The 55,157-nt window shown below is 74.0% G+C and carries 57 protein-coding genes (2 of these 57 cut by a window edge); 23 read left to right on the top strand and 34 right to left on the bottom strand.

Going from position 1 to position 55,157, the window contains the following annotated elements; translation table 11 throughout:
* The 5 genes in view from ITJ44_RS13070 to ITJ44_RS13050 are tightly spaced (at most 60 nt apart) and all read right to left on the bottom strand, a layout consistent with a single transcriptional unit that may run on beyond the window.
* On the bottom strand, positions 1-314 hold the 5' portion of the coding sequence (locus ITJ44_RS13070) for an aldo/keto reductase (RefSeq protein ID WP_194635987.1). 520 nt of this gene lie to the left of the window's left edge; only the first 314 of its 834 coding nucleotides appear in the window; its start codon is at positions 312-314; its stop codon lies beyond the left edge, outside the window.
* Between the two features lie 22 nt (positions 315-336).
* Positions 337-951, bottom strand: coding sequence for a signal peptidase II (locus ITJ44_RS13065; RefSeq protein WP_194635986.1), 615 nt, complete (start codon positions 949-951; stop codon positions 337-339).
* 9 nt (positions 952-960) lie between these two features.
* Positions 961-1,479 carry a hypothetical protein gene (locus ITJ44_RS13060; RefSeq protein WP_194635985.1) on the bottom strand — a complete coding sequence of 173 codons (519 nt, stop codon included), beginning with the start codon at positions 1,477-1,479 and terminating at the stop codon, positions 961-963.
* Positions 1,480-1,539: 60 nt separating this feature from the next.
* Entirely contained in the window at positions 1,540-2,106 is a 567-nt protein-coding gene (locus ITJ44_RS13055; RefSeq protein ID WP_194635984.1) for a type 1 glutamine amidotransferase domain-containing protein, read from the bottom strand.
* Between the two features lie 53 nt (positions 2,107-2,159).
* Positions 2,160-3,062, bottom strand: coding sequence for an SMP-30/gluconolactonase/LRE family protein (locus ITJ44_RS13050; RefSeq protein ID WP_194635983.1), 903 nt, complete (start codon positions 3,060-3,062; stop codon positions 2,160-2,162).
* 251 nt (positions 3,063-3,313) lie between these two features.
* Here ITJ44_RS13050 and ITJ44_RS13045 point away from each other — a divergent pair, with 251 nt between their 5' ends.
* The 5 genes from ITJ44_RS13045 (at position 3,314) to ITJ44_RS13025 (ending at position 6,975) form a co-directional block, all read left to right on the top strand.
* Complete coding sequence (locus ITJ44_RS13045) at positions 3,314-3,871, top strand: Dps family protein (RefSeq protein ID WP_194635982.1); 558 nt, start codon at positions 3,314-3,316, stop codon at positions 3,869-3,871.
* Positions 3,872-3,980: 109 nt separating this feature from the next.
* On the top strand, positions 3,981-4,778 hold the full coding sequence (locus ITJ44_RS13040) for an SDR family NAD(P)-dependent oxidoreductase (protein ID WP_194635981.1): 798 nt from the start codon (positions 3,981-3,983) through the stop codon (positions 4,776-4,778).
* Positions 4,778-4,987, top strand: coding sequence for a DUF2945 domain-containing protein (locus ITJ44_RS13035; protein WP_194635980.1), 210 nt, complete (start codon positions 4,778-4,780; stop codon positions 4,985-4,987). The genes ITJ44_RS13040 and ITJ44_RS13035 overlap by 1 nt, the downstream gene beginning before the upstream one ends.
* A gap of 81 nt (positions 4,988-5,068) precedes the next feature.
* On the top strand, positions 5,069-6,316 hold the full coding sequence (locus tag ITJ44_RS13030; RefSeq protein WP_194635979.1) for a sensor histidine kinase: 1,248 nt from the start codon (positions 5,069-5,071) through the stop codon (positions 6,314-6,316).
* Entirely contained in the window at positions 6,313-6,975 is a 663-nt protein-coding gene (locus ITJ44_RS13025) for a response regulator transcription factor (protein WP_194635978.1), read from the top strand. The genes ITJ44_RS13030 and ITJ44_RS13025 overlap by 4 nt, the downstream gene beginning before the upstream one ends.
* A 31-nt stretch (positions 6,976-7,006) precedes the next feature.
* Here ITJ44_RS13025 and ITJ44_RS13020 read toward each other — a convergent pair whose 3' ends face one another.
* The 5 genes from ITJ44_RS13020 to ITJ44_RS13000 all read right to left on the bottom strand — a co-directional run bounded on the left by ITJ44_RS13020 (position 7,007) and on the right by ITJ44_RS13000 (position 12,342).
* Positions 7,007-8,392 (bottom strand): D-alanyl-D-alanine carboxypeptidase/D-alanyl-D-alanine-endopeptidase, encoded by a 1,386-nt coding sequence (locus ITJ44_RS13020; protein WP_194635977.1) that lies wholly within the window; start codon positions 8,390-8,392, stop codon positions 7,007-7,009.
* 126 nt (positions 8,393-8,518) lie between these two features.
* Positions 8,519-9,130 (bottom strand): recombinase family protein, encoded by a 612-nt coding sequence (locus ITJ44_RS13015; protein ID WP_194635976.1) that lies wholly within the window; start codon positions 9,128-9,130, stop codon positions 8,519-8,521.
* Positions 9,131-9,229: 99 nt separating this feature from the next.
* Entirely contained in the window at positions 9,230-9,508 is a 279-nt protein-coding gene (locus ITJ44_RS13010; protein WP_194635975.1) for a DUF3072 domain-containing protein, read from the bottom strand.
* 87 nt (positions 9,509-9,595) lie between these two features.
* Positions 9,596-10,801, bottom strand: a complete 1,206-nt coding sequence (locus tag ITJ44_RS13005; protein WP_194635974.1) for a PrsW family intramembrane metalloprotease — start codon at positions 10,799-10,801, stop codon at positions 9,596-9,598.
* A gap of 113 nt (positions 10,802-10,914) precedes the next feature.
* Positions 10,915-12,342 (bottom strand): FAD-binding oxidoreductase, encoded by a 1,428-nt coding sequence (locus ITJ44_RS13000; RefSeq protein WP_194635973.1) that lies wholly within the window; start codon positions 12,340-12,342, stop codon positions 10,915-10,917.
* A 58-nt stretch (positions 12,343-12,400) separates the two neighbouring features.
* Between ITJ44_RS13000 and ITJ44_RS12995 the strand changes: the two genes are divergently transcribed.
* The gene (locus ITJ44_RS12995) at positions 12,401-13,336 is read left to right on the top strand and encodes a DNA-3-methyladenine glycosylase (RefSeq protein ID WP_194635972.1); all 936 of its coding nucleotides are present in this window, start codon (positions 12,401-12,403) and stop codon (positions 13,334-13,336) included.
* A gap of 3 nt (positions 13,337-13,339) precedes the next feature.
* On the opposite strand, the gene ITJ44_RS12990 is transcribed toward ITJ44_RS12995, so the two are convergent.
* On the bottom strand, positions 13,340-14,410 hold the full coding sequence (locus ITJ44_RS12990) for a Ku protein (RefSeq protein ID WP_194635971.1): 1,071 nt from the start codon (positions 14,408-14,410) through the stop codon (positions 13,340-13,342).
* A 36-nt stretch (positions 14,411-14,446) separates the two neighbouring features.
* Here ITJ44_RS12990 and ITJ44_RS12985 point away from each other — a divergent pair, with 36 nt between their 5' ends.
* The 4 genes from ITJ44_RS12985 (at position 14,447) to ITJ44_RS12970 (ending at position 19,041) form a co-directional block, all read left to right on the top strand.
* On the top strand, positions 14,447-16,966 hold the full coding sequence (locus ITJ44_RS12985) for an ATP-dependent DNA ligase (RefSeq protein WP_194635970.1): 2,520 nt from the start codon (positions 14,447-14,449) through the stop codon (positions 16,964-16,966).
* 88 nt (positions 16,967-17,054) lie between these two features.
* On the top strand, positions 17,055-17,933 hold the full coding sequence (locus ITJ44_RS12980; protein ID WP_194635969.1) for a fumarylacetoacetate hydrolase family protein: 879 nt from the start codon (positions 17,055-17,057) through the stop codon (positions 17,931-17,933).
* Positions 17,934-17,975: 42 nt separating this feature from the next.
* Positions 17,976-18,113: a hypothetical protein gene (locus tag ITJ44_RS12975; protein WP_194635968.1), complete on the top strand. Its 138-nt coding sequence runs from the start codon at positions 17,976-17,978 to the stop codon at positions 18,111-18,113.
* Positions 18,114-18,156: 43 nt separating this feature from the next.
* Complete coding sequence (locus ITJ44_RS12970; RefSeq protein WP_194635967.1) at positions 18,157-19,041, top strand: apolipoprotein A1/A4/E family protein; 885 nt, start codon at positions 18,157-18,159, stop codon at positions 19,039-19,041.
* Between the two features lie 97 nt (positions 19,042-19,138).
* Here the strand turns inward: ITJ44_RS12970 and ITJ44_RS12965 are convergent, their stop codons facing one another.
* Positions 19,139-20,656, bottom strand: coding sequence for an aspartate ammonia-lyase (locus ITJ44_RS12965; RefSeq protein WP_194635966.1), 1,518 nt, complete (start codon positions 20,654-20,656; stop codon positions 19,139-19,141).
* Between the two features lie 106 nt (positions 20,657-20,762).
* Here ITJ44_RS12965 and ITJ44_RS12960 point away from each other — a divergent pair, with 106 nt between their 5' ends.
* Complete coding sequence (locus tag ITJ44_RS12960) at positions 20,763-21,614, top strand: DUF429 domain-containing protein (protein WP_194635965.1); 852 nt, start codon at positions 20,763-20,765, stop codon at positions 21,612-21,614.
* A 35-nt stretch (positions 21,615-21,649) separates the two neighbouring features.
* On the opposite strand, the gene ITJ44_RS12955 is transcribed toward ITJ44_RS12960, so the two are convergent.
* Entirely contained in the window at positions 21,650-22,396 is a 747-nt protein-coding gene (locus tag ITJ44_RS12955; RefSeq protein WP_194635964.1) for a polyprenol monophosphomannose synthase, read from the bottom strand.
* Between the two features lie 197 nt (positions 22,397-22,593).
* On the opposite strand from ITJ44_RS12955, the gene ITJ44_RS12950 reads away from it, so the two are divergent.
* On the top strand, positions 22,594-23,118 hold the full coding sequence (locus ITJ44_RS12950) for a GtrA family protein (protein ID WP_194635963.1): 525 nt from the start codon (positions 22,594-22,596) through the stop codon (positions 23,116-23,118).
* Between the two features lie 47 nt (positions 23,119-23,165).
* Here ITJ44_RS12950 and ITJ44_RS12945 read toward each other — a convergent pair whose 3' ends face one another.
* The 6 genes from ITJ44_RS12945 to ITJ44_RS12920 all read right to left on the bottom strand — a co-directional run bounded on the left by ITJ44_RS12945 (position 23,166) and on the right by ITJ44_RS12920 (position 30,340).
* The gene (locus ITJ44_RS12945) at positions 23,166-23,837 is read right to left on the bottom strand and encodes a hypothetical protein (RefSeq protein ID WP_194635962.1); all 672 of its coding nucleotides are present in this window, start codon (positions 23,835-23,837) and stop codon (positions 23,166-23,168) included.
* A 104-nt stretch (positions 23,838-23,941) separates the two neighbouring features.
* Positions 23,942-25,423, bottom strand: coding sequence for an NCS2 family permease (locus ITJ44_RS12940; RefSeq protein ID WP_194635961.1), 1,482 nt, complete (start codon positions 25,421-25,423; stop codon positions 23,942-23,944).
* Positions 25,424-25,548: 125 nt separating this feature from the next.
* On the bottom strand, positions 25,549-25,800 hold the full coding sequence (locus ITJ44_RS12935; protein WP_194635960.1) for a hypothetical protein: 252 nt from the start codon (positions 25,798-25,800) through the stop codon (positions 25,549-25,551).
* Positions 25,797-26,978 carry an inorganic phosphate transporter gene (locus ITJ44_RS12930; protein WP_194635959.1) on the bottom strand — a complete coding sequence of 394 codons (1,182 nt, stop codon included), beginning with the start codon at positions 26,976-26,978 and terminating at the stop codon, positions 25,797-25,799. The genes ITJ44_RS12935 and ITJ44_RS12930 overlap by 4 nt, the downstream gene beginning before the upstream one ends.
* 123 nt (positions 26,979-27,101) lie before the next feature.
* On the bottom strand, positions 27,102-28,733 hold the full coding sequence (locus tag ITJ44_RS12925; protein WP_370551696.1) for a carboxylesterase/lipase family protein: 1,632 nt from the start codon (positions 28,731-28,733) through the stop codon (positions 27,102-27,104).
* Between the two features lie 23 nt (positions 28,734-28,756).
* Positions 28,757-30,340, bottom strand: coding sequence for a CYTH and CHAD domain-containing protein (locus tag ITJ44_RS12920; RefSeq protein WP_194635957.1), 1,584 nt, complete (start codon positions 30,338-30,340; stop codon positions 28,757-28,759).
* A 91-nt stretch (positions 30,341-30,431) separates the two neighbouring features.
* Here ITJ44_RS12920 and ITJ44_RS12915 point away from each other — a divergent pair, with 91 nt between their 5' ends.
* The gene (locus ITJ44_RS12915; protein WP_194635956.1) at positions 30,432-31,619 is read left to right on the top strand and encodes a YihY/virulence factor BrkB family protein; all 1,188 of its coding nucleotides are present in this window, start codon (positions 30,432-30,434) and stop codon (positions 31,617-31,619) included.
* On the opposite strand, the gene ITJ44_RS12910 is transcribed toward ITJ44_RS12915, so the two are convergent.
* From ITJ44_RS12910 to ITJ44_RS12890, 5 genes are all read right to left on the bottom strand, one after another.
* Positions 31,564-32,583, bottom strand: coding sequence for an NADP-dependent oxidoreductase (locus ITJ44_RS12910; RefSeq protein ID WP_194635955.1), 1,020 nt, complete (start codon positions 32,581-32,583; stop codon positions 31,564-31,566). The two genes, ITJ44_RS12915 and ITJ44_RS12910, sit on opposite strands and share 56 nt — an antisense overlap.
* Before the next feature lie 186 nt (positions 32,584-32,769).
* Positions 32,770-33,708: an NmrA family NAD(P)-binding protein gene (locus ITJ44_RS12905; protein WP_194635954.1), complete on the bottom strand. Its 939-nt coding sequence runs from the start codon at positions 33,706-33,708 to the stop codon at positions 32,770-32,772.
* The gene (locus ITJ44_RS12900) at positions 33,705-34,319 is read right to left on the bottom strand and encodes a MarR family winged helix-turn-helix transcriptional regulator (protein ID WP_194635953.1); all 615 of its coding nucleotides are present in this window, start codon (positions 34,317-34,319) and stop codon (positions 33,705-33,707) included. The genes ITJ44_RS12905 and ITJ44_RS12900 overlap by 4 nt, the downstream gene beginning before the upstream one ends.
* Before the next feature lie 73 nt (positions 34,320-34,392).
* Positions 34,393-35,781 carry a CoA transferase gene (locus ITJ44_RS12895; protein ID WP_194635952.1) on the bottom strand — a complete coding sequence of 463 codons (1,389 nt, stop codon included), beginning with the start codon at positions 35,779-35,781 and terminating at the stop codon, positions 34,393-34,395.
* Positions 35,782-35,813: 32 nt separating this feature from the next.
* Positions 35,814-36,506, bottom strand: coding sequence for an SDR family oxidoreductase (locus tag ITJ44_RS12890; protein ID WP_194635951.1), 693 nt, complete (start codon positions 36,504-36,506; stop codon positions 35,814-35,816).
* Positions 36,507-36,635: 129 nt separating this feature from the next.
* Between ITJ44_RS12890 and ITJ44_RS12885 the strand changes: the two genes are divergently transcribed.
* Together ITJ44_RS12885 and ITJ44_RS12880 are read left to right on the top strand one after the other, a co-directional pair.
* Positions 36,636-36,986, top strand: coding sequence for a hypothetical protein (locus ITJ44_RS12885; RefSeq protein WP_194635950.1), 351 nt, complete (start codon positions 36,636-36,638; stop codon positions 36,984-36,986).
* 135 nt (positions 36,987-37,121) lie between these two features.
* Positions 37,122-37,580 carry an Hsp20/alpha crystallin family protein gene (locus tag ITJ44_RS12880; protein ID WP_194635949.1) on the top strand — a complete coding sequence of 153 codons (459 nt, stop codon included), beginning with the start codon at positions 37,122-37,124 and terminating at the stop codon, positions 37,578-37,580.
* 132 nt (positions 37,581-37,712) lie between these two features.
* On the opposite strand, the gene ITJ44_RS15925 is transcribed toward ITJ44_RS12880, so the two are convergent.
* From ITJ44_RS15925 to ITJ44_RS12850, 6 genes are all read right to left on the bottom strand, one after another.
* Positions 37,713-38,243, bottom strand: a complete 531-nt coding sequence (locus ITJ44_RS15925; RefSeq protein WP_228495048.1) for a DUF2188 domain-containing protein — start codon at positions 38,241-38,243, stop codon at positions 37,713-37,715.
* Positions 38,240-38,473 carry a BrnT family toxin gene (locus ITJ44_RS12870; RefSeq protein WP_194635948.1) on the bottom strand — a complete coding sequence of 78 codons (234 nt, stop codon included), beginning with the start codon at positions 38,471-38,473 and terminating at the stop codon, positions 38,240-38,242. The genes ITJ44_RS15925 and ITJ44_RS12870 overlap by 4 nt, the downstream gene beginning before the upstream one ends.
* Before the next feature lie 59 nt (positions 38,474-38,532).
* Positions 38,533-41,019 carry a GNAT family N-acetyltransferase gene (locus tag ITJ44_RS12865; RefSeq protein ID WP_194635947.1) on the bottom strand — a complete coding sequence of 829 codons (2,487 nt, stop codon included), beginning with the start codon at positions 41,017-41,019 and terminating at the stop codon, positions 38,533-38,535.
* Positions 41,016-42,416 carry a lysine N(6)-hydroxylase/L-ornithine N(5)-oxygenase family protein gene (locus ITJ44_RS12860; protein WP_194635946.1) on the bottom strand — a complete coding sequence of 467 codons (1,401 nt, stop codon included), beginning with the start codon at positions 42,414-42,416 and terminating at the stop codon, positions 41,016-41,018. Before ITJ44_RS12860 ends, ITJ44_RS12865 begins: the two co-directional genes overlap by 4 nt.
* The gene (locus tag ITJ44_RS12855) at positions 42,413-44,026 is read right to left on the bottom strand and encodes an aspartate aminotransferase family protein (RefSeq protein ID WP_194635945.1); all 1,614 of its coding nucleotides are present in this window, start codon (positions 44,024-44,026) and stop codon (positions 42,413-42,415) included. The genes ITJ44_RS12860 and ITJ44_RS12855 overlap by 4 nt, the downstream gene beginning before the upstream one ends.
* A 203-nt stretch (positions 44,027-44,229) precedes the next feature.
* Positions 44,230-45,492: a phosphoribosylaminoimidazolecarboxamide formyltransferase gene (locus ITJ44_RS12850; protein ID WP_255524433.1), complete on the bottom strand. Its 1,263-nt coding sequence runs from the start codon at positions 45,490-45,492 to the stop codon at positions 44,230-44,232.
* Between the two features lie 68 nt (positions 45,493-45,560).
* On the opposite strand from ITJ44_RS12850, the gene ITJ44_RS12845 reads away from it, so the two are divergent.
* The 5 genes from ITJ44_RS12845 to ITJ44_RS12825 all read left to right on the top strand — a co-directional run bounded on the left by ITJ44_RS12845 (position 45,561) and on the right by ITJ44_RS12825 (position 47,651).
* Positions 45,561-45,872, top strand: a complete 312-nt coding sequence (locus tag ITJ44_RS12845) for a hypothetical protein (RefSeq protein WP_194635943.1) — start codon at positions 45,561-45,563, stop codon at positions 45,870-45,872.
* 1 nt (position 45,873) lies between these two features.
* Entirely contained in the window at positions 45,874-46,026 is a 153-nt protein-coding gene (locus ITJ44_RS12840; RefSeq protein ID WP_194635942.1) for a hypothetical protein, read from the top strand.
* Between the two features lie 101 nt (positions 46,027-46,127).
* The gene (locus tag ITJ44_RS12835; RefSeq protein ID WP_194635941.1) at positions 46,128-46,412 is read left to right on the top strand and encodes a hypothetical protein; all 285 of its coding nucleotides are present in this window, start codon (positions 46,128-46,130) and stop codon (positions 46,410-46,412) included.
* Between the two features lie 2 nt (positions 46,413-46,414).
* Entirely contained in the window at positions 46,415-46,708 is a 294-nt protein-coding gene (locus ITJ44_RS12830) for a hypothetical protein (protein ID WP_370551695.1), read from the top strand.
* Positions 46,709-46,754: 46 nt separating this feature from the next.
* Positions 46,755-47,651 carry a glucose 1-dehydrogenase gene (locus tag ITJ44_RS12825; protein WP_304519895.1) on the top strand — a complete coding sequence of 299 codons (897 nt, stop codon included), beginning with the start codon at positions 46,755-46,757 and terminating at the stop codon, positions 47,649-47,651.
* 90 nt (positions 47,652-47,741) lie between these two features.
* Here the strand turns inward: ITJ44_RS12825 and ITJ44_RS12820 are convergent, their stop codons facing one another.
* Positions 47,742-49,022, bottom strand: coding sequence for an MFS transporter (locus ITJ44_RS12820; protein WP_228495047.1), 1,281 nt, complete (start codon positions 49,020-49,022; stop codon positions 47,742-47,744).
* Positions 49,023-49,161: 139 nt separating this feature from the next.
* Here ITJ44_RS12820 and ITJ44_RS12815 point away from each other — a divergent pair, with 139 nt between their 5' ends.
* Positions 49,162-50,043, top strand: coding sequence for a Rieske 2Fe-2S domain-containing protein (locus ITJ44_RS12815; RefSeq protein ID WP_194635939.1), 882 nt, complete (start codon positions 49,162-49,164; stop codon positions 50,041-50,043).
* On the opposite strand, the gene ITJ44_RS12810 is transcribed toward ITJ44_RS12815, so the two are convergent.
* Genes ITJ44_RS12810 through ITJ44_RS12800 form a run of 3 tightly spaced genes read right to left on the bottom strand, consistent with a single transcriptional unit; the run spans position 50,040 to position 53,266 of the window.
* Entirely contained in the window at positions 50,040-51,245 is a 1,206-nt protein-coding gene (locus tag ITJ44_RS12810) for an MFS transporter (protein ID WP_194635938.1), read from the bottom strand. The genes ITJ44_RS12815 and ITJ44_RS12810 overlap by 4 nt on opposite strands.
* A gap of 49 nt (positions 51,246-51,294) precedes the next feature.
* Positions 51,295-52,746 (bottom strand): SPFH domain-containing protein, encoded by a 1,452-nt coding sequence (locus tag ITJ44_RS12805; protein WP_194635937.1) that lies wholly within the window; start codon positions 52,744-52,746, stop codon positions 51,295-51,297.
* Positions 52,747-52,777: 31 nt separating this feature from the next.
* Entirely contained in the window at positions 52,778-53,266 is a 489-nt protein-coding gene (locus tag ITJ44_RS12800; protein WP_194635936.1) for an NfeD family protein, read from the bottom strand.
* Positions 53,267-53,447: 181 nt separating this feature from the next.
* On the opposite strand from ITJ44_RS12800, the gene ITJ44_RS12795 reads away from it, so the two are divergent.
* Positions 53,448-53,708, top strand: coding sequence for a zinc-ribbon domain-containing protein (locus ITJ44_RS12795; protein WP_194635935.1), 261 nt, complete (start codon positions 53,448-53,450; stop codon positions 53,706-53,708).
* A gap of 120 nt (positions 53,709-53,828) precedes the next feature.
* A protein-coding gene (locus tag ITJ44_RS12790) for an ABC transporter substrate-binding protein (RefSeq protein WP_194635934.1) crosses the window boundary here: on the top strand, positions 53,829-55,157 show its 5' portion. The gene runs 27 nt beyond the window's last position; the window shows 1,329 of its 1,356 coding nt (coding positions 1-1,329); the start codon lies at positions 53,829-53,831; the stop codon falls past the right edge of the window.

The raw sequence follows: 55,157 nt of genomic DNA, 5'->3' as shown, positions 1-55,157 counted from the left end.
AGGTCCACGTAGTCGACGCCGAGCGACGCGCGCGACTCCTCGAAGGACGCGAGCGTCTCCTCGTAGCCGTGGTGGCGGCCGGGCAGCTTGGTGGTGAGGAAGAGCTCCTCGCGCGGGACGCCGGAGCGGCGCATCCCGTCGCCCACCGCCGTCTCGTTGCCGTAGTTGAGGGCCGTGTCGAGGAGGCGGTAGCCGGCGCCGATCGCGCCGGACACGAGCTCGGCGCCCGCGTCGTCGTCCAACCCGTAGGTGCCGAGGCCGATGGCGGGGATGCGGTTCCCGTCGGACAGTTCGAGTGCGGGGATCGTGGTCATCCCCTCACGCTACGCCGGGGCGTCAGGCGCGGTCGGTGGGCGCGGATCCGGTGTCCGCGGGCGAGGCGGCGGCCGCGTCGGCCGCCTCCTCGTCGGCGTCCGCGTCCCGCGCGTCGGCCGCGTGGTCGCGCCCGAACACGGTCGTGAGCGCCCACGCGATCATGCCGCAGACCGTGAGGATGTCGGCCACGTTGAAGACCGCGAACCACTCGACGGCGATGAAGTCGACGACGTGCCCGGACAGCGGACCGTCCTCGGCGCGCGTGATCCGGTCGAGGAGGTTGCCGAGAGCGCCCGCGAGCACGGCCGAGAGCAGCAGCACCTGGAGGAGCGAGGCGCGGTGGCGGATCTGCCAGCCGACCCACACGGCGAGGCCGAGCGACAGCGCCATGATCCCGACGGTGAGCAGCGGGCCCACGTCGGCGCCCATGCCGAACGAGACGCCCGGGTTGTAGACGAGCGCGAAGCGCGCGGTGGGGAAGAGCGGGATGGTCTCGCCGCCGCCGAGCGCGTCGACCGCCCAGCGCTTGCTGAGCTGGTCGAGGACGAGGCCCACGATGACCACGACGACCGCGAGCGCCACGACGACGGGGCGGGAGGTGCGGGGACGGCGTGCGGCGGCGGGAGCGGTGGTCACGCGACGAGCCTAGGCGGTGGGCGCGGCCGGATCCTCCGGGGTGACGTCGACGACGGGCGCGGTCGCGGCGCGGTCGCGGATCCGGGTGGCGGCCTCGCGGGGGAAGGTGCTGCGGACGAGGTGGCGCGTGCCGTCGGCGGCCTCGATGGCGACCGCCGGGCCTGCGTCGAGCAGGATCGCCGCGCCGCCGCCCGGGAGCGACCGGACGCCGAGGCCGCCGACGGTGCGCGGGCGGAGGTGGTCGACCACCGTGCAGTCCGCGATGGCGGAGTACGGGATGCGGATGCGCCTCAGCGGCACGAGCGCCACCTCGACCGCGTCCGGGTCGAGCGTGATCCGGATCCGCAGCGAGCCGACGATCGCGCCCGCCGCGACGAGCAGCACCGCGACGACGACGCCGAGCGCGGCGCCCCCGGTGGCGACGAGGACCACGAGGCCCGCCACCGCGAGCGCGAGCCCGGCGATGCGGACGGCGCGCGGGGCGGGCGTGGTCTGGCGGAAGCGCGCATCGGGTGAGGGCGTGGTCACGCCCTCACCCTAGGTGCGCGGCGGTCCGCCCGGGTCGGGCGTACGGGCGGGCCGGACGGGTCAGGCGTGCTGCTCGTCGTGCTCGCCCTCGGCGATCTCCTCGATCAGCTTCGCGTTGAACGCGGGCAGGTCGTCGGGGTTGCGGCTCGTGACGAAGCCGCTGTCGACCACGACTTCCTCGTCGACCCACTCGGCGCCCGCGTTGCGGAGGTCGGTGGCGAGCGTCGGGTACGAGGTCATGCGGCGGCCGTCGACCACGCCGGCCTCGATGAGGATCCACGGCGCGTGGCAGATGGACGCGACGGGCTTGCCCGCCGTGAAGAAGGCCTTGGCGAAGGCGACCGAGTCGGCGTCGACGCGGAGGTCGTCCGCGTTCACGACGCCGCCGGGCAGCACGAGGCCGTCGTAGTCGGCAGCGTCCGCGTCCGTGACCTGCACGTCCACGTCGAACGTGTCGGCCTTGTCGATGTGGTCGAGGCCCTGCACCGTGTCCGACTTCGGGGACACGAGGACGGGCTTCCCTCCGGCCTCCTGCACGGCCTTCCACGGCTCCGTCAGCTCGACCTGCTCGAAGCCGTCCGTCAGCAGGAAGGCCACCGTGCGGCCCTGGATGCTCTCTCCGGTCATGTGCGTTCCTCCTCGTGAGAGTGTCGCCGCCCGGTCGGGCGGCCCCCTCGACGCTACGCTCGCCAGGCGTCGTCGACCACGGTGCGGAAGACGTTCACGGGTCGCCCGGAGACGGCGGTGTCGATCGCGAAGACGCCGCCGGAGAGCGGGTGCTCCTCGAGCTGATCCTCCGTGAGGTTCTCCCGCGCGGTGCCGATGACGAGGGTGCGGAGGTCCGGTCCTGCGAAGGCGACGGACGTGACGTTCGGCGCCGGCACCTCGATCTCGAGGTCCTTCGTGCCGTCGGGCGCCCAGCGGATCACCTTGCCGCCGCCGTAGATCCCGTTCCACGCGTAGCCGTCGACGTCGAGGGTGAGGCCGTCGCTCATCTCGCCGTGGATCCAGTGCTCGAGCTCGCCGAGCTCGCCGTCGGCGGAGTAGGGCGCGCGGTACACGGCCTGCTGCCCGGTGTCGGCGAGCACCATGGTGCGGCCGTCGTCGGTCCACTCGAAGCCGTTGGTGACGGCGAAGCCGCCGAGGAGCGTGCGGAGGGTGCCGGATCCGTCGATCGAGTAGACGGCCGCGTCCGGCTCGCCGTCGGTGACGTCCATGGATCCGATGACGAAGCGGCCGGCGGGATCGACCTTGCCCTCGTTCATGCGGATGCCGCCGTGCGCGTGCCTCACCCGGGCGAGCTCGCGCGTGATCCGGCCGTCCCGGTCGACGAGCACGATGCGGTCGCCGAGCCCCGCGACGTAGCCGCCGTCGTCGGCCGGCTGGAAGGACGCGAGCGGCGGCGGGAGCTCGAGGACGGTGTCGTCGGATCCGTCGACCGCGCCGGTCCACGGGCTCCGGTGCAGGGTGCCCGCGGTGATGTCGTTCCACATCACGTCGCCCGCGGGATCCCACCACAGGCTCTCGACGAGGATCGCGCGGGCGTCGCGCAGGACGCGGAGGTCGGACGTGATGGCGCTCATGGACCCAGCCAAGCACCGGGAGCGCGGGGCGTCCGCGGAGCGAATGGCGCGGGGCGACGCGGGGCGACGCTGGGCGCACACTGTGAGCGCCCTCATCGTTCGTGCGAACAGGATCCAGCGGGCGTACCGTCGAAGCGAGGCCGGATGACGTGCGCGAGCGCGCCCGGCCCGCGGGCAGGATCCCACCGGACGCCGCCCCGCACGGATCGGGAACCCCCGACCCCACGGACGAACAGAACGAGGAGTCGCACATGACCACGACCGTCGACCGCCCCACCAGCGCATCCGAGAAGGCCACGCAGGCCGAGGGCTCGAAGAAGACCAAGCGCCAGAACGCCGAGCGCGGCTTCCCGGCGAGCCAGCAGCTGCACGAGAACATGCAGAAGGTGCTCGTCGACCTCATCGAGCTGCACATCCAGGGCAAGCAGGCCCACTGGAACGTCGTCGGCGCGAACTTCCGCGACCTGCACCTCCAGCTCGACGAGATCATCGACTCGGCGCGCGAGTTCAGCGACGACCTGGCCGAGCGCATGCGCGCCCTGCACGCCACCCCGGACGGCCGCAGCGACACCGTCGCCGAGAACACGACCCTCCCCGAGTACCCGCAGGGCGAGGTCGACACGGCCGAGACCGTCGACCTCGTGACCCAGCGCCTCGAGGCCGCCGTGCACACCATGCGCGAGGTCCACGACGACGTCGACGAGGAGGACCCGACCACCGCGGACCTGCTCCACGGCTTCATCACCGCGCTCGAGCAGTACGCGTGGATGGTCTCCGCGGAGAACCGCCGCGTCGGATCCGCGAAGTAGCTCCAGCACGATCCCGAGGGCCGCACCACCCGGTGCGGCCCTCGTCGCGTCCCCGGACGCGGCGCATCCCACCGCATCGACCGCCCCACGGGGCAGTGAGGAGACCGAGATGGATCTCGGCATCACCGGCAAGACCGCGCTCATCACGGGCGCCGACTCGGGGATCGGGTGGGAGACCGCCCGCATCCTCCTCAGCGAGGGCGCGACCGTCGTCCTCAGCGACCAGGACCAGGGGTCGCTCGACGAGGCCGCCGCGCAGCTCGACGGCGGAGACCGCGTCCACGCGTTCGCGGCCGACGTGACGAGCGTCGACTCCCTCGCCGCGCTGCACGGCAAGGTGCAGGAGGCGGTCGGCGACATCGACATCCTCGTGCAGTCCGCGGGCATCACCGGTGCGCAGGGCCTCTTCCACGAGATCGACGACGCGGGCTGGACGAACACCATCGAGGTCGACCTGCTCGGGCCCGTGCGGCTGGTGCAGCAGTTCCTCCCGTCGCTCCGGAAGGGCGGCTGGGGCCGGATCGTGTTCCTCGCCTCCGAGGACGCCGTGCAGCCGTACGACGACGAGCTCCCCTACTGCGCCGCCAAGGCCGGGATCCTCGCGCTGTCGAAGGGCCTGTCGCGCAGCTACGCGAAGGAGGGCCTGCTCGTGAACGCGGTCTCGCCCGCCTTCATCCACACGCCCATGACCGACGCGATGATGGAGAAGCGCGCCGACCAGCTGGGCACCTCGACGGGCGACGCGATCGAGTCGTTCCTCGACGAGGAGCGCCCCTACATGGAGCTCAAGCGCCGCGGCGAGCCCGCCGAGGTCGCGAACGTCGTCGCGTTCCTCTGCTCCGACCTCGCGTCGTTCGTGAACGGATCCAACTACCGCGTCGACTCCGGATCGGTGGCGACGATCTGATGGCCGAGCTGGAGAAGGGCGACCACGTCACCTGGAACACGCCCCAGGGCGAGACCCACGGGAAGGTCGTCGAGGAGAAGACGAAGGACTTCCCGCACGACGGGCAGCACTTCACCGCGTCGAGCGACGAGCCCGCGTACATCGTGGAGAGCGACACGTCCGGCAAGACCGCGGCCCACAAGGGATCCGCGCTGACGAAGAAGAAGTAGGCGCCTCCTCCCCCGCGGGTACCGGCGACCGGTACCCGCGGGGGGCGCCCCGCCTCCCGGCCCGCGCCTAGGCTGTGGCCGATGGACACCGGGACCGCCGCCGCGACGCGCTCGACGTCGACGCGGGCGCCCCGGCACCGCGACGGCATCGAGCTCTTCGTGGACGCGGTCGTCGGCCTCGTGCTCGCGGGCCTCGCCCTCAAGCCGCCGGTGGACGTGCAGGAGGCGGGATTCCCCGTCGCCGCGCTCGTGCTCGTGTCCGTCGCCGTCCGCTCGGTGTTCCCGGGGGCGGCTCTTGCGCTGGCCTGGGTGATGGCGCTGGCGCAGTGGCAGCTGGGCGAGCGACCCGGCTTCGCGGACCTCGCCCTCCTCCTCGTGCTGTACTCGACCGCCCGGCGGGGTTCGCGCGCGACAGCCGTCCTCGGCGCCGCATCGGCGGTCGTGGGCGGCGCCATGGCCACGGTGTACCTGCTGCACACGGGCGCCCGCTACTCGCTGCTGATCAGCCCGGGCGGCCTGGGCGCCATGATCTTCGTCGCGGCCCCGGTCCTGATGCTGCTCCTCGCCTGGCTGACCGGCCTCGTGGTGCGCGTGATCCGCTCCCGCACCGACGAGTCGCGGCTCCGCGTCCAGGCCGAGGACACGGCCGTGAAGGCCGTCGACCTCGCGCAGGCCGAGACGCTGCGGGCGAGCATGGCGCGCGACGTGCACGACATCGTCGGGCACTCGCTCGCGGTGATCATCGCGCAGGCCGACTCCGTGCAGTTCCTCGACGACGAGGAGCGGATCCGCGGGGTCTCCGCCACCATCGCCGACACCGCCCGCCGCTCGCTCGCCGAGGTGCGCGAGGTGCTCAGCGGCACGAGCACGGCCGAGACGGACGACGGCCCCGAGGACCTCGACGCGGTCGTCGCGCAGGTGCGGGCCGCGGGCGTCGACCTCGCGCACGAGGTTCGCGGCGTCCGGCGGGCCGTGGATCCCGCGCGCCAGGTGGTCATCCGCCGCGTCGCGCAGGAGATGACGACCAACGCGATGCGGCACGGGGAGCCGGGCGGGCGGATCCGCCTGCCCGAGACCTGGCGCGCGTCCGACGTCGTGCTCGAGGTCGAGAACCCCGTCGCCCGGCGCGACGCGGCGCTCGACCGCACGGGCCCGCTCGGCCTCGAGTCCCTCCGCGTCGGCACCGGCGTGGAGGGCATGCGCGCCCGGCTCGCCGCGGTCGGCGGCGACCTCGAGGCCGAGGCCGTCGACGACCTGTTCACCGCCCGGGCCCGCATCCCGCTGCCGGGCGCCCACCCCATCCCCACCGTGCCGGGAGGCCGCCCGTGATCCGCATCGTGCTCGTCGACGACCAGGAGCTGTTCCGCGGCGGCGTGCGCGTCGCCCTCGACGCCCAGCCCGACCTCGAGGTCGTCGGCGAGGCCGGCGACGGGCGCGAGGGCCTCGCCGTGATCGACGAGGCGCGGCCCGACGTCGTGCTCCTCGACATGCGCATGCCCGTGATGGACGGCCTCGAGACCGTGCGGGCGCTCTTCGACGGGAGCCGGACCGATCCGCCGCGCGTCATCGTGCTGACGACGTTCGCGCTCGACCGCGCCTCGGCCACGGCGATCCGCGGCGGGGCCAGCGGCTTCCTGCTCAAGGACGCGACGCCCGCGTTCCTCGCCGCGGCGATCCGCGCCGTGCACGCCGGCAGCGCCGTCCTCGCGCCGGACGAGCTCACGCAGCTGTTCACCTCGGACGCCACCGCAGCCCCCGCTCCCCCGGCGCCGCCCGCGTTCCGCTCGCTGAGCGCGCGCGAGAAGGACGTCTTCGGGCACGTGGCGCGCGGGCTGTCGAACGCGGAGGTCGCGGCGCTCGAGTTCGTGAGCGAGTCGACCGTGAAGACGCACGTGAGCAGCATCCTCGCGAAGCTCGCGCTGCGGGACCGCGTGCAGCTCGTCGTGTACGCGCACGACCACCGGCTCGTGGAGCGCGCGGGGTCCTAGCCGCGGGTGCGATCGCCGTCCTGGCCGGCGGTCAGGAGCCGAGCGCGCCGCCGCAGCGGTGCAGCTCGGTCGCGAGGGCGTCGATCTCGGCACGCGCGGACTCCGCGGAGACGGACGGATCCACGTCCTCCGCCCAGATCGTGAAGGCGACCTCGGTGCCGTCCTCCGCGTCCGCGATGCCGGTGAGGCCGTGCATCCGCTCGAGCGTGCCCGTCTTGCCGCGGATCCGGCCCGCCGCCGCGTCCGCCTCGCCCGTGAAGCGGCCGCCCTCCGCGAGCGTGCCGGTGCGCCCGGCGACGGCCAGCCCGGCGTCGACGATGGCGAGGTCGTCGCGGTGCTCGGCGATCCGCACCATGAGCCGCGTGAGGAGCGCGGCCGGCACGCGGTTCGCGTCCGACAGGCCGGAGCCGTCGACCAGCACGACGCCGTCGGTCGGCAGGTCGAGGCCGGCGAGCGCGGCGGGCGTGCCGCGCTGGATGTCGGCCGCGGCGCTGCCCGCGCCCGTCTCGATCGCGACGAGCCGGGCGAGCGTCTCCGCGAGCGTGTCGTCGGAGTGGGTGAGCATGTAGCCGACCAGGTCGCGGACGGGCGCGGACTCCACGGTGCCGAGCACGGCGGATCCCGGTGCCGCGGTCACGAGCGGGCCGTCGGCCGCCACGCCGTCGCCGAGGAGCGCCGCGAAGGCGTCGGCCGCGCGCGCGACCGCCTTCTCGCCGCGTCGCGAGTACGGCTCGGCCGGGTCGTCGCGGTCGCCGTCGACCATGAGCGCCGTGATGTTCGACATGGATCCGCCGCGCCTGGCCGCGAGCGGCCACTCCGGCAGCCAGGCGGGACCCGAGAACAGCGCGCTGTCGACCTGGAGGCGGCGGATCGGGACGCCGGCGAGGGCCGGATCGAGGCGTCGGGCCTCGAGCACCTGGCGCGCGAGGTCGTCGAGGTGCGGGGCGTCGGGGTAGACGCCGTCGGTGCCGGACGGGAGGCGGCTGAGCGTGGGATCGCCGCCGCCGACGAGGACGACCGTGTCAGCCCGCGCCCCCTGCACGACGCGCGTGGCGATGCGCCGGTCGGGGCCGAGCGACTCCACGGCGGCGGCCGCGGTGAGGACCTTCATCGTGCTGGCGGTCGCCGCCGGCGCGTCGCCGCGCACGTCGAGGACGGTGCGCCCCGCGTCACCGTCGACCTCCGCGGCCGAGAGGTGGAGCGTGCCGGTGGACCAGCCGCCCGTGAGCGCGTCCGCGGTGCACGACGTGGGATCGGCGGATGCTCCGCCCGCGGGCGACGGGAGGATCCCGGTGACGAGGCCGGCGCCGACCACCGCGGTCGCGACGACGGCCGCGAGCACCGCGTCGCGTCGACGGCGGAGGACCCGGGATCGGCCCGCGGGTCGTCGAGCGGGCGCGGGGCGGGATCCGGTCATGCTCCCCACAGTAGGAAGGGGTCGGGCCCGTCACCTCGGCCGCGGGTGCCGACGCGCTCCGTCGCACGGACCAGGTCGCGCGGACCGGGTCGGGCCGAGGAGCGCGCCGGGGCCCGGCTCCCCGCGTCAGCGCAGCATGCCGCCCGGACGCCCCGACTCGGCCCACGCGAGCGCGCGCGTGACGACGCGCTCGCTCACGTCCAGCACGCGGGCGATCTCCGCGGTGTCGCGGCCCTTCGATCGCTCCTCGACGGCGATCATGAGCTTCCGGCGCGTGATGCCCTTGGGCAGGGACGGCGGCGCGGGGGCGGCGGGCGGCCCGGCGGGCTCGGCGGCGGCGGCCTCCTCGGCGCGGCGACGGCGGTGCCGCTCCGCCTCCGTCGTCGCCTCCACCGTGGCGAGCGCGAGCGTGGCCGCGAACAGCCCGCGGCCGGCCGCGGTGCCGGCCTCCAGCCCGTCGCGGATGGCGCGGAACGCGATGCCGCGCGCCTCGAGCCCGTTGAGGATCCGCACCACGTCGGCGACTCCGGGGCCCAGCCGGTCGAGGCTCACGACGAGGAGCTCGTCGTTCTCGCGGAGGTAGTCGAGCGCGTCCTGCAGGCCGGGGCGCGGGGCCTTGGCGCCGCCGGCGACGTCGACGAAGATGCGCTCGCAGCCGGCCTGGTCGAGGGCGTCGACCTGGTCCTGGTACGGCTCCTCGGAGCGCGCGACGCGGACGTACCCGACGAGCGTGGTCATGCGCCCTCCCTCATGCGTCGCCTCCCCTGCGTGCGCCCCCGCGTCACGCGACGACGGACGGGCGCCGACAGGCGCCCGTCCGTCTCCATCGTGCTCCGATCAGCTCGCGTCGTCCGACTGCGGCGACGCGGTCTCCTTCTTCTCCTGCAGGCGGTCGATCTGCTCGCTCGCCTCCGCCTTGTTGAGGTCGGCGGGGATCTCCTCGCCGGCCTGCGTGGCGAGCGAGTCGAGGTAGCTGCGCTGCGCACCCGTCATCGGCTCGTCGCCCGTGACCCACGTGCTCGGGTCCTTCTCGGCGCTCTGCGGTGGCGTGGGGGTGGAGGAGCCGAGCATCTCCTTCTCGTCGCCGCCGGTGGTGTCCTGGTTCGCATCGCTCATGGTGGTGCCTCCTCGTGTGGTGCCTCCGACGCTACTCGCGACCGCCGACGCCGGACGGGTGCGGGCGTCGGCCACGACGCCGGGCGGCTAGCGCCGGCCGCCGCGCAGGAGGGCCTCGCGGTGCTCGGTGACGGCCCGCAGCAGGCGCCGCTCGTCGTCGAGGTGGCCGGCCTCCGAGCGGCCGGACGCGGCGGGCCGTGCGGAGAGCATCCGCTGCCGGGCGAACGCGAGCCGCGTGGCGTCCCGCGTGAACAGCCCCATGGCCTTGCCCGCCTCCCCGCCGCGCGTGCGCGCCCAGAGCCGGGCCCGCCGGCGCCCCTGCCACGTGCTCAGCATCTCGACCTCGGCGGGCGTGAACCAGCCGACGGCCGCGTACTCGCGGAGGCGACGGCGCGTCAGGTGGATCTCGTAGCGGCGCAGCAGGATCACGACCAGCACGAGGAACGCGAAGATCGGCACCTGCAGCAGCACGTAGAAGGAGAGGAAGTCGCCCGTGATGGTGACGCCCGTGTTCCAGAGGGCGTGCAGCACGATCGCGCCGACCAGCCCCAGGGCCCCGAACCCGAGGGCGGCGCCCGGACCGCGGCGCGCGCCGTAGCCGATCGCGATGCCGGTGATCATGGTGAAGGTCACGTGCGCGAACGGCGAGAACAGGCCCCGCAGCACGAAGGTGCCGACGAGCGTGCCGGTCGTGCCGGAGACGAGCGGGCCGCCGAAGTAGACGATGTTCTCCGTGAAGGCGAAGCCGGCCGCGATGGTCGCGCCGTAGACGACGCCGTCCACCGGCCCGTCGAAGTGGCGGCGCGCGACCCAGAAGATGAGGAGCAGCCCGATGGCCTTCGCACCCTCCTCGACGACGGGCGCCTGGACGGCGAGCTGCAGGAACTCGGTGTAGCGCGTGGGCACGCCGATCGCGAGGCGCGCGTACTGCGCGACGAGGTCGAAGAGGAGCGCGATGGCCACGGACGCGGCCGCGCCCCACAGCAGCGCGAACAGGAGCGCGAGCCGGGGCTCGGGCTCCCAGCGGTCGACCCAGCGGATCGCGAGGAGCACGCCGGCGAGCGGGATCAGGGCGAGGAGCGCGCAGATCGCGACGGCCTGGATCCCGAGGCTGAGCACGAGGTACGCGGCGACGAGGAGGCCGACGAGCAGCAGGACGGCCACGCCCACGACGCCGAGCACGGCCGACGCGGTGATGCGCGACGGCGCGTGCGCCGTCGGGAGCTCCATGGCGGGCGGCGGGGAGGTCGGCGAGGGGCGGTGGACGGTCACGGGGACGGACGGGTCGGTCACGACGGCCCTCTCTTCGGCGGATCGGCGTCGCCAGCCTAGTGGCGGGGTCCACGGCCGCCCGGGCGGGGTCGCGCGGGGTCGCGCGGGGTCGCGCGGGCCGGCGACGCGCGGGATCAGGCCGCCTTGCCCGGGTTGAGGATGCCCCGCGGGTCGAAGACGCGGCGGATCCCGGCGGCCAGCCCCATGACGTCGTCGCCCAGCTCGTCGGCCAGCCAGCGCCGCTTCAGGAGCCCCACGCCGTGCTCGCCCGTCAGCGTGCCGCCGAGCTCGACGGCCGCGCGGAAGAGGAGGTCGGCCGCGCGCCACACCTCGTCGGGGATCCCGGTCGCATCGCCGTCGGGCGTGGTCGGGTCCTCCGGGAGAAGGAAGTTCGGGTGCAGGTTGCCGTCGCCCGCGTGCGCCACGGTCGGGATGCGGAGGCCGGTCTCCCGCTCGATCTCCCGGATCCGGGCGAGCATGTCCGCGAGCCGGGACCGGGGCACGGCCACGTCCTCGATGAGCACGCGGCCGCGGGCGGCGAGCGCCGGATGGAAGGCGCGGCGGATCGCGAGGAGGCGCTCGCCCTCGTCGGCGTCGTCGGTCACGTCCGCCGTGCCGCCGGCGGCGACCACCACCTCGACGACGCGCGCGGCCTCGACGGCGGCGTCGGGGCCGTCGCAGCGCACGAGGAGGTGCGCGGATCCGCGGGTGGCGTGGTCGGTGCCGAGGAACGCGTCGATGGCCTCGAGGGCGCCGGCGTCGATGAGCTCCATGGCGGCCGGCCGGATCCGCGCGGCCGTGATCGCGGAGGCCGTGGCCGCCGCCCGGGTGGAGTCGGGGAAGAAGGCGGCGACCGTCGACGGGATCGCGGTCGGCAGGGGCCGGAGGCGCACGGTCGCGCGGACGATGACGCCGAGCGTGCCCTCCGAGCCGATCATGAGCGCGGTGAGGTCGTACCCCGTGACGCCCTTGACGGTGCGGTGGCCCGTGTCGACCACGCGGCCGTCGGCGAGCACGACGGTGAGCGCGAGGACGGCCTCGCGGGTCACGCCGTACTTGGCGCACAGCAGGCCGCCCGCGTTGGTGGCGATGTTGCCGCCGATGGTGGAGATGGCCTTGCTCGCGGGATCCGGCGAGTACCAGAGGCCGAGCGGCGCGAGCCGGGCGTTCAGGTCGTCGTTGAGGACGCCGGGCTCCACGACCGCGAGCTCGTCGGCCTCGTTCACCTCGAGGATCCGGTCCATGCCCCGCACCGAGAGCACGATCTCGCCCGCGGTCGCCGTCGCGCCGCCCGCGAGGCCCGTGCCCGCGCCGCGCGTGACGACGGGCGCGCCGGTGGCGTGCGCGATGCGGAGGGTGGCGACGACGTGATCCACCTCGGTCGCGCGCACGACGGCGATCGGCGCGGCCGGGCTGCGGTAGCCGGAACGGTCGCTGCGCGCCTCCTCGAGGGAGGCCGGGTCGGTCGCGACGACGTCGCCGAGGGCCGCGACGAGCTCGGCGCGGACGGCGTCGGCGGTGGCGGGCGTCGGTGGGGTGCGGATCACGTCGTCGTCGATCATGCGATCCACCCTAGGTCGCGCGCCCGCCGCGGTCGGGGGCGTCGGGCAGGCTGGTCGCATGGACTCCCCCGGCGCCGCCGCGCACGTCGACCGCACGGTGCTCCATGTCCCCGCCCCGTTCGACGGCGGCGGCGTGATCCGCTTCCTCTCCTGGCACGCCGTCACGGGCGCGGAGGAGGGGGACGACACGTCGTTCACGCAGTCCGCGCGGCTCGCGCACGGCGCGGGCACGGTGACCGTGCGGCTGCGGGACGCCGAGCCGGGCGACGACGGGCACGCGCGCGTCGAGGTCACCACGCGCGTCGAGCACTCCATCGACGCCGCCGAGCTCCTCGCCGGCACGCGCCGCCTCATCGGCCTGGACGTGGACGCCGCCCGCATCGACGCCGACCTCGCCCGCGACCCCGCGCTCGCCGCGGCCGTGCGCGCGACGCCCGGCCTGCGGATCCCCGGCACGCTGGATCCGCGCAGCACCCTCTTCCGCACCATCGTCGGCCAGCAGATCTCCGTCGCCTCCGCCCGCGCCACCCACGGCCGCATGACCGCCGACCTCGGCGAGGACCTGCCCGCGTCGGTCGCGCACGGATCCGTGACCCGTCTTCCGCCGACCGCCGCCCGCATCGCCCGCGACGGCGCCGAGCTGCTGCGGGGACCCGCCCGGCGCACGGCCACGCTGATCCGCATCGCCGAGGCCCTCGAGACAGGCGAGCTCGCGATCGAGCACGGCATGCCCCGAGCGGAGCTGCGCGCCGCGCTCGTCGCGTTCCACGGCGTCGGCCCCTGGACCGCCGACTACGTCGCGATGCGCGCGCTCGGCGAGCCGGACATCCTGCTCTCGGGCGACCTCATCGTCCGCCGCGGGGCCGCCGCCCTCGGGCTCCCCGACGAGGCGCGCGCCCTCGACGCGCGCGCCGCCGCGTGGTCGCCGTGGCGCTCCTACGCGACGCTGCACCTCTGGCGCGTCATGACCGACGGGATGCCGGCGGCGGGCTGACGCCTAGGCGCTCTTCCGCTCGGCGGCCGGCTTCGTCGTCGCGGGACCCTTCTTCGCGGGGCTCTCCTTGGCTGCGCCCTGCTTCGCCGGGCTCTTCTTCGCGGGGCTCTTCTTCGCGGTGCCCTTCTTCGCGGGGCTCTTCTTCGCCGGGGTCTCCTTCTCGCCGCCCGCCGACGCCGACGCGCCGGACCCCTTCCCCTTCGCCGCCGTCTTCGCCGGCTTCTTCGCCGCCCTCGTCGCGCCCGCCTTCGCCCCCGGCGCCTTCCCCTTCGCGCCGGATCCCCCGCCCCGGCTCCGCTCGATGCTCCGCTTCAGCGCGTCCATGAGGTCGAGCACCTCGCCGCCCTCGCCCTCGTCGTCGTCGGACTCCCCGAAGGTCGCGTCGGTGTCGAGCGAGTCGCCCTGCGCGAGCTTCGCGTCGATGAGGATCTTGAGCTGCTCCTGGTACTCGTCGCCGAACTTCGACGGGTCGAAGTCCTCCGCGAAGCCCTCCACGAGCTGCGCCGACATCTTGAGCTCCCGCGGCGAGACCTTCGGCGTCGCGTCGAGCGACGGGAAGTCGGCCTCGCGCACCTCGTCGTCCCAGAGCAGCGTCTGCAGCATGAGCACGTCGCCGCGCACGCGGAGCGCCGCGAGGCGGGTGCGCTGGCGGAGGGTCACGTGGACGATCGCGGTGCGGTCGGTCTCCTGGAGCGTCCGACGCAGGAGCGCATACGACTTGGGGCTGGAGGAGTCGGGCTCGAGGAAGTAGCTGCGGTCGAGCATCACGGGGTCGATCTGGTCGCTCGGCACGAACTCGACGACGTCGATCTCCCGGCTCCTCTCCTCGGGCAGCGCGGAGAGGTCCTCCTCGGTGATCACGACGGTGCGGTCGCCGTCGTCGAACGCCTTGTCGATGTGGGCGTAGTCGACGACCTTGCCGCACACCTCGCAGCGGCGCTGGTAGCGGATCCGCCCGCCGTCGGCGTCGTGCACCTGGTGCAGCGGCACGTCGTGATCCTGCGTCGCGCTGTAGACCTTCACGGGCACGTTGACGAGGCCGAAGGTGACGGCGCCCTTCCAGATGGCTCTCATGGGTCGAGTGAACACCCGCGGGTCCATGCTGGAGCGATGGCGGGGCAGAAGCAGCAGGTCGAGGTCGACGGGCACCGCATCACGCTCACGAACCTCGACAAGGTGCTGTACCCGGCGACCGGCACCACCAAGGGCGACGTGATCGCGTACTACGCCGCCATCGCGCCGCACATGCTGCCGCACCTCCGCGACCGTCCCGTGACGCGGAAGCGCTGGGTCGACGGCGTCGGCACCGACGAGGCGCCGGGGAAGATGTTCTTCCAGAAGGACCTCGACGCGCACACGCCCGACTGGGTGCTGCGGCGGGCGATCCAGCACCGCGACCACCAGAACGACTACCCGCTGGCGGCCGACGTCGCGACCCTCACCTGGCTCGGGCAGATCGCGGCGCTCGAGCTGCACGTGCCGCAGTGGCGGTTCGGTCGCACGGGCGACGTTCGCCGGCCCGACCGGCTCGTGTTGGACCTCGACCCGGGCCCGGGCGCCGGCCTCCCCGAGTGCGTCGAGGTCGCGACGGCGGCGCGGTCGATCCTCCGCGACATGGGCCTCGACCCGTACCCGGTGACGAGCGGATCCAAGGGCATCCACCTCTACGCCGCGCTCGACGGCAGCCACGACGCGGACGCGATCTCCGAGGTGGCGCACGAGCTGGCGCGCGCGCTCGAAGCCGACCACCCGGTCCTCGTCGTGAGCGACATGAGGAAGGCGCTCCGCGACGGCAAGGTGCTCGTCGACTGGAGCCAGAACAACCCGAACAAGACCACGGTCGCGCCGTACTCGCTGCGCGGGCGCTCCCGGCCGACGGTCGCGGTGCCGCGCACCTGGCGCGAGCTCGTGTCGCCGACGCTCCGGCACCTGGAGCTGGACGAGGTGGTCGCCCGGATGCGGAGGCGCACGGATCCGCTCGCGCCCGTCGAGGACGGCCACCGCGAGAGCCTGGAGCCGACGCGCGAGCGCCTCGCGGGCTTCGCGCGGAAGGAGCCGTCCGACGACGCGGATCCCGCCGACGACCGCCTCGCGACCTACCGCGCCAAGCGCGACGCCGCCAGGACGAGCGAGCCCGTGCCCGCCGACGCGCCCGCGCCGTCCGAGGGCCGGTCGTTCGTGATCCAGGAGCACCACGCCCGCGCGCTGCACTGGGACTTCCGGCTGGAGCACGACGGCGTGCTCGTGAGCTGGGCCCTCCCCAAGGGCGTCCCAACCGAGCACGGCACGAACCACCTCGCGGTGCAGACCGAGGACCACCCGCTCGAGTACGGCGCGTTCGAGGGCACGATCCCCGCGGGCGAGTACGGCGGCGGCGAGGTGACCATCTGGGACGCGGGCACCTTCGAGCTGGAGAAGTGGCGCGACGGGAAGGAGGTGATCGCGACGCTGCACGGACGCGGCCACGGCACCGGCATCGACGGGCCGCGGCGGTACGCCCTCATCCACACGGGCGGGCACGGGAAGGCCGACGCGAACTGGCTGATCCACCTGATGGAGCCGGCCGACGCCCCCGCGACGCCGCGTGCGACGCCCGCGCGCCCCGCCGCGCTCGAGAAGGCGAGCGGGCGCACGCGCGTCGGCGCGCGTCGGAAGGGCGCCGCCGCCTCCGCCCCCGCGCCCATGCTCGCGACGGCAGCCACCGGCGCCGGCCTCGACCCCGACGAGGAGTGGGCGGTCGAGATGAAGTGGGACGGCTACCGGGCGATCGCCGTCGTCGCGGAGGGCCGGGCGACCATCACGAGCCGCAACGGCGTCGACCTCACGCCCGCCTTCCCCGAGCTCGCCGAGCTGCCCGACCAGCTCGCCGTCGACGCCGCGGTGCTCGACGGGGAGATCGTCGTGCTCGGCGCCGGCGGACGCCCCGACTTCGGCCTCCTGCAGACGCGCCTCGGCCTGACGGGCGAGAAGGAGATCGCGCGCGCCCGGACGACCGCGCCCGTGCACCTCATGCTCTTCGACGCGCTCGCGGTCGGCGACCGCGTGCTCGTCGAGGAGCCGTACCTGGAGCGCCGCGCCGCCCTCCTCGACGCCGTCCGGTCGCCGGGCCGCGGCCGGATCCAGGTCCCGCCTGCCTTCGACGGCGACCTCGACGGCGCGCTCGCCACCAGCCGGGAGCTCGGTCTCGAGGGCGTCGTCGCCAAGCGCGTGGACGCGCCCTACGAGTCGGGCCGCCGCTCCAGCGCGTGGGTGAAGATCAAGCACCATCGGGCGCAGGAGGTCGTGGTCGGCGGCTGGCGGCCCGGATCCGGCGGCCGCGCCTCCGGCATCGGCTCCCTGCTGGTGGGCGTCCCCGGCGCCGACGGCCTGGTGTACGCGGGCCGCGTCGGCACGGGCTTCACCGAGCGCGACCTCGCCGAGGCGCTCCGCCGCTTCCGCCCGCTGGCGCGGAAGACGAGCCCGTTCGCCGACGTGCCGGCCTCCGACGCCCGCGACGCGCGCTGGATCACGCCGCGCCTCGTCGGCGAGGTCGCGTTCGCCGAGTGGACCGGGACGGGCCGCCTCCGCCAGGCGTCCTGGCGCGGGTGGCGACCGGACAAGTCGCCCGACGAGGTCGTGCGCGAGGACTGAACCGCGCGCCCCGAGGTGAGGCGGACCTTCCCATGCACGTTATGACCGCAACCGCGTCCGTTCACACGGGCCCGATACGCTCGGGGTCATGAAGTTCGCCCACCTGCTCGCCGACGACGGCGTGACCCCCCGACTGGCCGCGATCGTCTCCGAGGGCGAGGCGCTCTTCCTCGACGAGGTGCTCGACGACTCCCCGCGCGACCTCCAGGACCTCATCGAGCGCGGCGACGACGAGATGGCCCGGGTCCGCGCCACCGTCGAGCGCGCCGTCGCCAGCCGCACCAGCACCACGCCGGTGGACGGCCTCACGCACGCGTCCGCGGTCCTCCGCCCGCCGGCCGTCTACGCCGTGGGCCTCAACTACTCGGCGCACGCCGAGGAGCTCAACATCACGAGCGCCTCCGCCCCCACCGTCTTCGCGCTCTGGCCCAACTCCCTCTCGGGCCACGAGGGCACCACGAGCTGGCCGCGCTCGCTCAGCGAGGAGGTCGACTACGAGGTCGAGCTCGGCGTGATCATCGGCCGCGCCGCCCGCGACGTGTCGGAAGCCGACGCGCTCGACCACGTCTTCGGCTACACCGTCGTCAACGACATCACTGCCCGCAACCTGCAGTTCTCGGAGCAGCAGTGGAGCCGCTGCAAGAGCTTCGACGGCTTCTCCCCCACGGGTCCCGTCGTCGTCACGCGCGACGAGGTGCCGGATCCGCAGGACCTCCGCATCACGACGGTGCTCGACGGCGAGACGGTGCAGGACGGACGCACGAGCGGCATGGTCCGCACGGTCGCGCGCCTCGTCTCCTACCTCTCCACCTCGTCGACGCTGCAGCCGGGCACGCTCATCTCCACCGGCACCACGAGCGGCGCCGGCTACTCGCGCGACCCGCAGATCTTCCTCAAGGACGGCAGCACCGTCACGGTCTCCGTCGAGGGCATCGGCTCGCTCACGACGCACACGCGCATCCTCTGACGTGACCCGGTCGGCCGACCGCCCGCGCGTAGGCTCGATCGCATGACCGACCAGCCGCAGGACCCGATCCACGACCACTCGATCCCCGAGGACGCCGACGTGTCGGCGCCCGACGCCGTCGATCCCGAGACGGATGAATTGCACGACGCCACCGGCCGTCGGGGCGGGACGGACGCGTAGCCGCTCCCGGCCGACGCACGTCCGTCGCGTCTAGGCTCGACGCATGATCAACCGTCTCCTCTTCCTCGCCGGCATCGGCACCGGATACGTCCTCGGCGCGCGCGCCGGGCGCAAGCGCTACGAGGGGATCGCGCGCACGTCGCGCTCCGTGTGGGCGAGCGAGCCCGTCCAGCGCGGCGTCCGCCAGGCGCAGACGGTGCTCGACGAGAAGGGCCCCGTCGTGGTCGAGCGCACCGTCGAGACGGCCCGCGAGGTCGCGGACTTCGTCGGCCACGCGGTGCAGGGCGCCGCCGTCGCCGTCGGCCGCACGGCGCACACAGTGGGCGAGCGCATCGGCACGACGACGCAGGATGTCGCGGGCCGCGTCGGCAGCACCACGCAGGACATCGCGGGCCGGGTCGGCGACACCGCCAAGGACCTCGGCACCCGCACGGCCGACCAGACCAAGCACGTCGTCGACCGCGTCGGCCAGCAGGCCACCGAGGTCGGCCACCGCGTCGCCGAGACGGCGGAGGACGTGCGCGACCGCGTCGTCGAGGGCGCCGAGGAGGCGCGCACGCGCGTCCAGGCCACGGCAGAGGACCTCCGCGAGCGCGGCGAGGAGGCCGGCCGCCGCGCCGTCTTCACCGCGGCCGAGGCCCGCGACGAGGCGCTCGCGTCCTTCGACGACGAGGACGAGACCGGTCCCGTCCCGATCGCCGGGGACACGGAGCCCGCAGCGCCGACACCCGCCCCGGCGAAGCCGAAGCCCGCCCCGAAGAAGGCCGCGCCCACGCCGAAGACGGCCCCGAAGGCCACGGAAGCCGCGCACCTGCCGACCCCGGGCGACATCGCCGGATCCGTGCACCGAGAGGAGCCCGCGCACGACGCCCCCGCCGACGACGCGACCGGCACCACCCCGGCACGCACCTCGGGCGAAGAGGCCTGACGCCTGACGCCTCACGCCTCACCGCTCGCACGACACCCGCACGCGACAGCGCGCCGCCGCCCTCGGGCCGCGGCGCGCTGTCGTCGTCCCGGACGGGTCAGTCGGCCTGGCCGCCCTCCTGGGCCGCGTGGGCCGCGAGCATCTCGGGCGTGATGACGGACATGGCCGCCGTCACCGGCTCGAGCCCGGAGAGCCGGTCGGGCGCGAGGATCTTCTCCACCTGCGTCCGCGTCATGAGGCCCGCCTCCACGACGAGGTCCGGGATCGACGCGCTCGTCATGAGCGCCGTCTTCGCGAGGCTGGACGAGGCGGCGTACCCGATGTAGGGCGTGAGCGCGGTGACGACGCCGACCGACGACTCCACCTGCGCCGCGAGCCGCTCGGTGTTGGCGGTGATCCCGTCGATGCAGTTCACGCGCAGCGTCTTCGCCGCGTTCCGCAGCCAGCTCAGCGACTGCAGCAGCGAGTGCGCGATGACCGGCTCGAACGCGTTGAGCTGCAGCTGCCCGCCCTCGGCCGCCATGGTCACCGTCACGTCGGCGCCCGCGATGGAGAACGCGACCTGGTTGACGACCTCGGGGATCACCGGGTTGACCTTGCCGGGCATGATGCTCGACCCCGCCTGGCGCGGCGGCAGGTTGATCTCGCCGAGGCCCGCCTGCGGCCCCGACGACAGCAGCCGCAGGTCGTTGCAGATCTTCGACAGCTTGATGGCACCGCGCTTGAGCGTCGAGGACAGCGTCATGAAGACGCCCGCGTCGCTCGTCGCCTCGATGAGGTCGCTCGCGGTGACGAGCGTGTAGCCCGTGATGGCGCTGAGGTGCCCGCGCACGGCCGCCGCGTAGTTCGGATCCGCCGTGATGCCCGTGCCGATGGCCGTCGCGCCGAGGTTGATCTCCGACAGCAGCGGCACCAGCTCGCCGAGCCGCGCGTGGTCCTCGCCCAGCGTGGTGGCGAAGCCGTGGAACTCCTGGCCGAGCGTCATCGGCACGGCGTCCTGCAGCTGCGTGCGGCCGACCTTGAGCACCTGCGAGAACTGCGCGCCCTTCGCGAGGAACGAGCGGCGCAGGAGGTCGAGCTCGTCGAGCGTCTGCAGCAGCGAGTGGATGAGGGCGACCTTGAGCGCGGTCGGGTACGTGTCGTTCGTCGACTGGCTGCGGTTCACGTCGTCGAGCGGGTGCATGTGCTGGTAGTCGCCGAGCGCGTGGCCGGCCCGCTCGAGGGCGCGGTTCGCGATGACCTCGTTGGTGTTCATGTTGGTGCTCGTGCCGGCGCCGCCCTGGATCACGCCGACCACGAACTGGTCGTGCAGGTGCCCCGCGATGATCTCGGTGCACACCTCGTCGATCTGCTTCGCCTTCCGCGCGTCGAGCACGCCGATCTGCACGTTGGCGCGGGCCGCGGCCTGCTTCACCTGCGCGAGGGCGACGACGAACTCCGGGTAGACGCTGAGCGGCCGGAGGCTGATGGGGAAGTTCTCCAGCGCGCGCGCCGTGTGGATCCCCCAGTAGGCGTCGGCGGGGACGTCCATGCTCCCCAGGCTGTCGGTCTCGGTCCGGACGGGGTGGCCGTCCGGGGTCGGGATGCGGTCGTCGTTCGGGCTGGCAGCGGTCATGGTGGAGGCTCCGTCGTCTCGTCGCTCGTGGCATGAGGATCCTTCGACCCTACTAGCGGCCCGGGACCCCGCCGAGGCCGCCCCGGCCCGCGGATAGGCTCGTCGGATGCGCCGCTTCCTCGGGATCGACCTCGCCTGGGCGGAGGGCACGGCGGCCCGCCCGGCGCGCGAGACGGGGCTCGCCTGCATCGACGCGTCGGGCCGTGTCCTCGACCTCGTGACGGCCCGCGGGATCGACGAGGTGGTCGCCTGGGTCGCCCGCTGGGAGGGCCCCGGCGCGGTCGCCGCGGTCGACGGGCCGCTCGTCGTCGCCAACGCCACCGGCAGCCGGCTCGCGGAGAAGGAGGTGGCGTCCCGCTACGGCCGCCTCGGGATCTCCGCCTACCCGTCGAACACGGGACGGCCGGCGCAGGGCGCGGTCGCGCTGCGGCGGAGGCTGGAGGACGCGGGCTGGGAGTACGACGACGGGTCGGGTGTCGCGCGCGACGCCGGTGCCCGCACGATGCTCGAGTGCTACCCGTACACCACGCTCGTCGGCGCGCCCGAGCTCGGGTTCGCGGGTCCCAAGCCGCGGTACAAGCGCCTCGCGCCACTGCTCGCGACGGCGGAGCGCCGGCCCCATCGCGCGGCTGAGTTCCGCGTGGTGCTCGACGCGGTCGCCGGGCTGGCGTCCGCGGATCCGCCGCTCGACGTCGCGACGCACCCGCGCGCGGCCGCGCTCGTCGCGGAGGGCCCCGCGATCGTGGAGCGGCAGCACAAGCACCTCGAGGACCTGCTCGACGGCCTGATCTGCGCGTGGACCGCCGCGTACTGGGCGCGCCACGGGCTCACGCGTTCGCAGGCGCTGGGCGCGCGCGATCCGGTGGTCGACGAGCGCGGGCGCCGCGGCACGATCATCGCGCCGGCCCGGCCGCACCAGCGCGCGCCCGACGATCCGCGGTTCGCACCCGAGGCCTGAGCCGGGCGCCGGACCGGTCGCGCGGGCCGGGCGCGTCAGCCGCGACGGAGCCCGAAGCGCAGCTGCAGCACGAGCAGCAGGTTCTTCACGAGCGTGTCGCTCGGGATCTTCGACTCGCCCTCGGTGCGGTCCATGAACACGATCGCCACCTCGGTCGGCCGCGTCGCGAGCTTCAGCGCGCGCTGCTTCATCTCGATCTGGAAGCCGTAGCCCGTCGTCGTGATGGTGGACGGCGTGATCGACCGGAGCAGCTGCGTCTCGTAGAGGTTGAAGCCGCCCGTGTAGTCGGTGATCCGCGAGCCGAGGAACAGGCGGGTGTAGAGGTTGCCTCCCACGCTGAGGAACCGGCGCTTGAGGTTCCAGTCGGGCGTCGCGCCGCCGCGGATGTAGCGCGAGGCCACCACGAGGTCGGCTCCGCCGCGGACCCGTCGCAGCATCTCGGTGATGTAGGCGGGGTCGTGCGAGAGGTCGGCGTCCATCTGCAGGATGTGCGTGGGCGGCTCGTCGGACCCGAGCAGCTTCTCGAACGCCCAGATGTACGCCGCCCCGAGGCCCGCCTTCTCCGCGCGGGTCTCGACCCGCACGCGGAACGTGTCGGTCTCGACGCTCGACGCGAGCGACCGGGCGAGGTCGGCGGTGCCGTCCGGCGAGGAGTCGTCGACGATCATCGCCGTGATCGTGAAGTCGGCGTTCTCCGCCGCCATGGCCGCGAGTCGGGGCAGCAGCTCCCCGACGTTGCGCGCCTCCTCGTAGGTGGGGATCACGATCGTGAGACTGCTCAAGCTGGTGGTTCCGTCTCCGAATCGGGGGATGACCCGGATTCGGGCCTCGTCGAGTCTAGCCAGCGACCGCGGATCCGACCGCGCGGGACGGCCGTCGTCCGTTATCCGCTTGTTACACTTCGAGAGGCCCGGCGCCCTGACGCCGTGCGCACCCGCCGAACCCACCGGCGACCGCGCCGGGTGCCGGGAGGATCAGCGTGACGAAGCTCCTCGCCGACCGCCGCGTCCGCTTCCTCATCGCCGGGCTCCTCAACACGGGCCTCGACTTCGTGCTGCTCAACGCGCTGATCCTCGTGGCGCACATGCCCGTGCTCGCCGCGAACCTGATCTCGGTCACGGTCGGCATCACCATCTCGTACTTCCTCAACCACTTCTTCGTGTTCCGCCACGGCGAGCCCGTCACGTGGGGGCGGTTCCTGCGCTTCTTCGCGGTCACGGGCTTCAGCTCGCTGCTCCTGCAGAGCGGCGTCATCTGGCTCTTCGAGCGCGGCTTCGACACGACCTTCGGCCGCTCGCTCCTGACGTTCGGCACGAGCGCGGAGCAGGAGTTCCTCGAGATCAACATCGCGAAGGCCACCGCGGTGCTCATCGGCCTCGTGTGGAACTTCACGCTGTACCGGCTCGTGGTGTTCCGGCCGCCCGCGGAGCCGGGCGACGGCCTGCCCGCCGTGCCGCATGCCGACGGCTCCCCCGCCGTGCGCCAGGCGGCGTCCGCCGACTGAGCAGGGGACACCCGCCCGCCGACCCGCTCCGTCCCGCGAGGCGGAGGTCAGAACGGCAGCAGGAGCTGCGTCTCGTCGACGATGGTCATCGCGCTCGCGGCGATCCGATGCGGCGTCCAGGTCGGCGTGTCGTACCCCGGATCCACGCGCCACGGCACCTGACCGCGATTGGGCCCCTCGCCCGGCGACACCCACGTCCACACGCTCGCCCCCACGTCAGAGCCCGTGCCGTGATCGTTCCACGCCGATTCGACCCCGCCGAGCGCCTCGCAGAGGTCCGCCCGGACGAATGCGTAGTAGGGCCCGATCTGGCCGGTGGTGTCGCTGATCTTGACGTAGCCCGCGGGCGGATCCGCTGACCAGAGTTCGAGACTCGTCCGGGCGCGATTCGTGTCGTACCAGACGCGATCGCCCGTCCCGTTCGATGCGAGGGGCGCCGTGGTGTCGGACGACGACGCCCTCACGCACAATCCCCGGGCGGTTCCGTCGATCTCCGGTGGCGACTGGCCCTTGCGCCAACCCGCGCCGTAGTACCCCGTCGACTTCCACCCGGCCGCGAAGAACGCCTCCTGGTCGGCGATGTCCGGCACGGACACCATGAAGTTCAGGTCGGCGTCCGAGCCCCGGTCCGAAGCGGCGAGCTGGAGGGGGGCGTAGTAGCCCTGCAGCGGGGGTGCGATCGGCGACTCGATGAGGGATGCGGCGTCAGCTGTGCTCATGGCTCCGACCGTACGTCCGACGGCAGGGACATCGCGCCCGCCCCTTCGGGCGTCGCCTCCAGCGTCGCCGTCCCGACGCGGGTCCACGACGGCGATCCCGGCGGTCAGACCCCCAGCAGCTGCTCGATCGGGCCGCGCGCGAAGAAGACCAGGAAGCCCGCCGAGACCACCCACAGCAGCGGCGACACCTCGCGCACGCGGCCGGAGAACGAGCGCACGAGGACCCAGGAGAGGAAGCCGACGCCGATGCCGTTGGCGATCGAGTAGGTCAGCGGCATGACGAGCACGGTGAGGAACACGGGCAGCGCGACCGAGAAGTCGGTCCACACGATGTCGCGGATCTGCGACGCCATGAGCGTGCCGACGATGACGAGCGCGGCGGCCGCGACCTCGAGCGGCACGACCTGCGTGAGCGGCGTGAAGAACATCGCGAGGAGGAACAGCACGCCGGTGACCATCGACGCGAGGCCCGTGCGGGCGCCCTCGCCGATGCCGGAGGCCGACTCGATGAAGACCGTGTTCGACGAGCTCGACGTGGCGCCGCCCGCGACCGCGCCGAAGCCCTCGACGACCAGCGCGCCCTTGAGGCGGGGGAAGTCGCCGCGCTCGTCCGAGAGGTCGGCCGCCTTGGCGAGGCCCGTCATGGTGCCCATCGCGTCGAAGAAGTTCGTGAACACCAGCGTGAAGACGAGCATGAGGCTCGAGATGATGCCGATGCGGCCGAACGCGCCGAAGTCGAACGCGCCGACGAGGCCGAGGTCCGGCAGCGACACGGGCGTGCCGGGCAGCACGGGCGCGTTGAGGTTCCAGCCGGTGGCGCCGGAGGTGTTCGACGGGCCGATGTGGAAGACCTGCTCCACGACGATGGCGATGAGCGTGGTCGCGACGATCCCGATGAGCAGCGCTCCCGGCACGCGGCGGGCCATGAGCACGCCCATGATCACGAGGCCGAGGATGAAGACCACGGTCGGCAGCGACGCGATGGAGCCGTCGATCCCGAGCGCGAGCGGCGACGCGGGCACGCCCGTGCCCCGCACGAAGCCGGAGTCGACGAATCCGATGAACGCGATGAAGAGGCCGATGCCCACCGTGATGGCGGTCTTCAGCTCCCGCGGGACGGCGCGGAAGATCAGCGTGCGCAGGCCCGTGGTGGCGAGCAGCACGATCACGAGGCCGTTGATGACCACGAGGCCCATCGCCTCCGGCCAGGTGACCTCGCCGACCACGCTCACCGCGAGGAAGGAGTTGATGCCGAGGCCCGCCGCGAACGCGAACGGGAGGCGCGCGACGAGGCCGAACAGGATCGTCATGACGCCCGCGGTGAGGGCCGTCGCGGCTCCCACCTGCGAGGCCCGCAGCCAGTTGCCCTCGACGTCGAGCGTGGCCGCGTCCGCGCTGAAGCCGCCGAGGATCAGCGGGTTGAGCACGACGATGTACGCCATCGTCACGAAGGTGAGGACGCCGCCGCGGATCTCGCGCGCGTAGGTGGATCCGCGCTTCGTGATCTCGAAGAACCGGTCGAGCGCGCCGCGCCCTCCCGTGGTCTCGGGGACGGGGGCGGGGGACGACGTGCGTGCTTCGGTCATGGGCTTCTTCCGCGAGGGGTCGGGTCGGACGACGGGAGGGAGAGGAGCCGACGACCTTGTCGGGACGGGATCGAGCCTAGGGGCGGGGGCGCGGTGGGGAGAAGCCCGGCTGCGGCGCCCGCGGGTCAGGAGTGCAGGGCCGGGATGATGAGGTAGACGCCGTAGAGCACGGCGAGGCCGCTGAGGGCGAAGCAGACGTAGCCGCCCACGGTCGCGGCCTGCGGGCGGATGCCCGTGACCGAGACCTTGTCGCCCTCGTCGTCGTACTCGGTGCCGACGGCCAGCAGCCGCACGCCGAGCGCGAAGAGGCACACCACCGCGACGGCGCCCACGAGGGCCGCCACGGCGACGACGAGGAACGCGCTCCAGTCGATCATGCGGCCTCCCTGGCCTTCCGGGCGGCCTTGGTGGCCTTGCGTCCGCGCACCGCGAATCCAGCGGCGTCGACCTCGACGATGGCGTTGCGCGCGTCGACCGCGTTCCGACGCGAGCGCCAGAAGATCCAGACGATCACGGCGACGCCCACGACCGCGTCGATGACGAAGCCGACCGTGCCGGTGCTCGCGATGAGCGCGGCGACCGCGCCCACGATCGCGGCCGACGGCAGCGTGAGCAGCCAGCCGAGCGCGATCTTGCCGACCGTGTTCCAGCGCACGGACGCGCCACGGCGTCCGAGGCCCGAGCCGATGACGGACCCGGACGCCACCTGCGTGGTCGAGAGCGCGAAGCCGAGGTGGCTGGACGCGAGGATGGTGGCCGCGGTCGACGCCTCGGCGCTGAAGCCCTGCGCGGGCTTGACCTCGGTGAGGCCGGAGCCCATCGTGCGGATGATGCGCCAGCCGCCCATGTAGGTGCCCAGCGCGATGGCGACGGCGCACACCGCGATGACCCAGAATGCGGGGCCAGAGCCCGCGGCCTGGAAGCCGCCCGCGATGAGCGTGAGGGTGATGATGCCCATGGTCTTCTGCGCGTCGTTGGTGCCGTGGGCGAGGGCCACGAGCGACGACGTGAAGATCTGGCCGTAGCGGAAGCCTCCGCGCTCGTTCGGGCCGCTCGAGCGGCGCGTGATCGAGTAGGCCAGCTTGGTCGTCGTGTACGCGATGAGGCCGGCGATCGCGGGGGCGAGCAGCGCCGGGAGGATCACCTTCGACAGCACGACGCCGAAGTCGACCGAGCCGAGCCCCGCGCCCACGACCGCCGCGCCGATGAGGCCGCCGAACAGCGCGTGGCTGGAGCTCGACGGGAGCCCGCGGAGCCACGTGACGAGGTTCCAGACGATGGCGCCCATCAGCCCCGCAAAGATCATGGTCGGCGTGATCTGCACGCCGCCGTCGCCCTCGCGGATGATGCCGCCGGACACGGTCTTCGCGACCTCGGTGCTGAGGAACGCGCCCACGAGGTTGAGGACCGCGGCGATGGCGACGGCCACCCGCGGCTTCAGCGCACCCGTCGCGATGGGGGTCGCCATCGCGTTCGCCGTGTCGTGGAAGCCGTTGGTGAAGTCGAAGAACAGCGCCAGCGCGATGACCAGGACGACGATGAGGGTGAGATCCACTACCGGATCCCTCGAGCGGATGTCACAGTCGTCGATCCTAACGGCCTGCACACGGCCACCTCGAACGGCGACCGCCGGATGTCGGGCAGGTGAACATCCCTCGACACCGCGGCCGCGGCCGGCTCAGATGTGCGGCACGAAGTCCCGCCACGCGACGCGGCGCTCGGCGTGCGGGTCGTGCTCGACCCGGTCGACCACGTCGAAGACCAGGGTCGCGCGCTCCCCCGACGCGGAGGTCGACGCCCCGGCGCCCGGCGCCTCGTCGTCGCCGCCGACGTAGGGCGGCCAGGACTCGTCGACGGTCCCGTCCTGCGCGAAGCGGAGCCAGGCGATGCGCATCCGCTCCCCCGCCGCGACGAACGCGCGCCGGCCGCCGAGGAGGGTCATGCCGCGGCCGAGCATCGAGTCCATCCGGTCGAACAGCGCGAACAGCTCGAGCCCGTGCGTGGCGTCGAGCCCCATGAGGCGCACGAGGCGCGGCGCGATGTCAAAGCGGTAGAAGTGCACGGGCGCGTAGCGGGCGTGGCGCTCGGCGACCTTGATCGACGGGAACCAGAAGGCGTAGTCGCCGCCGAAGTCGAGCGCGGCCCGGCGCTTCGGGAGGCCCGGGTAGAGCGCGGCCAGCTCCTCGCGGTGGCCCTCGTCGGTCTTCGCGAACACGGCCTCGATGCGCGGCGGCGTCGTCGCGAGGATGTCGAGGCGGCCGGTGAACAGGGATCCCTCGCGCTCGTTGGTGCCGATGATGAGCGGCACCCGGGCCGCGCGACCGTGCTTGAAGGCGTCGAGCGGGCGCTCCGGCAGCACGTCGCCGTCGATGACGGGGCTGAACGTGATGGTGCCGGGCTCCTGGTCGGGCGTCCGCACCATGAGCTCGTTCGCGGCCGCCGCCAGCGTGGACGCGCTCGCGGAGGTGAGGAGGCGCACGGCCTCGGCGTCGTCGGGCACGCGGCCCGCCCGATCCGCGAGGAGGCCGACGAACTCCTCGGCCCAGCGCGCCGTCTGCTCGGCCGGGTAGACGGCGTTCGTGGGCGAGCTCTGCGCGATGGCCCGGGTGAACAGCCCGTGGGCGGCCGGCACGGCCATGAGCGTCGTGACGGCGTTGCCGCCCGCGGACTCGCCGAACATCGTGACGTTGTCGGGATCACCGCCGAACGCCCGGATGTTGTCGCGCACCCACTGGAGCGCCTGCACCTGGTCGCGCAGGCCCAGGTTCGACTCGATGGGGCGCTCGGGGCTCGAATAGCGGCTGAAGTCGAGGTAGCCGAGCGCGCCGAGCCGGTAGTTGAAGCTGACGTAGACGATGCCGCCCTGGCGGACGAGGCCCTCGCCCTGCACGGGGTTCTCGCGCGAGGATCCGACGACGTACGCGCCGCCGTGGATGAAGACCATGACGGGCCGCAGCTGCGACTCGCGGTTCACGCGCGCGGCGTCGGGGCTGAGGCCGGACGGGGCGATGACGTTGATGGTGAGGCAGTCCTCCCCCATGGGCGTGCCCTGCGGCGCGCCCATGAAGGCGCCGGCGCTGACCTGCGGGGCGACCTTGCCGAAGTGCTGGGCGAAGCGCGCGCCCTCCCAGCCGACGACGGGCTGCGGTGCCCGGAAGCGGAGATCGCCGCGGGGCGGGGCCGCGAACGGGATCCCACGCCAGGCCTCGACGCCGCGCTCGCGGACGCCCCGGACCGTGCCGCCCGTGACCCGCACGTCGAGCTCCGACGGGTCGTACGCCGGGGTGGGCGGATCGGCGTCGGGGGTCACCCGGTCGAGTTTACGGTCCGCCCTCACGCTCCCGGGACGGCGGTCGCGAGCAGGCGCTCCAGCGCGCGCTCGGCGCGCCACAGGGCGGACTCCGTGCGCAGGCGCTCGGCCTCGTGCAGCACGCCGAGCGCGAAGGAGTCCTCGCCGCGGGCCGCGAGGCGCCTCGCCTCGTCGCGGAGCACGCGCTGCATGGCGAGGCCGTCGCGGTGCTCGCCGAGCTCGTCGTGCACCTCCTCGGCCGCGGTCGCGAGCCGCATCGCCTTCCGGCCGAGGACCTGGACCGTGCGTCCGCTCACCTCCTCCGCGGCGTAGCGGAGGCGCTTGGCGGCCTTGCGGACCTCGTGCAGCGCCTCGGTGCGCGCGGCCTCGCCGACCGCCTCCTGCGCGACCGCGGCCCGGCGGCCGACGCGTTCGGCGTCGCGGCGGAGGGCGGCGTGCAGGGCGGGGCCGGCGGGGGCGCTCGCGTCGTGCGTGAGCGGCGGATCCGCCACCAGCCGGTCGAGGTCGTCGAGCAGGGCGACGTAGCGCGCGGACGAGAGCGCCCGGAGCACGCGCTCGCGGGCGCGGCGGTGGCGCTCGTCGAGGACGTCGTGCAGGGCGTCACCGACGTGGTCGGGCACGGTCGCGGTGTCGTGCTCCACGACGGACCAGACCACGCGGTCGCGCAGCACCTCCAGGTCGCGCGCGTCGCCGAGCACGGCGCCGAGCGCGGTGAGCTCGGCGCGGACGGGTGCGGTGGCGGCCGGATCGACGACGTCCTGGTGGGTGCGGAGGGCGCTGCGGAGACGGCGGACGGCGACGCGCATCCGGTGCACGGCGTCGTGCTCGTCGGCGCGCACGTGCGGGTCGGCGGCGACGAGGTCGCGGACGCCGCGGGCGAGGACCGCGCGGGCGACGTCGGACGCGGGGCTCTCCTTCGTGAGCGTCGCGGGATCGGGCAGCGCGGGCCCGGCGGGCGCCTGCCGCCCGAGCGCGTCGGCGCCGAGCGCGCGGGCGAGCTTGGAGGCGCTGTCGGAGGGCTGGGCGCCGGCGTCGAGGACGTGGCGCTCGATCCGGTCGAGGAGCGCGGTGCGCTGCTTCCGCTTCGCGGGCGCGTCGGGCAGCAGCTCGACCTCCCACTCGTGCCAGGCGCGCACCGTGCCGCCGCGGACGTCGGATCCGGTGACCCGGTCGTCGGCGAACTCGGCGACCGCCCTGCCCTCCGCGTCGTGCAGCGTGACGATGGTGCGCACGGTCTCGAGGCGCGCGAGCGGCGTGAGATCGCGGCCGCGGACGTGCACCGCCACCTGGTCGAGCACCGGGCCGGGGATCGCGCCGTCGCCGTCGTCGCCGTCCTGGAGCGGCCAGCCGAGCTCGGTGCGGCCCTCGCCGCCGTCGGCCGGGAGCTTCACGTGCCAGCCCGCGTCGTGCCCGCCCTCGCGGCGGCGGAGGATCATGCGGCGGTCGGCGAGCGCGTGGTCGGCGGTGTCGAGGTAGACCGCCACGAGAGTGACGGGCTCCGCGGGCCGCGCCTCGGCGACACCCTCGATCCCGACGAACCCCGGGACGGGGATCCCCTCCGGGACGTCGTACTTGCGCTCGATCTCGACGGAGGATGTGTGCACCATCCCCCCTGTGTAGCGCACCCGGCCGGACGCGGCCATCCGGCGACGGTCCGCGGGAGCATCACGGCGCCGGGCGTGGGTCAGACTGGCTGGCATGCCCATCCGCCCGCGCCGCGTCGCAGCCGACGACGCCCCGCCGCAGGTCGAGCTCGACGAGGCGGCCCTCCACCGCCGCCAGCGCATCGGTCGCGAGCTCGGCTGGTACGCGTGCCGCCGGGCGGTCTACGGGTTCATGAAGCACCGCGGCATCGACATGGCCGCGAGCCTCACCTTCTACTCCACGCTCTCGCTCGTGCCGGCGGCGGTCGCCGTGCTCAGCCTCATCGGCGTCGTCGGCGACACGCGGGCGGGCGTCGAGGGCGTGCTGGGCGTGCTGACCGCCGTGCTGGGCGACTCGGCGGTCGACGTGATCCGCGAACCGGTCGAGCAGCTCGCCGACGGCCCCCGCTCCGGCATCGCGTTCACGGTCAGCTTCCTGGGCGCGCTCTGGACCTCGGCGGCCTACGTCACCGCGTTCGGCCGCGCGATGAACCGCGTGCAGGAGACGGAGGAGGGCCGGCCGCTCGTGAAGTACCGCGCGCTGATGCTCGGGGTGACGGTCGCGCTGCTGGTCGTCAGCGTGGTGATGGTGGGCATGCTCCTGCTCACCGACGACGGCGCACGGGCGCTCGGGCAGCAGCTCGGCCTCGGCGACACGACGCTCGTGGTGTGGGCCGTCGTGAAGTGGCCGCTGCTCGTGGTGCTGCTGACGGGGATCATCGGGGTGCTGTACGCGGCCACGCCGAACCTGCGCCGCCGCCGCGTGGACCTGCTCACGTGGGGCAGCCTCGTGGCGATCGTCGCCTGGGGCCTCGGCACCGCCGGCTTCGTCTGGTACGTGACGACCATCGCGACCTACGAGTCGACCTACGGGGTGCTCGGCGCGGTGATCGTGCTGCTGCTGTGGCTCTACATCGGCAACCTGTCGCTCGTGCTGGGCGGCGAGCTCGACGTGGAGATCATCCGCGCCCGGCAGCTGCAGGCGGGGATCCCGGCCGAGCACGCGCTGCGGCTGCCGGTGCGGGACACGACGCGCGCCGACCGCCTCGCGCGGCGCCGCGCCCTCCTCGAGGACGAGGGGCGGCGCCTGCGCGAGGCGCGCTCGGGGCGTGACGCGACGGCCGCCGAGGAGCGCCGGGCGGATGCACCGGCGACGCTCCCCGAGGACGACGCGAGGGAGGTGCGGGTCAGGCGGAAGCGCTGGTCCGCACGACCATCTTCCCGACGTTCTCGCCGCGCATGAGGCCGGTGAAGGCCTCGAACGCGCGGTCGATGCCGTCGATCACGGTCTCGTCGGCCGTGATGCGGCCCTCGGCCAGCCACGGGCCCATCTTCGACGCGAACTCCGGCGCGAGGTCCTGGTGGTTGCCCAGGGTGAAGCCGCGGAGCGTGAGGCCGCGCGTGACGATGCGACCCGTGTTGCGGATCGCGATCTCCTCGCCCGTGGAGTTGTAGGTCGAGATCGACCCGCAGTTGGCGACGCGGCCGCCGTTCTTCAGGGCGCCCAGCGCGGCGGAGAGGTGGTCGCCGCCGACGTTGTCGAAGTAGAGGTCGATGCCGTCGGGCGCCGCCTCCGCGAGCTTCTGCTCGAGGTCGCCGCCGTGGTAGTCGAACGCGGCGTCGAAGCCGAGGTGCGACGTGAGGCGCTCGACCTTCTCGGCGGATCCGGCGCTGCCGACGACGCGCGAGGCGCCGAGCAGGCGGGCGATCTGGCCGACCATCGAGCCGACCGCGCCGGCCGCGCCGGACACGAAGACGACGTCGCCCTCCTGGATGGAGGCGATGCGGGTGAGGCCGACGTAGGCGGTGAGGCCCGTGAGGCCGAGCACGCCGAGGTGCGCGGAGGACGCGACGCCGGGGACCTCGGGGACGGGGCGGAAGCCCGAGGCCTGGCCCTGGGCGATGTCGCGCCAGCCGAGCGCGTGGCTGACGAGCGTGCCGACGGCGAGGTCGTCGGAGCGGGACTCGACGACGCGGCCGACGGCGGATCCCGTCATGGTCTCGTCGAGCTGGAACGGCGGCACGTAGGACGGCACGTCGTTCATGCGACCGCGCATGTAGGGGTCGACGGAGATGAACTCGTTCTCGACGCGGACCTCGCCGTCCTGCAGGTCGGGCAGGTCGACCTCGACGCGGCGGACGTCGTCGGGGGTGGGCTCGCCGGTGGGGCGCTTCGCCAGCTGCCACTGGATGCTGCGTGCAGACATGGGTCTCCTTGCGTTCTCGGGTGCGGGCGGTCGGACGGCCGGCCCGCGGCGCTCGTGGCGCGGCCCCACCCTCCCACCACCGTCTGGACGCGGCACCCAGCGAGGCGTGGCCTCGCGGCGTGTCGGCCGGGCGCGTCGCCTCATCGGCGGGCCCGTCCGACGCCCGGCCGGGCGCGTCGCGCGCGGCTAGGCGGAGGCCCTCGTCCGGCGGCTCGCCACGTGCTCCGCGAGCACGTCGCGCACGCTCGTCCACGTGTGCGCGCCGAACCGCTCGCGGTCCACGTGCAGGAGCTCCGCCTCGCCGCTGTACATGCTGACGAGGTACTGCATCCCCTGCCAGGCGGGGAACGTCGCCTGCTCGTCGCGGCCGACGCGGCGCATGATGCTGCTCGCCGTGGCGAGGACGCCCGTCGACCCCGCCCACTGCAGCGCGAACGGCGTGCCCGTGATCTCCGTCATCGTCCGGGCGATGTCGCGCGCCGAGACCCGGTCGCCGGCCACCTCGACCACGCGCGGCGCGTCGTCGTCGAGGGCGACGAGCGCCGTCACGCGGGCCGTGTCGTCCTTGGTCGTGAAGTCGAGCACCTGGTCCGCGGACGACCAGTAGAGGACGCGGCGCCGGTCGAACAGGACCAGGGGCGCCTGGCCGGTGAGCATGTCGGCGAAGGCGCCGTTGAGCACCGAGGTGGCCCGGATCGGCGCCGCGTCGAGGTCGGCTGCGAACTCGCGCCGCAGCTCGAAGTTGCGGTTGCTGCCGGGCGTGACCCGGCGGTAGTCGGAGGAGTAGTCCGACGGGACGAAGCGCGGCACGCCGGCCGCGACCGCCGCCGTCAGGAGCGCGCGCTGCGCCCCCACGATCACCGCGCGGGCGCCGCTGACGGCGGACACGACGACGCGCGCGCCGGCGACCGCCCGGATCAGCGCGGTCCGGTCGGTGTACGCCGCCTCGACGACCTCGACGCGCGGGTCATCGCCCCACGCCTCGGCGGCGGCCGTGCTGCCGGGCCGGGTGAGGACGCGGACGCGCGCGCCGGCCGCGAGCAGCTCGCGGACGATGCGGCGGCCGAGGTCGCCGGTGGCGCCGGCGACGACGACGGGGCCGGATGCGGGAGAAGAGGTGCTCACGAGGGTTCTCCATCTCGGGGGGTGCGGCGCGCCGGTCGGCGCGAACGGTGGGGGGCCGCGACGGGCTGCTCGAGGCGCGCGACGTCCGACTGCTCGGCGGCGGGGCCGGCGGCCTCGCCGATCCCGAGGGCGACGCGGGCGAGGAGGCGACGGAGCGCCGTGCGCTCGTCCGGGGCGAGGGCGCCCATCAGGCCGTCCTCGACCGTGCCGAGCGCGACGCGGGCCGTCGCCAGCAGGGCGCGCCCGGCGTCGGTCGGCACGACCTGCCGGATCCGGCGATCCCGCGGATGCGGCTGCCGCTCGACGTGCCCGCCCGCGGCGAGCGCGTCGATCACGTAGGTCATCTGCGTCTTGTCGATCCCGAGGCGCTGCGCGAGCGCGAGCTGCGACGACGGCTCCTCCGTGGTGATCGCCACGAGCACCTGGTACCCGCGCGGGCCGCCCGGGACGTCCGCGACGGCCGCCGACGCGGTGCGCACGAAGCCCTGGTAGACGGCCTGGATGGACCATCCGAGCTGCGTCTCGATGCCGCCGGATCCCCAGTCGATGCCGGATGCGTCCACGTCGCCGTCGGCGCCGTCGCGGTCACGGGTCGCGGTGGATGAGCTCATGTGGAAATCATATCCACAAGAGATCGTCTCTTGTCAAGATCATCTGTCGGACGGGGTGACGGCGACCGCCGGTTCAGCGCCAGCTCGGTGCATCCCCGCCGAGCCCGGTGGCGATCCAGGTCGGAACGAGCGACGCGGGTCCGACGCGCAGGGGCGACGCCGTCATGCGGACATCGCCGAGCGGGGTGGCCGCGAGCCGTGGTGCCTCGTCCCGCGGATCCCCGCTCCCCTCGGCCGCGTCCGGCGACGCGGCGCGCGGCAGCGCGAGGAGGGCGTGCGCGGTGCGGGCGAGGGAGAGCCGCCACGTCGATCCGCGCCCGGAGCCGGCCCGCCGCGCCAGCCCGGCGACGACGCAGGCGGCCGCGAGGTACCCCGTGCCCCAGTCGAGCGCCTGCACGGGCAGCGGCACGGGCCGGTCGCCGCCCGACGCGACCATCCCGGCGTGCGCGATCCCCGACGCGCTCTGCACGATCGAGTCGAAGCCGCGTCGCCCCGCCCACGGACCCGACCACCCGTACGCGTCGACGGTCGCCGCCACGAGGCCCGGGCGGATCCGCTCCCGCTCGTCGGGCGGGAATCCGAGCGCGTCGAGGGCGCCGGGACGGTAGCCGTGCACGAGCACGTCGGCGCCCGCCAGCAGCTCGACGAGGCGCGCACGGCCGGCCGGGGTCCGCGCGTCGAGGCGCGCGGTCCGCTTGCCCGCCATGACGAGCGGCAGGACGGCGGGCTCGTCCCAGTCGGGCGGATCCACGCGCAGCACGTCCGCGCCGAGGGCCGCGAGCGCCTGCGTGCACGCCGGGCCGGCGATGACGCGCGTGAGGTCGAGCACGCGGATCCCGGCGAGCGGCGCCTCCGCGGTGGGACGCCAGCCCGACGCGCGCGCGTCCCGGCCTCCGTCCGCGCAAGCGATGAGCGGCTCGGCGGCGACCGCCCGGCCGGCGTCCGTCCCGACCCACTCCCCCGCGCTGCGCAGGGCGGCCGCGACGCCGCCGGCGGCGACGACCGCGTCCTCGAGGGCGATCGCGTCCCACCCGCCGATCGCCCGAGCGAGCGCGTCGGCGTCGGCGTCGCGCGCGCACCCGGCGGCCGCGAGCAGCGCGGAGCGGTGCCGGGGCGCGTTGGCGTGCGTGCGGATCCACGAGCCGTCGCGGGTGGGGAACGAGGCGGACAGCGGATCCCACGGCGAGGGCAGCGCCCACCCCACCGGCTCCACGTGCTGCCCGCACCACGCCTCGGCGCGGCCGCGGTGGACGACGACCTCGCGGGGGCCCGGCAGGCCGACGGCCTCGTGGAGCGCGGCCACGGCGGCGCCGAGCAGCCCGAGCGAGGACACGACGAGGTCGGTGACGGGCAGCGCGGAGCGGAGGGAGCCGCGACCCACGACGCGGATCGGCGCGGTGGCGCCGAGGAGGGCGGCCGCGGCAGCGAGCCCGGAGGCGTCGTCGGGGGCCGTGGTCGTCATGCCCGCACGCTACGCCGGCGGGCGGGCGCGGATCAGCCCCCGAACGGGCGCAGCGACACCGACTCGAGGGTGCCGTCGCGGGTCTGGTCGACGACGAGCCGCACGGCGCGCGCGACCGACGCGGGCTCGAGGTAGCGCGTCTCGTCGTACTCGCCGCCCTCCTTCGCCCGGAGCTCGCGCTGCATGTCGGTGGCGACGCGGCCCGGGTGCACGCTCGAGACGCGCACGCCGTGCGGGCGCTCCTCCTCGCGCAGGGCGTCGCCGAGCGCGCGGAGGGCGAACTTGGATCCCGCGTAGATGCCGCCCCTGGGGCTCGCCGTGAAGCCGGATCCGGAGTTGACGAGCACGACCTGCCCCTTCGCCGCCCGGAGCGCGGACAGGAGGACGCGCGTCACCTCGGCGACCGCGAAGACGTTGATCTCGAACACGCGGCGCCACTCGTCGACGGGCGTCGCGTCGACGGCGTCGCCGCCGATCACGCCGGCCGAGTGCACGAGCACGTCGAGGCGGTCGAGGTCGGGCACGAGGTCGGCGAGGCCGCCCGCGGCGAGGTCGGCGGCCCAGCCGACGGCGTCGGGGAGCGCGGCGGCGAGCGCGTCGACGACGTCGCGGTCGCGGCCGTGCACGATCACGCGATGGGTGCGGGCGAGGTCCTCCGCGACGGCGCGGCCGATGCCGCGGGTGGCTCCGGTGACGAGGGCGACGGGGCGGGCGTGGTCGGTCATGGATCCTCCTGGGTGGCGGGCCTCCAGGCTACCGACGGCATCCGGCCATCCCGCCGGGAGCGCTCCGGGGCATGACGTAGCGTGAGGGGGTCCGCCGCCGAGCGGCCCGCCGCCCGAGAGGATCCGCCCGTGCACGCCCGCTTCCCCGCCAGCCTCGAGGTGCTGCGCCAGGAGGCCCGCGACGAGCTGGACGCCGTGATCGAGCACCGCTGCCGGGACGGCGCCGACCCGTGGGAGGTGATCCCGGAGCTGCCGACCGTGGACGAGCACGTGGTCGCGACCCTCCGGCAGGACGCGCTGGAGGCCGACGGGATGGCCGAGGAGCTCGCCCGCGTGCGGCATCCCTCGGCGGAGGCCGCTGTGGTCGCGCGCTTCGAGTACCGGCTGCTGCGCGGCATCGCGCTCGAGCACCCCGACCTGTCGCGCGCGGTGTGGACCCTCATCGGCCGCATGGAGCGCGACCTCCGCCGGCGCTCCTGAAGAGGTGGTGAGAGCGGCATTCGCCCTCGGCGAACGGCTTGGCACTCGCATGGGTCGAGTGCTAATCTCGACGTGGTTGAGCCGAGAGGGCTCAACCCCGGAGATCATCACCGCAGATCATCAGAGGAGTCGAGCATGAACATGACCTTCGATCCGTTCCGCGAGCTGGACCGCGCCATGGGCGCGCTGGCCGAGACCCGCCAGGCGAACCGTCCGATGCCCATCGACCTGCATCGCGAGGGCGACACCTACGTGCTGGCTGCCGACCTCCCGGGCATCGACCCGGGCTCGGTCGACATCGATGTGGACGGCCAGCTGCTCACCATCCGCGCCGAGCGCACGCTCGCCGGCGACCAGAACGTGCGATGGCTGACGCGCGAGCGCGTGGCCGGCACCTTCCTCCGCCAGCTGACCCTCGGCCAGGGCATCGACACGGAGCGCATCTCGGCGCACTACGCCAACGGCGTGCTGAGCGTCACCATCCCGGTGAGCGAGCGGGCGAAGCCGCGCAAGATCGCGGTCACGTCCGACGAGCAGCAGGGCCAGGGCAGCCAGACGCTCACGGTGGAGCAGGGCGCGCACGCGGCGAGCTGATCCACCCGGCGGCGTGCCGGCGCCGCGCACGACGAGGAGCCGTCGTCCGCACGAGCGGGCGGCGGCTCCTCGCGTGTCCGGGGGCAGGCGAGGACACCGACGAGCGCATCCCCCGTCTCTTCGCGACCGGACTCAGGAGACCCGGCGTGGGACCCGGGTCCGAGCCCGGACCGCACCGTCTCGACCGTGGATGCTGACCTCCCCTCCGCCGGCCCCCCAGATGATCTCGCGAGCGCGCGCGGCGGCCTCCGCCTGGGTGTCGAAGTGAGCCGCAGCGGATGGTGATCCCGCTATGACGATGTCCCAGCCTCCAGTACCGGAGGGGACCACTTCGCCCTCGATGTCGACGACTGCGCCGCTCGCCGAGGAGGTGGACCCCACGCCCTCCTCGCCGACCAGCGGGGCGTACTTCCGGTGCGCGTTCTGCTTGGAGGTGCGCAAGGCCATGCCGATCGCCGTCCACGAGTCACCGGCATGCCGGGCGGCACGGATCGCCTCGACGAGCCCCTCCTCCGCCGCCTCCACCGCCGTCCGGGCGGCGGCGATGCGCCGGAGGTGCGCAGCATCGCGCATGGTCGAGGGATCGATGCTGTCGATGAACTCCTGGATGCCCTCGTCAGCCGCTCCTGCTTCTCTCCCACTCATGTGCGCTTCTCCCTTCATAGGTACCCGAACCGGCCCGGCCGGAGCACGTCCGCGTGGATGACACGTGCTGGCTCATCTGCGGGGACGAGCACGATCTCGAGCAGCCGCCCGGAGCGATCCGCTCCGATCACGAGCATGCGGAGCTCCCCGCGGTCCTCCTGCTCTCGATAGCGGAACGGATGATCCAGGGCATGCGAGATGTCCTCGTCCGAGATGCCGTGCTTCCTCGCACTCGGCACGATTTCCACGCCGTCATCATCTCATTGACGCGCATGAGCGTCAACGAGATGATGACGGCCGCGGTGCGTCAGCCGATCCGCGGTCGCAGCCCCGCGTGGATCGCGAGCGGGTTCCGCAGCGAGCCGTGGATCTGCATCACCGGCGCCTGCAGGTCGACCATGCGCCGGTTGTCGCGCAGCTGCAGCCGGTTGAGGCACGAGCGGTCGAACGACGGCGCGAACAGGTCGAACCGGGCGAAGCGCTCCGCCAGCTCCGGGTGCGCCCGCTCGTGGTCGGCGAGCGCCTCCGCCGCCACGCGCCAGAGGCCCTCGGGGCCGAGGTCGTCGCGGTCCTCCAGGAGCGCGGCGGCGAAGCGGAGGAAGCCGTCCATCACGTCGGTGAAGACCGTGAGGGTGCGCTCGCCCTCGGGGACGTCCATGCGGATCCGGCGCACATCCTCCGGCAGCTCGCGCTCCGTGTCGAAGAGGGCGACCTCCTCGGCGATGTCCTTCATCAGGACGCGGACGACGACGTGGTCGCGGAGCACGAGGATCACGTTCTCGCCGTGCGGCATGAAGGCGAGGTCGTGGGCGAGGAGCGCGTGCGCGAGCGGCACGAGGTAGGCGTCGAGCCAGCGGCGGAGCCAGGCGGCCGCGCCGATCCCGGACGCGTCGATGAGCGCTCCGAGCACCGTGTCGCCGTGCGCGTCGACGTGCAGCAGGCTCGTCATGCTCATGAGCCGCTCGCCCTCGGCGAGGCCGGGCACGGGCGACTCCCGCCAGAGCGCGGACAGCATCTTGCCGTGGGAGTGGCCGGGCGGCAGGGCGGAGTCGACCCGCGCATCGCGCACGCCGACCGAGGCGACCTCGCGGAGGATCCCGAACCCGAGCCGCGCGAACTCGTCGTCACCCGTGACGAGCGCGTGCACCCAGTCGTTGATCGCCGGGGTGACCGCCATGTACGCCGGCGACAGCCCGCGCGTGAAGCCCATGTTGAGGATCGAGAGCGACGTCTTCACGTAGCAGCGCTCGGGGGTCGTGCGGTTGGCCCACGTGCGGATGGACTGCTGCGCGCCGTACTCGTCGTCGCCCGTGCCGAGGAGCACGATGTCGCGCTGGGCGACGAGGCCCGCGAAGGTCACCGTGACGACGTTCTCCCACTGCCACGGGTGCACCGGCACGAGCACGCGCTCCGCGGGGTCGATGCCGAGCTCCGCCATGCGGGCGCGGAAGCGGGCGCGGGCGGAGGCGCCGAGCTCCGCGTCGAGGAAGGCCTCGCGGTCGAGGCCGTCGACGGCGGCGAAGTGCGCGAGGCGCTCGTGCACGGCGAGCCAGAGGATCCGCACGTCCTCCCCCGCCTCGGGCGCGTACCGGTCGTGGTCGTCGAGGTCGAAGCCGATGCGGCCGTTGGTCGCGACGAAGCACGGGTGGCCCTCGTCCATCGTCGACTCGACCTCCGCGTACGACGCCGTGAGGAGGCCGCGCGCGTCGGGCACGTCGCGGAGGCGCGAGAACGCGGCCGCCGAGAGCGTGCTCTGGATCTCGTCCAGGTAGACGGGCAACACCTCGTCGGTGATGCCGAGGCGGTCGCGCAGGTCGAGCACGAGGTCGGTGGCGTCGAGCTCGGCGGGCCGGCCGTCGACCGTGCGGCGGATGCTCGCCTCGTCGACGTCCCAGTGGTCGAGCTCGAGGATCCGGGCGCGGTAGGCGTACGCGCTCCGACCGTCGGCGCTCGCGACGCGGTACGCGGCCCAGTCGCGCGGGTCGTGCGGGCGGCGGGGCGCGCCGGGCGGCCGCTCCGGATCCACGCGCTCGGGCGCGATGAGCAGCTCGTGCGCGAACTCGGCGAGCGCCTTGCGCACGAGGTGGCGGGTGGCGGCGGCCCACACGTCGGGGCGGAGGTGCCCCGCGGGGTGCACGCGCGGATCCGGCGCGGCGGTCCTCGACGCGGCGGCGGGCCGGGCCTCGGGGTGGGTATCGGTCGTGCGGTCGTGGGTGAGGGTCATGGCGTGTCCGTCCGTGGGGGTGGCGTGCAGGAGGGCGTCGTCGCGCGTGACGACGCTGAGGAGCGCGTGCTTCGTGCCGAGGTCGACGACCCGGAGCGGCCGGAAGCCGACGCGCGCGTTGAGGCGCTGGATGGCCTCGTTGCGCACGTCGGGCTCGACCACGAGGCGCCGCACGGCCGGATCGCGCAGCAGGTGCGCGACGACGTGCCGCATGACGGCGGTCGTGAAGCCGGGCAGCGGGTCACCGGCCGGCGGGGCGACGAGCAGGTGCATGCCCAGGTCGCCGGGGAGCGGATCCAGGTGCGCGCCGATCGGGTCGTCCGCCGGGTCGTAGGACTCCAGGAGGAACGCGGGGACGCCGTCGTGGAGGCCGATCCAGGCCGCGCGCCGGGGATCCGCCGCGAGGGACCGGTACTCGGCCCGCACGTCGTCGAGGGTCGCGTGCTCCATCTGCCAGAAGCGGGCGCGGGGGGCGGTGACCCAGGCGTGGACGAGCGCGGCGTCGGCGTCCGGATCGAGCGGGCGGAGCGCGAGCGCGAGGGCGGGCGCCTCGGTCACGGGCGCGCTCACGCGAGCACCCCCGATCCGGCCAGGGGCTCGTCCTCGGGCAGCCCGAACTCCTGGAACGCGATCCGCTCCTCCACCCGGTAGTCCTCGCGGCCCGTGATCGCGCGGAGGATCCGCGAGTTGCGGTGCGCCGTCATGCCGAGGTCGGGCGCCACGAAGCCGTGCGTGTGCACCTCGGCGTTCTGCACGAAGAGCGTGCCCGCGTCATCGACCGTGTGCTCGCGCGCCACGTCGAGCCGGCCGCGCGCGTCGCGGTGCACGCGGTCGCCGAGCCCGTCGAGGATCCCGGGGGCGGAGGCGTCGTACCCGCTCGCCATGACCACCGCGCTCGTGGGCCAGTCGCGCTCGGCGCCCGTCTCGGCGTGCCGGAGCCCGAGGACCGCGCCGCCGTCGGCCGTCGCCCGCGCCGAGACGACCTCGGCGTTCGTGAGCAGCCGGGTCGGCACGCCGGATCCCGCGTCGCCGCCTGCCGCGAGCCGCCCCTCCGCCCGCAGCGCGTCGAAGGCGAGGCGCTTCCGGTAGAGCGTCTGGAACACGTCGTCGATGAGCTCCGAGTCGATCCCCTTGTAGAGGTTCCGCTGCTCGCGCAGCAGCGCCGCGCGCGCGTCGGCGGGCAGGCCGAAGAAGTGGTCGCTGTACTCGGGGCTCGTCATCTCGAGCGTGAGCCGCGTGTACTCGAGCGGGAAGAACCGCGGCGAGCGCGTGATCCAGTCGAGCCGGTAGCCGCGGGAGTCCACGTCCTCGAGGAGGTCGCGGTAGATCTCCGCGGCGCTCTGCCCGCTGCCGACGACCGTGATCGCGTCCCGCTCCTGCAGCCGGTCCTTGGCGCCGAGGTAGCCGGAGCTGTGCACGACGCCCGGGAGGTCGCGCACGGCCTCGGGCAGCCACGGTGGAGTGCCGACGCCGACGACGAGGTTCCGCCCCCGGTGCACGTGCGCGGTGCCCGCGGCGTCGACCGACTCGACGACGTACGCGCCGAGGGTCTCGTCGTAGGAGACCGCCCGCACGTCGCGGTCGAGCTCGATCCCCCGCGCGCGCTCCGCCGCCCACCGGCAGTACGCGACGTACTCGCTGCGCAGCACGAAGAAGTCCTCCCGGATGTAGAAGGAGTAGAGCCGCCCGGTGTCCTTGAGGTAAGCGAGGAACGAGAAGCGGGACGTCGGATCGGCGAGCGTCACGAGGTCCGCGAGGAACGGCGTCTGCAGGTGCGCGGTCGGCAGCATCATGCCGGGGTGCCAGTCGAAGCGCGGCTTCCGCTCGAGCACGACGAGATCGAGGTCGTCGAGGGGATCGGCGAGGCAGGCGAGCCCGAGGTTCGCGGGGCCGAGGCCCACCGCGACGACGTCGTGGATGCGGCTGGCGACGGCGGGCGCGGACGCGGACGCGGACGCGGCGCTCATCGTGCGGCCTCCGCGACGGCGACGGCGACGGCGACGGCGGGCACGCCGGGCGCCGCGACGCCGCTCAGGCCGGCTTCGAGCGCGTCGCCCGCCGCCACCACCATCCCGAGGATCTCCCGGATGTGCGCGTCGGTCGTCGCCGGGTTCAGCAGCGTGAGCTTGAGGTGGGCGCGCCCGCCGACGCGGGTCGCCGCGACCATCGCGCGGCCCGAGTCCTGGATCGCCTGGCGGATGCCGCGGTTGACGACGTCGGAGCGCGCTCCCGCGTCCGGCCCCGGGGATCCGCCCCGCTCCCCCGCCGGCACGTACCGGAACACGAGCGCGCTGATCTCGGGCCGGACCACCACGTCGAGCGCCGGATCCCGCCGCACCGCCGACCAGGTGCGGTCCGCGAGCGCGATGACGTCGTCGAGCATCCGGCCCACGCCGTCGGCGCCCACCGTCCGCAGCGTCAGCCACAGCTTCAGCGCGTCGAAGCGCCGCGTTGTCTGCAGGGACTTGTCGACCTGGTTGGGGATCTCCTCGTGCGCGCGATCCGCGGGGTTCAGGTAGTCCGCGTGCAGCGTCGCGTGCCGGAGCGTGCGGCCGTCGCGCACGAGGAGCGCGCTGGAGCTCACGGGCTGGAAGAAGGTCTTGTGGTAGTCGACGGTCACCGAGTCGGCGCGTCCGATCCCGTCGAGCAGGTGCCGGTGCCGGAGCGACGTCAGGAGCCCGCCGCCGTACGCCGCGTCGACGTGCAGCCAGATCCCCTCCCGCCGGCACACGTCGCCGATCGCGGGCAGCGGGTCCACGCTGCCGAAGTCGGTGGTGCCCGCGGTGGCGACGACCGCGATGGGCAGGAGGCCTGCAGCGCGGCAGCGCGCTAGCTCGCGCTCGAGGGCGTCGACGCGCATCCGCTTGGCGTCGTCGCTCGGCACGCGGATGACCGCGTCGGGGGCGAGACCGAGGATGCGGGCGCTCTTCTCGACGCTGAAGTGGCCGACGTCGCTGACGAGGATGCGCATCCGCTGCCGGTCGGCGGGCGGGAGACCCTGCGCGGCCGCCGCCTCGTCGCGCGCGAGCAGCAGCGCCTGGAGGTTCGACTGGCTGCCGCCGCTCGTGAAGACGCCGTCGGCGTCGTCGCCGAGGCCGATGCGGCCCGCGGTCCAGTCGATGAGCGCGCGCTCGATGAGGGTCGCGCCCGCGCTCTGGTCCCACGTGTCCATCGACGTGTTGACGCTGGAGAGGATGAGCTCGCCCGCGATGGCCGGGATGAGGATCGGGCAGTTGAGGTGCGCGACGTACGACGGGTCGTGGAACCAGACCGCGTCGCGGAGGTACAGGTCGTCGAGCTCGTCGAGGGCGTCGTCGAGGGCGCCCAGCGGGCGCTCGAGGTCGAGCCCGGCGAAGGATCCGCGGAGGCGCTCGGGCGTGATGCCGGTGAACGGTCCGTCGGCGCGGCGGGCGGCGGCGCGCACGTGGGCGGCGGCGGCGCGGAGGGCGGCGTCCCAGCCGGGGAGCGAGCGGTCGGAGAACAGCTCCGCGGCGGGATCCGCGACGACGACGTCTGCCGACGGGAGGTCGTCGAGGGTCGGATCGGAGGGTCGGGAGGCGTGCGGGGAGAGGGTCATGGGTCCTTCGTCGGTTCGATGGGGAGCCGTGTCCGGGTCACGAGCACCCAGCCTGGTTAGGCAAGGCTCACCTAATATGAAGGCGCCGGGACGGGAACGCAACCCGGCCCATGACGACTCGCGGGGACCCTCCGCGGGGCGTTGCGGCGACCCGTTTCGGGGGCGTGGAAGCCGTCTCGCGGAGACCGGAGACGCGATCGCGATCAGTGGTGGAACAGCCGCAGCCCGGTCCGCACCCGCGTGATGCCGTGCTCGGCGCAGACAGCCGCGACCTCGTCGGCCCGCACCGATCCGCCGGGCTCCGCGACGTACCGCACGCCGTGCCGGCGCGCGTGGTCGATGTTGTCCCGGAACGGCAGGAAGCCGTCCGAGGCGAAGGCCACGTGGTCGAGGCCCGCCATCCACGCGCGCCGGTCGTGGTCGTCGATGTCGGGAGCGGTGCCGACGAGCGCGTCCGCCAGCCGGGACGCCTCGTCGGGCGTCATGTCGCCCTCGACGCACCGGATCCGCCAGTTGATCCGCTCCTGCCGGCCGACGCCCGCCCGGAACGCCATGTCCCGCACGGCCGGGAGCCGCCGCAGCCACCAGGTGTCGGTCTTCGCCCCGGCGAGGCGCGTGCAGTCCACGCGCGACTGCTGCCCGGCGCCGATCCCCAGCGTCACGCCGTCCCGCACGTAGGCCACGGAGTTGGACTGCGTGTAGCGGAGCGCGACCATGCCGAGCAGCAGGTCGTCCACGGCGTGATCCGGCAGGGGCGCGCCGTCCGTGCGCGCGAGCAGCCCGCGGTCGATCGCCACGCGGTCCGCCGGCTGGGTGAGACGCACCCCGAAGAGGTCCCGCGACTCCTCGGGCGGCGCGACGAAGCCCGCGTCGGCCTCCAGGACGAGGAACGCGCCCCGCTTCTTCCGCCGGAGGATCTCGACGGCGCCGTCCGCGAACCCCGGCGCGATGATCCCGTCGGAGACCATCCCCGCCAGGCGCATCGCCAGGTCGCGGGACACCTCATGGCTGACGGCGACGACGTCGCCGTAGGACGACTTCGGGTCGGCGTCCCGCGCCCGGAGGTACGCGCTCGTCACGTCGTCGGCCTCCTCGGAGGCGTCGAGCCCGGAGTCGGCGCGGACCACCGCGTCCAGCGACCCGGCGCGGGCGACGCCGGCCGGAGACACGTGCTTGAACGACGCCGCGACCGCCGTCCCGAGGGCGACGCCGCCCTCGCGGACGAGCTGCCAGGCGTTCAGCGCGTCCAGCACGTTGACGTAGGACGGGTCGCCGTTCACGATCCGGAACGGCAGGCCGCCCGGACCCGTGGCCGTCATCCGCGCCGGCGCCCGATGGGGGTTGATCCCGTATCGCATGTCCATGTGGCCGTCGCCTCCCGCGCTCGTCGTCGCGCTCCGAGGCCGGTCCGTCGAGGACGCGGGAGGCCCGTGCGGCGAGAGTCCAGTCAACCGAGGGGCCGACATCCGCCGACGGCGTCGTGCACATCCGCGGGAGCGGACGCGCGCGGGCCGTCGCTCGTAGGGTGGGGACCATGAGCGATCGCGACGACCAGGCCGACGGCATCCGCACCGGGCGCGGACCCGGCGATCCCGACGGACTGGTGACGGTCGACGACGTGGTCTCCCCCGGCGGCGCTCCCGCCGGCGTGGGCGACGCGGTGCGGGCGCCCGACGGCACCGCCTACGGGCACGCGGAGGAGGACACCCTCGAGGTGGAGGACGCGGATCCGGCGAGCGCCGAGTACCCCGCGGTGCCCGACAACCGCTCCGTCACCGCCGCCGACTCGCACATGAGCGCGCCGGCCGACGACGCCGCCGGGCACGTCGACCCCGAGGGCCGCTGACATGACGGATCCCGCCGCCGACGCCCCGCGGCGCCCGATCGCCGAGCCCACGCCCCTCGACGCCGACTCGGTCGCCGAGCGCCTGGAGGCCGCGGAGGAGGACGCCCGCGAGGCCGCTCCCGACCCGTTCGGCGAGGGCCCCGACGACCAGTGATCCACCCCGGACGCCCCGCTGCGGAGCGCCTCGGATCCCGCACATGAGCGTTGCCTGAGCGCCACCACACAGCTCTCGGGGCCGAGCGTAGCGTCGAAGGCATGGACACCGACGACCCCCGCCTCGCGCCTGCCGACACCTCGGACACGCGCCAGGACAAGGACTTCATCTCGCAGAGCGAGGACGACACGCGCGTCAAGCAGGAGCAGCAGATCGCCGACAGCGAGGGCGTCTCCGACGACGTCCCCGCCGCCGCGGACGACGTGCAGGTGCTCCCCGGTTCGGGCGGACCCGACGACGTCGGCCAGATCGACGTGGATCCCGACGAGCTCAACCTCAGCGGCGACTCGATCCCCGGCCACCCCAAGCCCGAGGCCGGGGAGTGACCGTGACCGACGCCACCTCCACCACCCCCGGTGACGACGCCACCGGTGATGACACGGCCCTGGACACCGAGGCGCTCGCGCACGACACGGTCGTGAACGACGCCGTCGCCGGCGAGACCGTCCTCCCCGACGCCGACGAGCCCGTCGAGGAGATCGACGAGGACGACGCCGTCGCGGCAGCCGACGCCGAGCCCGAGGCCGACGTCCTCGGCGTCGACGGCGAGGCCGAGCCCGTGCTCGCCGACAACGAGCTCGCCGGCCAGGACATCGACCTCGACGACACCCCGCCGAGCTGATCCCGCCCTCCCCTTCCCGCACGCAGATCACAGCACCAGGAGACACATGAGCACCGACCAGTACACGTTCCAGGACCCGACGAAGATGTACGCGGACATCCAGCCCAGCGCGCAACAGCAGGACGGGCCCGGCCTCGACGCCGCGCTCGACGACACCGCGGACCGCGGCGAGAAGACGTACCGCGGATCGAACCGCCTCGAGGGACGCAAGGCCCTCGTGACCGGCGCCGACTCCGGCATCGGCGCGGCCGTCGCCATCGCCTACGCCCGCGAGGGCGCGGACGTCGCGCTCTCCTACCTCCCCGAGGAGGAGGAGGACGCGAAGAAGGTCGTCGCCCTCATCGAGGAGGCCGGTCGGAAGGCCGTCGCCATCCCCGGCGACATCGCGACCGCGGAGTTCAGCCGCGAGCTCGTCCAGAAGGCGGTCGAGGGCCTCGGCGGCCTCGACATCGTCGTCAACAACGCGGGCAAGCAGCAGAACGTCGACGCGCTCGAGGACATCTCGGACGAGGAGTTCGACCGGACCTTCAAGACCAACGTCTACGCGATGTTCTGGATCACGAAGGCCGCTCTGCCGCACCTCAAGCCGGGCTCCTCCATCATCAACACGTCGTCGATCCAGGCCTACGCGCCGTCGCCGAACCTCGTGCACTACGCCACGACCAAGGCCTCGATCAACGCGTTCTCGAAGGGCCTCGCCGGCCAGCTGGCGCCCAAGGGCATCCGCGTGAACGTCGTCGCGCCCGGCCCGATCTGGACGCCGCTGCAGACCGCGGGCGGCCAGCCCGAGGACGCCCTGCCGGAGTTCGGCGAGCAGACCCCGCTCGGCCGCGCTGGCCAGCCCGCCGAGCTCGCGCCCGCCTACGTGTTCCTCGCCTCGAACGAGTCGAGCTACGTGGTCGGCGAGACGCTGAACGTGAACGGCGGCATGCCGACGCCGTAGCGAGACGCGCTCCGGCAGGCGCCGGACGCGATCGCGCGAGGGCCGGAGGGGATCACCCCTCCGGCCCTCCGTCGTCCGTGGTGGCGCGCGTCAGGCGAACAGCGCCCGCACGTGACGCGATCCCAGCATGCCGAGCCCGCACGCCGCCTCGCCGACACCGGCGATCACGAGCACGACGCGCATCGCCTCCTCCTGCCCGAGCGGCGCGAGCAGGGCGATGAGACCGCCGCCCGCCAGGACCGCGAACGGGTAGGGGCCCTGGCCGAGCAGGCGCGCGCCGCCGAGGATGGAGCCCTGCTGGGCCGGCGGCGCGGACTCCTGCCACACCGCGGCGAGGGGCGCGCCCTGCAGCTGGATGGCAGCGTTGCGCACGAACCCGGCCGCGACCACGAGCACGAGCGCATCCGTAACGCCGAGCGACGCGCGGCCGACGAGCCCGAGCACCAGCGGCATGCACGTGATCGCGACGAGGCGCGGGATCCGGTCGCCGCGCCACGCGACGACGGCCGCTCCCGCGACGAGGCCGATCGCGGCGCTCACGGTGTAGGCGGCGAGCCCGGACGCGGATCCCCACTGCCGGCCGGCGAGGAGGATCACGTAGGCAGTCGTGGCCGTGACGCCCAGCCCGTTGAAGAGGTTGAGGCCCGCGAAGCCGATCTGCATGTCGCGGATGCCCCGGTGCCGGAGGATCCACGCGATGCCCTCCCGCGCGCCCGGGAACGGGTTCGCCCGCCGCGGCCCGGGCGCGGGCGGCGCGTCCCAGCGGACGACGAGGAGCGCCGCGACGCAGCCGAGCGAGGTGAGGCCGTCGACCAGGAAGACGGACGCGGGCGCGACCGTGGCGTAGAGGGCCGCACCCACGACAGGGGCGACGATGACGGGCGCGCGCTGCAGGAGGGTCGTGACGCCGTTGATGCGCGTCAGGTCCGCGTCCTGCCGCATGCGCCGGACGCTGGCCGTGAGGGTCAGGGTGAGCGTGCTCGCGGCGATCGCGGAGACCAGCACGAGCGGGTACACGACGCCGAGGAGGCGCCCCGGGCCGATGAGGGATGCCGTGAACATGCCGGCGGAGACGATCGCGAGGACCACGTTGGCGAGGATCGCGGCCCGGCGGTGCCCGATGCGGTCGGCGAACGCGCCGGCGAGCGGCGCCAGGTAGATGTTGCCGGTCGAGGACATGACCGTGAGGACCGCGAGCGCGACCGCGCTGCCCGTGTCGCCGAACACCTGGAGGCCGAGGACGAAGGACGCCGAGCTGGCGCCGAGCGTCGAGATCGACTGCGCGCCCCAGAGGAGGAGGAAGCCCGGGGATCCGCCGAGCCCGGATCCGCCCTCCGGGGACGCGGTCATGTCGGGTCCCCGCGCTGCCATCCCTCCGAGGCTAGGGACGGCGCGCGCACCGGGCGGAGATCGCCCACAGGGGGCGACCGTGCCCTCGGTCTTGTCAGTGCTCCCCCGCAGGCGTTGCCTGGGAGGAGGGCGACGGTGTCGCGCTCGGGACGGAGGCACCATGCGGGAGATCGGGCTGGTCGAGGCGGTGACGCGGATCGAGGACGCGGATGCGCTGGATCCGATCGTCGACCGGGTGAAGGGCGTCGTGACCGCGCTGCTGAAGCCGCGGGCGCTCGCCGACCTGCTGCACGGCGTGCCGTTCGGGCACCCGCTGCACCCGGCTGCCGTCCTGGTCCCGACCGGCGCGTGGATCTCCTCCGCGGTGCTCGACCTCCTGCCCGGCAATGAGAGGGCGAGCCGCGCGCTCGTCGGCGTCGGCGTGCTGAGCGCCGCGCCCTCCATCGTCTCCGGCTACGCCGACTGGTCCCAGCTGCACGAGCAGCAGATGCGCGTCGGCATCGTCCACTCCGCCGCCAACGCGGTCGCGACGGGCCTCTACGGCCTCTCGTGGATCCAGCGCGCCCGCGGCAGGCACACGAGCGGCAAGGTCCTCGGCTTCGCGGGCCTGTGCCTCGTCTCCGCGGGCGGGTTCCTCGGCGGCCACCTCGCCTACCGCCAGGCGGCGGGCGCCGACCACGCCGAGGACGTGCCGCACCGCTTCCCCGCGGGCTGGCAGGAGCTCGGCCGCCTCGACGACCTGCCCGACGGCCGCCTCACGGCGCGTGACGTCGCGGGCCTCCCGCTCCTCGTCCGCAGGAACGGCATGACGGTCGACACCCTGAGCGACGTGTGCAGCCACCTCTCCGCGCCGCTCCACGAGGGCGAGCTCGGGACCGACCCGAAGACCGGCGCGGCGTGCGTCACGTGCCCGTGGCACGACAGCGTGTTCAGCCTGGCGACCGGCGAGGTCATCCACGGCCCGGCGACCGCGCCGCAGCCGCGCTTCGAGACGCGCGTCACGGGCGGGCTCGTGGAGGTGCGGCTGCCGCACGCGGGCTAGGCCGCGGGATCCCGGTCGGCGGTTCCGCGCAGCGCCACGACCGCGAGCACGGCGCATCCCGCGAACACGACCGCACCCGCGACGGTCGGCAGCGCGATCCCCGAGGTCGCGAGGGTGCCGCCCAGCGCGGATCCCGCGGCGAGGCCGAGCAGGCTGACCACGCGGCCCGCGGCGCCCACGCGGCCGAGGAGGTCCGCCGGGACGAGCCGCTGGCGCAGCGTGGTCGCGCAGATGCTCCAGACCACCGCGTGCAGGATGTAGAGCGCGAGCAGGATCCCCGCGACGATCGGGTCCCGCGTCACGGCGAGGCCCGCGAGGCTGGCCGCCCCGAGCGTCAGGGCCGCGGTGATCGTGCCGCGGGAGCCGAGGCGGGCGCGCAGCGGCGCGGCGATCGCGGATCCGGCCAGGCCGCCGAGCGCGCTGGCCGCGAGGAGCACGCCGTAGCCGGCGGCGTCGAGCCCGAGCCGCTCCCCCGCGAAGAGCACCAGCACCGAGAACGGCAGCATGTAGCCGACGCTGGCGAGGCCGCCGATGAGGGCGAGGGATCCGACGACGCGGTGCCCGGCGAGCCAGCGCACGCCCTCCGCGGCCTCGCGGAAGACGGAGGGCCGCGGCCCCGAAGCGGAAGGCGCCGGATCCACCCGCCGCGGCAGCGCGAGCGCCACCGCCCCGGCCGCGACCCACAGCCCGCCCGTCGCGTACACGGGAACCGCGGCGGCGAGCGCGAACAGGATCCCGCCGAGCGGCGGCCCCACGAACTCGTCCGCCACGAGCTGCGTGCCGGTGATGCGCGCGTTCGCCCGGTCGAGGCGGCCTGCCGGCACGATCGACGGCAGCACGGCGACCGCGGCCCCGTCGGCGGCGCTCTCGAGCACGCCCACCACGGCCATCACCGCGTAGAGCACGGCGAGCGACGCGACGCCCGACTGGATCGTGACGGCGAGCCCCAGCACGGCGACGCCGCGGAGGGCGTTCGCGACGACGATCAGCGTGCGCCGGTCGAGCCGGTCGACGTACACGCCCACAGGCAGCGCGACGAGGAGCCGCACGAGCGCGTACGTGGTCGCGAGTCCCGCGACGCCGCGCGGGTCGTCCGTGAGGCCCGCCGCGACGAGCGGCATGGCGACGAAGACGAGCCCGTCCGCGAGGTTGGAGAGCGCGTTCGCGCCCCACAGCGCCCGGAACGGGCTCGTGCGTCTCACGCCGGGCTCCCCGGGGCGACGTGCGCCCCGAGGAGCCCCGGCATCGGGATCAGATCCCGGCGCCCTCGGACGCGGCCGTCTTCGGGCCGACATCCGTGGAGGTGGATCCGGCACCGGCGGACGCGCCCGCGGCCGTCGAGCCCAGGAACGAGCTCAGCGCCGTGGCGACGTCGATGCCCGTGGTGTCCTTGAGCAGCTTCGGCAGCGTCGCCATGTTCTCGGCCACCGAGCGGTTGAGCGCGTTCGCGCCGTCCGCGGAGATGATCGTCATGTTGTCGACGTTGGCGAGCGGCGCCGCCATCTCGCGGGCGATCTCCGGCATCGACGCGATGATGCGCGCCTGCAGGGCCTCGCGCGACAGCTTGTTCTGCGCCTCGGCGAGCGCGGCGGCCGCCTCGGCCTCGGCCTGGCCGCGGGCCTGGATCGCGTCGGCGTTCGCCTTCCCGAGCGCGGTGATGGACGCCGCCTCGTTCACGGCCGCGGTCTTCGCGGCCTCGGCGTTCTGCGTGCGCTGGTAGACCTCCACGTCGACCTTCGCCTTCTCGGCGTCGCGGGCGGCCTGCGCGTCCTGCACCGTCGCGTACTTGCGCGCCTCGGCGGGGAGCTCCACGTCGATGCGGAGGCGCTCCTTCGAGACCTCGGCCTGCGCGGCCACGGCGGTGCGCTCCTGGTCGGCGACCAGGCGGTCCTGCTCGGCCTTGGCCAGCTCGCCCGCCGCGTACGCGGTGGCGTTGGCGCGGTCGGTGTCGGCCTTGATGGCCGCGCGGCGCAGGTCGAGCTCGAGCTGGCGCTCGGCGGTCTGCTGGTCGTTCTCGATCGCGGCGAGCGCGGAGATCCTCTTGTTCTCGGCCTCCGCGACCTCGGCCACCTGGCGGGCGCGCGCGGCGTTCGAGCGGGCCCGGTCGTCGAGGTAGGAGCTGCCGGGCGTCGTGATCTCGCGGACGTTGAGCGTCTCGATCTGGAGGCCGAGCTCCGCGAGGTCGTTCTTGGTCTGGTTCACGGCCTCCTGCGCCACGACGGAGAAGCTCTTCACGAGCTCGTCGACGGGACGGTCGCCGATGAGGCCGCGGATCGCGCCCTCGAGCGACTGCCGCACGATCTCCGGCAGGGCGTCCTGCTGGAGGAGGTAGCGCTGCACGGCGCGGCGCACGCCGTCCTCCGTGCCCGTCACCTTGAAGTTCACGGTCGCGACGACGGCGGTGTTGATGAAGTTCGCGTCGCGCGCCTCGGCCGTGACGCTCGTCTGGTACTGCTCGAGGGAGAGCGTGAAGCCCTCCTGGAAGATCGGCCAGATGAAGGTCCGGCCGCCGATGATGACCTTCTGCGGGCTGGAGAACCCGGCGCCGCCCTCGCTCCTCTCGGCGTTGCGGCCGACGATGACGAGCGCCTGGTTCGGCGGGACGCGGCGGACGCGGGAGGCGATGAACGCCACCAGCGCCACCAGGATGACGATGACGACGATGACGGCGATGGCTGTCGTGCCGCCGGAGATCAGGTCCACGGGATGGTTCCTCTCGTTGGGACGGGTGCTGCTAGGTGGTGGGGGCGCCGTCGGGGTCGTGCTCCACGCGCACGCGGAACCCGTCCTCCGAGACGACGCGGATGCGGGTGCCGACGGCCAGCGGCTCGGCGCTCATGGCGAGCCGGCGCTCCAGCTCGCGGATGTGCTCGAGCCGCACCTCGCCGCCCGTGGGCGAGGTCGGCGACGTGACGACGCCGACCATGCCGACGGGCGAGTACGAGCCGCCGCTCTCCTGCTTCGCGACGAAGCGGACGGTGAGCTGCACGACCACCAGCGCCACGAGCGCGAGGGCGACGGCGATCGCGATGGCGCCGCCGGAGCCGATGCCGGCCTGGTCGGCGAGCACGCCGCCGACGCCGTAGATGGCGAGGGCCGCGCCGAGCGCGACGCCGGACACGAGGCCGTCGCCACCGCCGATCGCGTCGAGGATGTCGCCGAGCACGATGCTGCAGAGGAGGAGCAGGAGGCCGACGGCACCGACGACCACGAAGACGATCACGCGGATCCCCGCGGGCAGGCCGTCGCCGGGGTGACGTGCGCGCCGTCGTGGTGCGTGGTCATGCGGGGCCGATCTGCTGGGTGTGTCCTCCGAACGTACCGGGTGATCCGCCGAGCGTCGCCTCCTCGTCCGGGGGCCGCCCCACCGCCTATGCTCCGCCGGCCGCGCGTAGCCTCGGCAGGTGATCCTCCTGTTCGGCACCCGGGCGCGCGACGCCCTCGTGGTCATCGTGACGTTCGCGTGCCTCCGCTGCGGCGTGACGAGCGCCCAGCGCGTGCTCCACCGCACCGTCCGCGCGACCGTGTTCCTCGTCCCGCTGATCCCGCTGCGCTCCACCTACCGCGTGGTCTGCCCGCACTGCGGCCTCGAGACGCGCCTCACGAAGGACCAGGCGATGCACGCCCTCGAGTGGGCCGTGCGGAATCGGGGGGCCCGCCGCTGAGCCGGCTCCCGTCCGTCTCCCGGGAATCCCTACCAGGGGTGAGGAATAAGTTTCGTCGCGCGCTTAGAGTGATCGCAGGGCTCCGGCCCATCTGCCATCAACGACGACGGGAGGGATGCGATGACGCATTCGATCAGCAGGAGACAGGCACTGGGGGTGGGGGCCGCCGCCGCGGGCACGCTGGCCCTCGCGTCGTGCTCGGCACCGGGCGGGAGGCTGGTCAACTCCGATCCGGTCATCCCGGCCGTCGCGGCCGGCGAGAAGGTCACGCTCACGTACTGGGCGTGGCTGAAGGACCTGCAGAAGGTCGCGGACGTCTGGAACGCGCAGAACCCGGACATCCAGGTCGAGGCCGTCTGGATCCCCGGCGGCAACGCGGGCGGCTACCAGAAGATGTACTCGGCCATCACGGCCGGCGGCGGCCCCGACATCGGCCAGGTCGAGCTCCGGCAGCTGCCCGAGTTCCTCCTCGCCAACGGGCTCGTCGACCTCACCCGCTACGGCGTCGAGGAGTACCGCGACAAGTACGACGAGGCGCTGTGGAAGCAGGTCAGCTTCCAGGACGGCGTCTTCGGGATCCCCCAGGACTCCGGCCCCATGGCCTTCTACTACCAGCGCGAGCTCCTCGACCAGGTGGGCGGCCAGCCGCCGGCGACCTGGGACGACTGGGCGACGCTCGGCGCCGAGGTGCGCAAGACCGGCGCCGGCAACTACCTCGACTGCTTCCCCGTCGCCGACGCCTCCGTCTTCACCTCCTACGCGACGCAGGCCGGCGCCAACTGGTTCAAGGTCGACGGCGAACGCTGGGTGGTCGACATGCTCGACGAGCGCACGATGGAGGTCGCCGCGTTCTTCGACAAGGCCATCGACGACGACGTGGTCAACACCACGTACTCGGCCTTCTCCCCGCCCTGGACCGCGGCCGCCGCGGACGGCAAGGTCTTCGGCGTCACGAGCGCCAGCTGGGGCGACGCCCTCATCCAGTCGGTCTCCGGCGGCGAGGGCAAGTGGAAGGTCGCGCCCATGCAGACCTGGGGCTTCGACGGGGCGTACGGATCCAGCTACCTCGGCGGATCCACCGCGGCCGTGCTGGCCAACAGCAAGCACCCGGCGGAGGCGCTCAAGTTCATGACGTGGATGACCACGTCGAAGGAGGGCATCGACGCGATGATCGAGAACTCCGGCATCGGCTGGTCGCCCTCCCCCGACTACATCGGCGCCGCACGCCAGCAGCCGAGCGAGTGGTTCAGCGGCCAGAGCTACAACGAGGAGGTGTTCGCGCCGGCGGCGAAGGAGCAGAACCTCGACTGGTCCTGGTGCCCGCTCACGCAGTTCACGCTCAACACCCTCCAGGACGAGTTCCGCCGCAAGCTCACGAGCGGCCAGACCCTCGTGGAATCCCTGCCCCTCGCGCAGGAGGCCGTGATCGAGGCCTTCCGCAACAAGGGC

Source organism: Clavibacter sp. VKM Ac-2873, assembly GCF_015351075.1.
GTDB lineage: Bacteria > Actinomycetota > Actinomycetes > Actinomycetales > Microbacteriaceae > Clavibacter.
The sequence above is the reverse complement of the archived record's forward strand: the minus strand, read 5'-3'. Positions and strand labels throughout refer to the sequence as shown.

Coding starts and splice junctions, on each gene's coding strand:
- ITJ44_RS13055 (WP_194635984.1), bottom strand. CDS start 2,106: ATGACCGGAGAGAGCATCCAGGGCCGCACGGTGGCCTTCCTGCTGACG.
- ITJ44_RS13050 (WP_194635983.1), bottom strand. CDS start 3,062: ATGAGCGCCATCACGTCCGACCTCCGCGTCCTGCGCGACGCCCGCGCG.
- ITJ44_RS13045 (WP_194635982.1), top strand. CDS start 3,314: ATGACCACGACCGTCGACCGCCCCACCAGCGCATCCGAGAAGGCCACG.
- ITJ44_RS13040 (WP_194635981.1), top strand. CDS start 3,981: ATGGATCTCGGCATCACCGGCAAGACCGCGCTCATCACGGGCGCCGAC.
- ITJ44_RS13035 (WP_194635980.1), top strand. CDS start 4,778: ATGGCCGAGCTGGAGAAGGGCGACCACGTCACCTGGAACACGCCCCAG.
- ITJ44_RS13030 (WP_194635979.1), top strand. CDS start 5,069: ATGGACACCGGGACCGCCGCCGCGACGCGCTCGACGTCGACGCGGGCG.
- ITJ44_RS13020 (WP_194635977.1), bottom strand. CDS start 8,392: ATGACCGGATCCCGCCCCGCGCCCGCTCGACGACCCGCGGGCCGATCC.
- ITJ44_RS13015 (WP_194635976.1), bottom strand. CDS start 9,130: ATGACCACGCTCGTCGGGTACGTCCGCGTCGCGCGCTCCGAGGAGCCG.
- ITJ44_RS13010 (WP_194635975.1), bottom strand. CDS start 9,508: ATGAGCGATGCGAACCAGGACACCACCGGCGGCGACGAGAAGGAGATG.
- ITJ44_RS13000 (WP_194635973.1), bottom strand. CDS start 12,342: ATGATCGACGACGACGTGATCCGCACCCCACCGACGCCCGCCACCGCC.
- ITJ44_RS12995 (WP_194635972.1), top strand. CDS start 12,401: ATGGACTCCCCCGGCGCCGCCGCGCACGTCGACCGCACGGTGCTCCAT.
- ITJ44_RS12990 (WP_194635971.1), bottom strand. CDS start 14,410: ATGAGAGCCATCTGGAAGGGCGCCGTCACCTTCGGCCTCGTCAACGTG.
- ITJ44_RS12985 (WP_194635970.1), top strand. CDS start 14,447: ATGGCGGGGCAGAAGCAGCAGGTCGAGGTCGACGGGCACCGCATCACG.
- ITJ44_RS12980 (WP_194635969.1), top strand. CDS start 17,055: ATGAAGTTCGCCCACCTGCTCGCCGACGACGGCGTGACCCCCCGACTG.
- ITJ44_RS12975 (WP_194635968.1), top strand. CDS start 17,976: ATGACCGACCAGCCGCAGGACCCGATCCACGACCACTCGATCCCCGAG.
- ITJ44_RS12970 (WP_194635967.1), top strand. CDS start 18,157: ATGATCAACCGTCTCCTCTTCCTCGCCGGCATCGGCACCGGATACGTC.
- ITJ44_RS12965 (WP_194635966.1), bottom strand. CDS start 20,656: ATGACCGCTGCCAGCCCGAACGACGACCGCATCCCGACCCCGGACGGC.
- ITJ44_RS12960 (WP_194635965.1), top strand. CDS start 20,763: ATGCGCCGCTTCCTCGGGATCGACCTCGCCTGGGCGGAGGGCACGGCG.
- ITJ44_RS12945 (WP_194635962.1), bottom strand. CDS start 23,837: ATGAGCACAGCTGACGCCGCATCCCTCATCGAGTCGCCGATCGCACCC.
- ITJ44_RS12940 (WP_194635961.1), bottom strand. CDS start 25,423: ATGACCGAAGCACGCACGTCGTCCCCCGCCCCCGTCCCCGAGACCACG.
- ITJ44_RS12935 (WP_194635960.1), bottom strand. CDS start 25,800: ATGATCGACTGGAGCGCGTTCCTCGTCGTCGCCGTGGCGGCCCTCGTG.
- ITJ44_RS12920 (WP_194635957.1), bottom strand. CDS start 30,340: ATGGTGCACACATCCTCCGTCGAGATCGAGCGCAAGTACGACGTCCCG.
- ITJ44_RS12915 (WP_194635956.1), top strand. CDS start 30,432: ATGCCCATCCGCCCGCGCCGCGTCGCAGCCGACGACGCCCCGCCGCAG.
- ITJ44_RS12910 (WP_194635955.1), bottom strand. CDS start 32,583: ATGTCTGCACGCAGCATCCAGTGGCAGCTGGCGAAGCGCCCCACCGGC.
- ITJ44_RS12900 (WP_194635953.1), bottom strand. CDS start 34,319: ATGAGCTCATCCACCGCGACCCGTGACCGCGACGGCGCCGACGGCGAC.
- ITJ44_RS12895 (WP_194635952.1), bottom strand. CDS start 35,781: ATGACGACCACGGCCCCCGACGACGCCTCCGGGCTCGCTGCCGCGGCC.
- ITJ44_RS12890 (WP_194635951.1), bottom strand. CDS start 36,506: ATGACCGACCACGCCCGCCCCGTCGCCCTCGTCACCGGAGCCACCCGC.
- ITJ44_RS12880 (WP_194635949.1), top strand. CDS start 37,122: ATGAACATGACCTTCGATCCGTTCCGCGAGCTGGACCGCGCCATGGGC.
- ITJ44_RS15925 (WP_228495048.1), bottom strand. CDS start 38,243: ATGAAGGGAGAAGCGCACATGAGTGGGAGAGAAGCAGGAGCGGCTGAC.
- ITJ44_RS12860 (WP_194635946.1), bottom strand. CDS start 42,416: ATGAGCGCCGCGTCCGCGTCCGCGTCCGCGCCCGCCGTCGCCAGCCGC.
- ITJ44_RS12855 (WP_194635945.1), bottom strand. CDS start 44,026: ATGACCCTCTCCCCGCACGCCTCCCGACCCTCCGATCCGACCCTCGAC.
- ITJ44_RS12850 (WP_255524433.1), bottom strand. CDS start 45,492: ATGTCGGCCCCTCGGTTGACTGGACTCTCGCCGCACGGGCCTCCCGCG.
- ITJ44_RS12845 (WP_194635943.1), top strand. CDS start 45,561: ATGAGCGATCGCGACGACCAGGCCGACGGCATCCGCACCGGGCGCGGA.
- ITJ44_RS12840 (WP_194635942.1), top strand. CDS start 45,874: ATGACGGATCCCGCCGCCGACGCCCCGCGGCGCCCGATCGCCGAGCCC.
- ITJ44_RS12835 (WP_194635941.1), top strand. CDS start 46,128: ATGGACACCGACGACCCCCGCCTCGCGCCTGCCGACACCTCGGACACG.
- ITJ44_RS12825 (WP_304519895.1), top strand. CDS start 46,755: ATGAGCACCGACCAGTACACGTTCCAGGACCCGACGAAGATGTACGCG.
- ITJ44_RS12820 (WP_228495047.1), bottom strand. CDS start 49,022: ATGGCAGCGCGGGGACCCGACATGACCGCGTCCCCGGAGGGCGGATCC.
- ITJ44_RS12815 (WP_194635939.1), top strand. CDS start 49,162: ATGCGGGAGATCGGGCTGGTCGAGGCGGTGACGCGGATCGAGGACGCG.